Here is a 57,671-nt window from a genome sequence, read left to right on the forward strand (position 1 = left end):
ACCGGGGTGGTGCTCTCGCTGCAGCACAGCCCGCACCCGAGCCACCCGCCGTTCGACGGCGCGATCTCCGGGGCACGGGTCGTGACCAACGAGTTCCGGGGCACGCGCGCCGGGCTGCACCCGAACCTCCAGGCCGTCCCCACCGACGCCCGCTCGCTCGGCCTCGCGGTGGCCGACGCCGTCCGGCGTGTCGCCGCGGACGGACCGACCGGTTTCGTCCGGCTCGCCGACGGCGCCCTCGGCGGGCCGCTGGACGCCGCCGTCGACGCCCTCGGCGCCGCACTGGAAACGGACGCCCTCGGCGCCGCACTCGAGACCGAGGAAGAGAACCGATGACCCGCACCACCCTCGTCGTCGTCCCCGTGTACGGCGACCTCGAGTCGCTGCTGCGCTGCGTGGACGGGCTGCTCGAGCACCTCGACACCACGGTGCACCGGGTGCTCCTCGTGAACGACTGCGGCCCGGACGCGGACGCCATCGAGGCCGCCCTGCTGGACCGCATCGGCGAGCGCCCCGGGTTCCGGTACGAGCGCAACGACCGGAACCTGGGCTTCGTCGGGACGTGCAACCGTGCCGTCACCGAGCTCGACACCGGCGGTGACGCCGTCCTGTTGCTCAACAGCGACGCGGTGCCGACCGCCGGGTTCCTCGACGCCATGCTCGCGGTCCTCGACGAGGACCGCACCGGTGTCGTGACGGCCCGCAGTGACAACGCCACGATCGCGAGCATCCCGTACCGCCTGGCGAACCGTGGCGCGGCCCGGATCGAAGCCCGGACGCGTGCCGTCTGGGGTGCCCTCGCCCCGCTGCTGCCGGTGTCCCAGGTGATGCCCGTCGCGATGGGCTTCTGCTTCCTGACCCGTCGCGAGCTCGTCACGGAGCACGGGCTCTTCGACGAGGCCTTCGCCCCCGGTTACGGGGAGGAGAACGACTACTGCCTGCGCATCGCGGAGCACGGCTGGCTCGCCAAGATCGCGAACCGGGCGCTCGTCCTGCACGCGGGCGGCAAGAGCTTCTCCGGCAACCGCAACGCCCTCCGTGCGGCACACCAGCGCGAGCTGGAACGGCGGTACCCCTTCCTGCCGGACGCGGTCGCCGCGTACCAGCGACACGGCATGACCGCGACGGAGCGGTTCGCCGACGCGCTCGTGCCGAGCGGTTCGACGCCACGCCTCGCGGTCGACCTGCGGCACGTCGCGGACGCCGGTGCACTGGTCCGCGACGTCGACGCGGCCTTCGGGGACGGTTTCGCCCTGGAGGCACGGCTCCCCGCCGGCACGACGGCTCCCGCCACGTGGACCGTCACCACGGACCCTCCGTCGGCCGACGACCTCGTCGCCGTCGCCGTGCTCGTGGACCCGACGCCGGCCGAGGTCGTCGCCGCGAACCGTCGCGCGCTGCACCTCGTCGTCGTCCGGTCCGCTCCCCCGGCGCTCCCGTGGTCCTCGCGGCGACACCGGACCGGTGCCGACACCGTCGCGGCCGTCGTCGACCGGTTCGCCGAGGTCGTCGCTCCCGGCGGGCTCGCCGGGGCGCGGGCGGGCCTCGACGCCCGGATCGCCGCTCCGCTCGCGGACCGTTCGGCGGCGCTCGAGGAACGGTGGTCGGCCCTGCTGCCCCTCGACGTCACCGCCGCCGACGTCGTCGCGGACAGCGCCTCCGACGAGGTCGGACGACTGCGCCGCGAGCTCGACGACCTGCGCGGCAGCCGGTCGTTCCGCACCGGCCAGGCGATCGCCAAGGTCGCCTCGCGTCTGCCGGGTCGCCGCTGATGGCCGACCGTGGGGGCATCGGCCGGGTCGCACGGCGGTTCGCCCGGCAGCTGCGGGGCCCCGAGAAGCCCCTGACCGTCGCCGACCGACTCGACCGCTGGGCCCGACGCATCGCCGAGTTCGGCGTGCTCGACCGGGAGTACCTCGAGGCGCAGACGGGACGGACCTTCGCGACCGACGAGGAGGCAATCGCCTTCTACGTCCACAACGACGGGCAGCGGGGTCTGTCGCTCAGCCCGCTCACCGAGCACGAGTGGATGCGCGAGCACCAGCCGGCACCCGCGATGTCCTGGTACGACGCGCTGCACCAGGAGGGACCGGAGCTCTTCCAGACCGGACCGCTCTTCGACGCCGGCGTGTACGCCGCCTCGGTGCCGGCGCCCTCCCGCCCAGCGTCCACCCTCGATGCGCTGCGGCACTTCCTGCGGAACGCGACGGACGTGACTGCGCTCCCCGTGCCTCCCGGCCGTCGTGGCCCGGCACCGACCTGGGGAGTCGCACGCGCCGCCGCGTTGCAGGGCGCTCGCGAGTTCGCCGCCGCCCAGCACCGGACGCGCCGTCGCTACCGGTCGTCCTGGGACGGGCCCGAGACGCTCGACCTGTCGGCGCGCTACCCGCGGGGGGACGCCCGCCGCGACGCCGAGCAGCCGCTCGTCTCCGTCGTGCTGCCGGTGTACCGACGGGCCGACGTCGTCGGCGCAGCGATCGACTCGGTCCTCGCCCAGGAGCACACCACCTGGGAGCTCCTGGTCGTCGACGACGGGTCGGGTGACGACACCGTCGACGTCGTCCGCGCCCGTGCCGCCGGCGATGCGCGCATCCGGCTGCTGGAACGGGAGAACGGCGGAGCCGCCGCGGCACGGAACACCGGACTGGCCGCCGCGACCGGCTCGTTCATCGCCTTCCTCGACGCCGACAACACCTGGCGTCCGCAGCACCTCAGCGCCGCCCTCGCGGCCCTGCTCGAGGGCGACGCACCCGGTGTGCACACGGGGCTCCGGATGACCGGGGCGAACAACGCCGATGACGCCACCGCCCCGGTCGAGACGTTCCGCGGCGAGGACGGCACCCGCGAGGACCTGCTCGCCGGCAACTTCATCGACCTCAACGCCCTCGTGGTGCGTCGTGACGTCGCCGACGCCGTCGGCCCCTTCGACGAGGACCTGCGCCGGTGGATCGACTGGGAGTGGCTGCTCCGCATCGCAGCACACGCTGCGGTCCCCGAGTACGTCCCGGTGATCGGGGTGGACTACGACAACGTCCGCGACCCCCGCCGTGTCTCGTCGGGCCAGCCAGCGTCCTGGCAGGAGGTCGCGCTCGCGCGGCACCGCATCGACTGGGACGCTCTCGCCGCGGCCGCCCCCGACCGGGTGCGTGACCGGGTGTCGGTCGTGATGCCGGTCTTCCGCGACTGGACGATGACCCGGCGGGCCGTCGACACCGTGCTCGGCGCCGCCGACCACGACGGCGACGACGTCGAGGTGGTGGTCGTCGACAACGGCTCACCGCGCTCGGTCTCCGCCGTCCTCGACGCCTGGTTCGGCGGCGACCCGCGGGTGGTGCTCCAGCGGGAGGACCGGAACCGCAACTTCGCGCTCGGCAGCGACCTCGGACTCGCACGCACCACCGGCGCGACCGTCGTGATGCTCAACAACGACACCGAGGTGACACCCGGCTGGCTCCGACCCCTCGTCACGGCACTCGAGGACCCGACGGTCCTCGGTGTCCAACCGCTCCTCGTCTACCCGGACGGTGTCGTCCAGGCCGCCGGCACCGTCTTCGGCGGCGACAAGGTCCTGCCGTGGCACTTCCTCGCCGACCACCCGCGGTACGACGCGGACCGTGCGTTCCGGACCCCGGCCTCCCGGCGGTTCACGGCGATCACCGCGGCGGCCGCGGCCTTCCGGGCCGACGACCTGATCCGCTGGCACGGCTTCGACCCCGTCTACGCGAACGGGCTGGAGGACGTGGACCTGTGTCTGCGCGCCCTCGCCGCCGCCGGGCCGGGGGCCGCGTTCGTCGTCGAACCGGCCTCGGTCGTCGTCCACCACGAGAGCCGGACACCGGGGCGGGACGACGCGCGGATCGAGAACCGCCGCGTGTTCGACGAGCGGTGGCGCGGGCGCTACCCGGACGCCGATGCGGCCGACCGGTACGAGGGCGCTGGGCTCCGGTACCTCGGAGTCGAGCCGGGCCTGCCGAAGGGACACGCCGTGACGGTGCGGTCGTCGCGGCCGGTCGTCGTCCGCGAACCGGGCGCCACGGGCCTCCGGGTCGCGGTGAAGCACGACGGGACCCGACCCGCGGACGTCACCGCGCTCGTCGGCGCGCTCGAGAGCGCGGGACACGCCGTGCAGGTCGACATGCCGACGTCCTGGTACCGAGGGGCCAGCGGGCTCGACGACGTCACCGTGCTCGTCGCCGGGAGCGATCCCTCCTGGGTGCCGCAGCCGGGGGCCCGGAACGCCGTGTGGCTCGCCGCGGGGCAGCATGTGGCGGACGGGGACTTCGCGGTCGTCGTGACGGAGCCCAGTGCGAAGGCGGTCGTCACGGCACTGACGTCCGTCCCCTGAACGCGGGCTTGTCAGACGTTCACCGCGTTCCGAGGACGCTGATGCCTCCCGTTCACCTCGGGCGCGCATCATCGAGGCATGTCGCTCCTCTCCGATGTGATCCGGTCGAACTCCACGACCCAGTGCGTCGTCTGCGGTGCGGTCATCAGCAAGCGCGATGCGCTCGGTCTCGACGGACTGGCGTTCTGCTCGGTCCTGCACGAAGCCGAACACATCGTCGCCACGCTCGACTGACCGTCGCCCGTAGGATCGGGCGGTGTCCGATCGCCAGCTCGCGGTGTTCCCCGCCTACCGCGACAACCCCTACCTGAACCTCATGCTGCTCGCGCCCCGCGCGCGGAGGTGGCACGTCCTCGAGAGCCTCCGGCTGGAGGTGCTCGAGCAGCACCTCGGCCGACTCGGCGCCGGCGACGTCTTCCACATGCACTGGACCGCGCCGATCGTGCAGCGCGCCGACGACGACCTCGACGCGGCACAGGTCCGGCTCGACCGCTTCCGCTCCGCCGTCGACGCGGCGCGCGACCGTGGCACCAAGCTGGTCTGGACTGTGCACAACATCCTGCCCCACGACGCCCGGCACCTCGACCTCGAAGTCGAGCTGAATCGGTACCTGGCCGAGATAGCCGACGCCGTGCACGTGATGAACGCCGCGACCGCTGCCGCGGTGGCACCGCACTACTCGCTCGACCCGGCTCGAGTCGTGCACATCCCGCACCCGAGCTACCAGGGCGTCTACCCGAGTTCCATGACGCGAGACGACGCTCGCGCGTCGTTCGGCCTCGGCCCCGACGACCACGCCGTCCTGGCGTTCGGGCAGATGCGCCCCTACAAAGGCCTCGACGTGCTCGTCGACGCCGTCCGACGCCTGCCCGCCGACCAGCGCCCCGTGCTGCTGCTCGCCGGCCGGACATCGGACGAGGATCGGGTCGCGATCGACCGGCTCCTCGGCGACGACCTGCGCGCCGTCCGCGAGCACGACCACGTCGACGACGTCGACGTCCAGCGATGGTTCCGCGCAGCGGACGTCGCCGTGTTCCCCTACCGGCGCGTGCTCAACTCCGGCAGCCTGCACCTGGCGGCGTCGTTCGGCGTCCCCGCGGTGCTGCCGGACGAGGCGCACCTGCGGGCGGAGTTCGGGGACGAAGGGTGGATCCGGTGGTTCGACACCGGGGACGCTGCGGGGTCGCTGGCGCAGATGCTCGCGAGGGAGGACGTCGAGTGGCATGCAGGAGCAGTCCGGTCAGCGACGGCCGCCAGCCGTCGTCTGATGCCGTTCCCGGTCTCCCGTCGGTACGCCGACCTCCTGGACCGGGTCTCCGCAGTCGGTTGAACCGTCGCTGGCCGTACCCGGCAGGTCACGGCAGGCGGCCGGAGGTCCTGCGAGGCTTCAGCGCATGCGGCGGGCAACGCGCCGCAACGCCGATGCGAGTCCCCGTTGCGGTGCTGCTCGCCGATCGACGAGGAAGCGCCATCCGTCGCGCCGGTCTGCGAGCGGCTGCAGCGGGTCCGCCGCGGGCAACGGCGGCAGGGCCATCCGAGCGGTGACGACCGGCAGCCGGACCTCGGACATGTCGGAAACGACCTCCACCGTGTGCCTGCCGACGGTCAGGCCGTCCGCCGAGAGGTCGACCAGCCACCGTCGGCCGCCGTCCTCGACCGTCACCGGCAGGCGCACCTCGCCGTCGGAGATGACGAGCGTCAATGCCGGAGGCGCGGCACCGGCTGGCATCGGACCGCCGAGCCGGAGTCCCGAACCGGTCGGTTCCGCCTGGTCGACGACCAACGGGACCACGTGGCGGAGGCGGGATGCAGCGATGACGTCCTCTGGGCTTCCTGCCCGGACCGCTTCCGCCATGACACCGACCAGCCCATCGCGGGCGGCCGGGAGCGGGAGCGCACGGAGCTGTGGCATCCACGCGCCGACGTCTGCTGGATCGACGGCGTCAGCGGCGTTCACGAACGCCGGGAGCAATCCGTCCGCCACCAGAGCGGCGACGTCGCTCGTGCTCGTCCTGCCGGCTCGTCCGAGGGCAGACAGCGCACCGATCCACGCGACTGCCCGCTCGGTGGCGTCCCCGCTCGCGGCGTTTTTGGCGAAGCGCTCCGCTGCTGCCCACTCGTCGGCCAGGACGAGGTGCCACAGCGTCCGACGCGGCGGAGCGACGTCCACGAGCCCGTCGAGACCGATCGCCGCCATGAGCGGGGCCAGCGCGTCGGCGACGGCTGCCGTTGCTGCTGCGTCCGGACCGCTGAGCAGGAACCGGTGCAGGTGCGCCCATCCGTCAGCATCCAACACGATCTCGGCATGCTGACTCCGCAGGGCGGGGTACTCCGCCACCAGCCTCGCGCAGTGCAGCTCCTGCCGGAGGTACCGGTCCGTCACCGCGACGTCCGCACGGAGTGAGAGCGACGTTCCGTCGCCCCGATCGCGGTAGAGGTAGACACAGTCTTCAACGACGTCGACCCTCGACGCTGCGGCAACGGCACGGGTCATCGGTTCGATGTCCTCGACGCTCGGCACCTCCGGGAAGCGGAGTCCCGCACGTTCCCAGAACGAGCGGCGGAACACACGGTTCCAGCAAGCTCGGCCCGACAACAGCGCCGGAACCTCCGTCGGCGCGACCGCCCGACGTGGGGCCTCGAAGAGGTGCCATCGAGCCGTCGGGCTCCAGGTCTCGGTCGCCGAGAACTTCAGGTGGTCGCCGACGACCATGTCCGAACCGCTCGCCGTGACAGCGTCGAGCATTGCCCGGTACGCCCCGTCCGGCACGAGGTCGTCAGCGTCGGCGAAGACGAGGTACTCCCCCGTCGCCGCGTCGACCCCCTCGTTCCGGGCCGCTGCGGCGCTGCCGACGTTCGACCGCAGCAGGCGGACGCGTGAGTCCCCGGCCGACACCGCTGCGACGAGCGCAGCCGTGTCGTCGGTTGAGCCGTTCTCGACGACCAGGACCTCCATCTGGTCGACCCCCTGGGCCAGGACCGTCTCGAGGAGTTCGGTGATCCAGGGGGCACTGTCATGGGCGGGGACGATGACGGACAGGGCCGGCGACGTGCTCATCCGGCCGGAGCCGTGAAGTCGGAATCACCGAGCGTGTCGGCTCGGTCGAGGGCACGAGCCAACCACGGCCCGAGCGAAGTGCTGTAGGTGTGTGACAGGTGCGATCCGTCGAAGTACACCGACACGCCGCCGATCCCGGAGAAGCAGCGGTCGTCGTCGCAGAACTCCTGGTGTACGGGAACGTAGCGGACGCGGTTTCCGTAGCCGTCCTTCACCAGCCCGCGGAACACTGCGGACGTCGACGGTGGGTACGCCGTCGCCACGGGGTTCGAGCATGCCGGGGCGGGCTCCTCGGCGAGGCAGTTGGGTCCCCAGACCTTCGCCTCGAGCGTCCGACCCGTCAACGGGACGTGCTGCATCAGGGACACGTCACGCCCGGCGTCCTGGACCGCGTCGATGACCTGCTCGTAGCCGAGATCCTGCTTCCCAGCATCGCCGGGGAACACGTAGTTCGCCCAGAGATCAGCAAGGACGACACGATCGGCACGAGGGACGACCGTCTCGCTCACCCACCGGTTGCGATCCGCACACCACCGCTGCTGGTCCGCCGGGAGCGCCTCACCGAAGGACGTGGCCTCCGGTGCGACCAGGGAAGATGGGCACTTGTTGCGCGCCGCGACGATGACACGCCAGTGCTCGATCTTTCCGGCGATGTCGAAGGCCGAGGACCAGGCGCCGGCGTGCGAATCTCCCCAGAGCAGCACCGTCGTCGTCCCGTCCGGGTCGCCGAGCTCACAGAGCTTCTGGGTGTTCTGGGTGACGTCGTCGATGCAGTCGTCCTGCCATGCGAGGGGTTTGTCGGCGAGCGGAGCCGGCAGCTCTGCGCGGTCCACCGTCCCGAAGGCATCGCGACACTCACGGCCGCTCACTGCGGCGGCGGCGTAGCAGGAATGTCCCTTCGTGACCTTCGCGATGAGCGCCGCGTCAGCGGCGTCGCTCGCGGCGGTCGCGACACCGACCGATCCGAGCGCGGCGCTCGCGAGGACAGCAGCGGCGAGAGCCCCGGCGATGTAACTGCGTCGACGCGGGAACGAGAGACGCCGGCTCTTCCGGAAGGGGTTCTCGACCAGCGTGTAGGTGAGCCCGGCGAGCACCAGCGTTCCGACCAGGATTCCGAGCTTGAGGCGGAGATCGAGATCCCGGCCGATCACTTGTGGCAGGAGGACGATGAGGGGCCAGTGCCAGAGGTAGGCGGAGTACGAGACGTCGCCGAGCCAGCGCACCGGACCAAAGCGGGACAGAAACCCCCACGACCAGGTCGAGTCCTCGTCGCTGCGTCCACCGATCACCATCGCTGCACCGAGCGTCGGGACCACCGCGGCGATGCCGGGGAACGGGGTGGCATCAGTGAACAGCAGCGCCGAACAGCCCACCGCCATGACGCCGATCCACGGCAGGACAGCGCGCAGCGACCGATGGGGTACCGGGAGGAAGGCGAGCAGACCGCCGACGGCGAACTGCCACGCACGCGCCGAAGTGTCGAAGAACGCCACGTCGGGATCGAGCGCCGTGTGCGTGACACCCCACGCCACGCTGAGCAGCGCGACGATGCCGATGGTGAGGGCGATGGCACGATGCGGCTTCGTCTTGCCGATGACCGCTGCGAGGAGCAGCAGGACGGGCCAGACGATGTAGAACTGCTCTTCGACGGACAGCGACCAGAAGTGCTGCAGCGGACTCGGCTGGGATGCGGACTCGAGATAGCTCACGGACTGTGCCGCAAGGTGCCAGTTCTCCACGAAGAATGTCGACGCGAGCACGTGCCAGGCCGTCGGCGCCCAACTCGTCGCCGGCAGGACGAGGAGGGTGGTGATCAGCACGCTCGCGGTGACCACGATCGCCGCAGGTGCGAGGCGGCGGATCCGGCGAGCGTAGAAGCCCACCAGCAGCTGAGGACTTCGTTGCTGCTCGATGAGTCCGACGAGATGACTCGTGATGAGGAATCCGGAGATCACGAAGAAGACATCGACACCGACGTAGCCACCCGTGAGGCGGTTCGGCCAGAGGTGGTAGAGCACGACCAGGCCGATCGCCAGGGCACGGAGTCCCTGGATGTCGGAGCGGAGGTGTGTCAGGCGCGTTCTCGGCACCCCGAAACACTAGACCATTTGAGGCATTCTCTACCGGCAGTAGGACGGGCGGTCTATCCTGCTGGAACGCCAGGGACAGGAATCAGGGGTTCTTCATGAGACGCATCGCGATCGCGCTCGGACTGACAACAGTGCTGATCGGAGGCGGAGCGCTCCTCCCCGGAGCCGTCGGGGGGCCGGCATCGGCAGCCACGAAGCCGGCGCAGGTGACCGCGGTCTCGCAGGCGACTCAGGACTGGGCCGGCAAGAGCGTCAAGATGACCTGGAAAGCCGTGCCCGGCGCAACGAGCTACGTCACGAAGTGGTCGAGCCGCGCTGACCTCGGGAGTCCGACGTACAAGGACTCGACCGGAGTCGGCGCGTGGATGACGCGACTCGTTCCGGGTACGACGTACTACGTCACCGTCGCAGCGAAGAACGGGACAACGGCCGGCGCCTGGGCCAGGACGGTGACCGCGGTGCTCCGCCCGCACGCCGTCGGGACGTTCGGTCCCATCACGGCGGCACCGGCCAAGGGAGCAGTCAGCGTCTCGATCCCGGAGGTCGCCGACGCGAGCGACTACCAGGTCCGCTGGTCCGCCGGACCCAACGAGAACCGGGTTCCCGACCGATGGGCAGCGAAGACCACGCCGTGGTCGTCTGCTTTCGATCCGGCGACGCGAACCTGGACGCTACCGACATCGGACGCGGACCTCACCTCGGTCGCGTACGGAAACCCGATCTACGTCCGAGCCATGGCCAGGAACACTTACTTCGATCCCGCGTCCGTGCGCAAGTCCGTCCAGGTCCGCGCATGGCCGAAGCCGACGGTTCCGGTCACGACTGACCACCCACTGCACATCGCGAGCTACAACGTCCTCTGCTCGGGCTGTGAGCAGAACGGCGCGCCGGCGTGGTCGACCCGCGCTCCCGCGATCGCCGACGTCATCAAGGACAAGGGCCCTGACGTCCTCACGCTGTTGGAAGCAAGCGGTTCGGCGGCAGGCCGCGGATCCGAGCAGGCCTACCTCGACCTCGCGCGCCGCCTGCCGGAGCTCCGTCTGGTCGACACAGCACCGATGACCGTGAGTGCCTCCCACCAGGGCAACCGAATCATGTACAACCCGACGAAGTACAGCGTCGTCGACCACGGAGTCCTCGCAGGAGTGAAGGACTACGAGGTCTACCCCGAGGCGAGTGCGCCGGACACGAACACCCCCTGGGCTGAGTTCCGAGCCGCCGACGGAACCGGCGCGACCTTCATCGTCGTCGCCGCGCATTACGGCATCCCGTCGAGCTCGTACGCGGAACCGCGGAAGACACTGTTGGGCAAGAACTCGGCACAGCTGATCACGGCGCTCAACCGAATCAACCCGGCGGACAGCAGCGGTCGTCGGTTACCCGTCATCCTCGGGGGCGACCTCAACGACAACCGGTACCCGGAGGACGCGGTGGACGGTGCACAGCCGACGCTCGTCAGGGCCGGTTTCTACGACGCCTCAGCGTCACAGCACCGTTACGGGACGAGCAAGCCCACCTACAACGCCTACCTCCCCGCCTCCGGACAGGTGGACGACCCGAACGGTGATGGCCAGCGCATCGACTACATCCTCACGCAGGGCATCCAAGGGAGCGACGAGTTCGTCAACAACTGGAACCCAGGCACGACGACGATCCCGTCCGACCACAACATGATCGAGGCCAGGGTTCGTGTCCCCACACGCCGGTGACAGCCGCAGTACAAGCTGCGACGAACGCCCCCGAAGTCACTTCAGCGCGCCGGTTGGTCGACCTCGGTGACGATCGTCCGGGCGGACCGCGGTCCGCCATCCAATGCCAGCATCGCCTCGAACACGCGCTGACTGTTCTGTTCGTCTCGGGTGACGAACGCGTTTCGAGTGCGTTCCAGGTACACGGCGTCGGAGTGGAAGCCGTCGGCGCCGATCGTCTCCACGGCCGCCTCCACCGCAGAGACGTTCGTGGCGACGGGGCCGAACCCGTCCCGCTGGTAGTCGAAGTACCCACGGCGTCCGACGTGTGATCCGTCGAAGAACGACGACGCGTCGAACTGGAAGTACACGAGCGGCACGTCGAGGAAGGCTGCCTCGAACCCGAGGGACGAGTAGTCCGTGATCATCAGGGCGGCACGCGCGATGACGTCCTGCACGTTGCGAGTCCCGTAGTCCCAGACCTCGACCCAGTCCGGCACCTCGAAGTCATCCAGGTACGGGCGCATGTTCGGGTGGGGCATGAAGACGACGCGCTTGCCGGTGCGGACTGCGACGTCACGGAGGCGCTCGGATCCGATGAGAGCGTTGTACTCGAGCGCGAACTGGCTCGCCGGGAAGTCCGGGTTCTTCAGCCGCTCGTTGCTCCCTGGTACCTGAGCACCAGCGAGCTTCTTCCGCCAGGTGGGCATGACCAGGATGAGGTCGCGCTCGGCGCCCGACGTGGCACGGCGCTTCCGCAGGAGTTCGTCGTGACGCGGGAAGCCAGTGAGCACCACCTCACGGTCCGTGAACGTGTACGGGCCGTCGCCGGCGATGGACTGCTTCTCCTGCGGAGTGACGACGACGAAGAGCTCCGCGGGCTTGGCGTTCACCCAGCGCGAGATGTCGTAGTTGGTGACGCCGTGCTGCAACCAGGTGAAAGAGAAGCGCGGATTCCCGTACCTCCACCGAGGGAGTGGGTTGACGACGTAGACGTCGATGTGGGACGACGCGAGATGAACCGCGTGGAGCATCAGCTTCCGCCACTCAGGAGTCCCGTGGGCAACGAGCCGGAAGCCCTCGGCAGCGAGACGTGCCCAGTCCTTCGACTTCTGGTCCAGGACGAACCAGGCATTGACTTCGGGTCGGTTCGCCCGCACCCATCGGTACAGGTGCTCCGCGTTGTCGTTCGCGTCGGTGTTCCGGTCCATGAAGACCCAGGCGTTCTCGTACTTCGCGCGGACCCGTCGCGAACGGACGGTCACCCCCAGCACGGCGTCCTCGGTCCGCCGTCGGTACTTGCCCGAGCGCAAGTCGTCGTAAACGCCACGAGCTTGCCGCTTCACGAACTGCAGTGCGGGCGTTGAGACGTCCGACCAGCGGTTCTGCAGCGCCTTCCGTTGTCCGATGATCTGCGGGTGCAGTTGACGGCGGGTCAGTGTCTCGTCGGCCTCGTGCCGCTCACCACGGCTGAACGGAACGACCTCGCCGTCGATCCAGATCCGGCTGAGACGGCCGCGCTCGATCCACATGTGACGTTGCCGCAGGACCGGCCGGCCGTAGAAGACCAGGTCCTGGACCTTCTCGTGCACCGGTAGGACCTCGACGCCATCGGTGGTGATGCGCTCCGCCGGACGGTCGCCCGTGAACCAGTAGCTGAGCTTCACGTGCTGTCGCACCTCATCGACCCGTTCGAGCTTCACGTACCGCGGGCGCTCTTGGGCGCCGGAGTACCCGATGAGCAGCGCCTTCCGGACCGCGTACTCGACGCTCATCAAGTCGAAGGAGTTGATGGCGTCGTCCGAGATGCGCGATCGGATCGCCGACACGAGGTCATGGAACTCGTCGAACGTGTGCACGGGCGCGAGCGCGGACGATGAATTGAGGGCTCGCTCGTTCTTGAAGTACCAGAAGAGGTCGTAGAGCAGGGTGTTCTCGAGCCACCTCGGGACGTCGCCCCGTCCGGCGGCCTCCTGCAGCAGATCCAGGTGTCCGTGACGGAGGACGTCGGTGTACTTGCCCGGGTGGTCGAAGTGCGACTCCATCAGAGAGGTTCCATCGCCGCGGATCCGATAGTGGTACTTGGCGGAGGCGAGGACACCGATGTCGTGCATCCGGGAGGCCAGGAGGTAACGGCCGATGAAGTGCGCGTCTTCGAACACCGGCCGGATCCGGCCGTCGAACCGCACATCGTGCTCACGGATCACGTCGGAGCGGAAGAACGCCGAGTTCACGGCCATCTGGATGACCGGTTCCTGGTCGATGTCGATGATGCGCGATCCCTTGGCGAACTTGACCCGCAGCGGGTGGCTGTCGACGAGTTCGCCGCGTTCGTTGAGACGGAGCTGATGGGTCGCGAGCATCCCCACGCGCGGCGCGCCATGCAGATTGACGAACTTGACGACCTCCTCGAAGTAGCGGTCGTCGAACACGTCGTCCGGGTCCGCGAAGGTCACCCACTCGGCGTCGACGTGTTCCATGCCCGCGTTACGCGCAGCAGCCACCCACGCATTCGTCTGGCTCACGACGACCACGTGCGCCCGACGCGCCTCCGACCAGCGCTGAAGGATCTCGAGACTGCCGTCAGTGGACCCGTCGTCGACGAAGACCAGCTGGACCGACTCGACCGCCAGTGTCTGGCGTTCGAGTGACGCGAGGAGGTCCGGCAGGTACCGGGCCACGTTGTACACGGCGAACACCGCGCTCACCAAGAACCGGTGACGCGACGACGTCGTCGCGATTTGCTGCAGATCCACTCTGTCCCCTCGTGCCGTCGTGCGAACGCTCAGACGGTCTTGTTGTAAGCGGCCACGACGTCCTCCGTCTTGCCGATCTGCTGGAGCTCGCCCTCGTTCAGCCAGGCGACCTCGTCGCACATGTCCTTCACGGTCGCCATCGAGTGGGAGACGAGGATGACCGTGCGGCCCTCCGCCTTCATCTCCTTGAACTTCGTGCGGCACCGCTTCTGGAACGTCGCGTCCCCGACCGCCAGGACCTCGTCGACGACCAGGACGTCCGGCGTGACGGCGACAGCGACGGAGAACCCGAGTCGGACGTACATGCCCGAGGAGTAGTTCTTCACCGGCTGGTCGATGAAGTGGCCGACGCCCGAGAACGACACGATCTCGTCGAACTTCCGCGTCACTTCCTTCCGGCTCATCCCGAGGATCGAACCGTTGAGGAAGACGTTCTCACGGCCGGAGAGCTCCGGGTGGAAACCGGAGCCGACCTCGAGCAGTGACGCCTGCTTGCCTCGGGCGGTGATCGAGCCCTCCTCCGGCCACAGGATCTTCGCCAGGCACTTCAGCAGGGTCGACTTGCCGGACCCGTTCTTGCCGATGAGGCCGAAGGTCGTGCCCTGCGGCACTTCGAACGAGACGTCCTTGAGTGCCCAGAAGTCCTCGTGCACGGACTTCTTGCCACGCATGACCATGCTCTTCAGCGAGTCGTTCCGCTCGTGGTACATCCGGAAGCGCTTGGAGACGTTCTCGACGGTGACAGCAGCATCGTTCACAGGAGTTCGGCCAACTTCTTCTCGTTGCGGGAGAAGACGACGTAGCCGATCGCGAGCGAGACGCACCCGGCGAGTGCGCACGCGACCAGGTCGCCCCATTCCGGCAGTCGGTTGTCGTACATGAGGTTGCGGAAGACCTCGGAGAACCGCTCGATCGGGTTGAGCTTGTAGACCGTGATGATCCACGGGTGCCCGGCCTTGTCCGCGGCGTTCTGGACGAGCGACAGGGGGTAGATGATCGGCGACAGGTACATCCACATCTGCAGGCCGATGCCCACCAGGTGCTGCATGTCGCGGAAGTGGACGTTGACGATCGAGAGGATGAGTCCGATCCCGGCGGAGAACATGGCGAGGAAGACCATCGTCAGCGCGATCACGGGCAGGAACACGAACCACTTCGATCCGAAGACCGCCAGTGCGATGAGCAGGACGCCCATCTCGACGAGCCACGTGAACCCGAACGAACCGACGGCGGCCAGCGGCAGCGTCATCCGTGGGAAGTAGACCTTCTTGATGAGCGAGCCGTTCGCGACGATCGACGTCATCCCGGCGTTGATCACGTTGCGGGCGAAGATCCACGGGAGCAGTCCGCACATGAGCCAGAGCGGGTAGATCTGCAGACCGCTCGGGTCCCCCACCTCGAGCCGGGCCCGGAAGATGAACGAGTACACGATCGTGTAGATCAGCATCGTCGCGAGCGGGTTGATCAATGACCACAGCTGCCCGAAGACGGTGCGCCGGTACTTGCCCTTGACCTCGCGTGCGGTGAGGTTGGCCAGCAGTTCGCGCGACGCCATCAGGTCGTTGAAGTACGTCATGCTTCGGTTGCTGACTCCTCCGGGGCGCAGCGGAGCGCTCCTGGTGCAGGGTTCGGGGACGAGACATTCTCGCACAGTGGCGTGGCGCAGCCCGCGCCGACGCTTCGCCACAAGGCGCAGGACACGGCGATCTGATGGATTACTGAAGAACTGTCGGTGAATCCAGTAGTGTCGACAGGTGCTCGTCAGCTTCGCCAACCACTCCACCGCGCCGGTGAACCTCGGCGGCGCAGAGCGGTCCCTCCTCCGTTTCGTCGAGGACTGGGCGGCGACCGACCCCGACTTCACCCCGCACTTCGTCACGAAGGCACCCCGCGGCAAGTTCATCGAGGCGCTCGACGAACGCGGCTGGCAGTACGACGCCTTCCGGTACCGCGGGTGGGCCGTGCCGAGCCCACAACCGGCCCCCGCGGCCGAACGTGCGGCGTTCGCGACCGTCGACTACGCGGCGGTGAGCGCGATCATCCGCCACTACGAGCGTCAGCGACCGGACCTGGTCGTCACCAACACCCTGGTCGCGCCGTGGGCCTCCTTCGCCGCCGCCGTGCTCGGGATCCCCCAGGCCTGGTTCGTCCGCGAGTACGGCGACCTCGACCACGGTCTGCACTTCCAGACCGGACGGGCCGCGACCCTCGGCGACATCGGCCTGCTCGCCGGCGCGGTCGTGACGAACTCCGGCGCCATGCGTGACCACCTCGCCCGCTACATGCCCGCAGAGGAAATTTCTATCGCGTACCCGTCGGTCGACGTCGCCCGGCTCGAGGCCACGCGCGCTGCCGAGCCGTCCGTGCAGCCGTTCCCCCAGGCCGACCCGGGCCTCCGCATCGTCGTCGTCGGCCGCGTGGAGCCATCGAAGGGCCAGCACCGGGTGATCGAGGCGCTCGGCCTGCTCCGTGACCGCGACATCACCGCGAGCGTCTGCTTCGTCGGCAGCTGGAAGCAGCCCGGCGAGGACCAGCGGCTGACGGCACGCGCGCGCGAACTCGGCGTCGCCGACCACGTCGTCTTCGCCGGCGAGCAGAACGCGCCGGCCCCCTACATCGACGGAGCTGACGTGTGCGTGACGGCGTCGACGATCGAGGCCTTCGGTCGGACCACGGCCGAGTACATGGCCCTCGGCAAGCCCGTGATCGCGACACGGGAGGGCGGGAGCGCCGAGCTCGTCGACCCCGGCGTCACCGGCGCCCTGTTCGATGCTGACGACACCGCCGGGCTGGCCGCGGCACTGGCCGGCTACGCGTCGGACCCCGCCACGGCCAGGAGGCACGGTGCGGCTGCCCCGGACCGGCTCGCCGCCGTCACGGGCTCCGGACACGACAACGCCGCCGCGATCGCCCGGCTCACCGCCCTGGTGGGCACGGAGGGCTACCGGCTCCCCCAGGTGGCCCGCTACTGGTTCGAGTTGCCCGCTGCGTACTCGTCCCTCGGCGCGACGAGCGCCCGTGCTGCCGCTGGCCTGCTGGCCTCCCGCCTCCGGAGCCGCTCCGGCGCCGTCGGTCGGCTGCTGTCCCGACCGGGCGCCGTGGTGCGCAGGGTGACCGGCCGATGAGCGAGCACCGCCGACCGGTGACGATCGTCGTCCCGGTCTACGACGACCTGCCCGGCCTCGAACGCTGCATCGAGGCCCTGCTCGACACGGTCGACTTCGAGCGCGACCGTGTGCTGCTCGCGAACGACGTCGGACCGAACGTCGACGCCGTCGAGCGACGCCTGCTGGAGCTCGTCGGCGAGCACCCCGGCTTCGAGTACGTCCGGAACGAAGCGAACCTGGGCTTCGTCGGGAACTGCAACCGTGCCGTCCTGGAACTCGACCAGACCGGCAACGACGTGTTGCTCCTCAACAGTGACACGGTGCCGATGCCCGGCTTCCTCGACGAGATGACCGCCGTCCTCGGCTCGGACGACACGATCGGCGTCGTCTGCGCTCGGAGCGACAACGCGACGATCGCGTCCTACCCGTTCGCGCGCCGCAACCCCCGGTCGACGATCGCTCCACGGCGGACCCGCGAACTCCACGGCCGGACGAAGTACCTCCTGCCCCGCTTCACCGTCGCCCCCGTGGCGATGGGGTTCTGCTTCCTCATCCGTCGGGAGATGGTCGACCGGTTCGGGCTCTTCGACGAGGTGTTCTCCCCCGGCTACGGCGAGGAGAACGACTTCTGTCTCCGCATCAACGAGCACGGCTTCACCGCGGTGCTCGCCAACCGGGCACTCGTCCTGCACGCCGGGTCGACGAGCTTCAGCGGCGACCGAGGACCGTCGCTCCGACTCGAACACGAGCGGATCCTGCTCGAGCGGTACCCGTTCTACGCCGGCGCCCTCGCACTGTTCCTGGCCCGGTACCGTGACGCCGTGGACGTCTTCGCCGACACGTTCCTGCCCGACGACGACGTCGTCCGCGTGGCCCTGCACGTCCCCCTGGACCTCTCCGACGAGGTGCTCGCTCGCGTCCGCGCGGTGCTCGCCGCCGCCCCCGACCACGTGGTCGTCACGGTGGTCGTGTCGTCGAAGCAGATCCGTCGAGCGCGTCAGGAACTCCCCGGTGTGGCGATCGCGGTCGGCGGCCGACCCCGCCAGGTGTTCGACATCGCCGTGGCCCTCGGCGCGCTGACCACGTTCGCGCAGCTCTCCGCGCTGAACGCGAATGCACCACGGTGGCTCCTCGTCGACCCGGTGGCCCAGGACGCGCGGTGGGCGCACGCGGTCGAGAACCACCGCGCCTCGGCCCTCGACCGGCTGCTGCGACGCTACGAGAACCGCAGCACCGCCTGGACCGGTGCCGCGGACCTGGTGCGACTCGTCGAGGTGGTCGCCGAGACCGAGATCGACCCTTCCGCCCTGCGCGCGCGCTGGCAGGCGGTGACCGACATCGCGGAGGCCACGGGCTTGCTGGTGCACCGGTCCACCGTGTCGTTCCGCCGCCTCACCGCGCTCTCCCTCGGCGCACGCAACCCCCGGATCGTGGCGCGTCTCCGCGCGATCACGGGTCGCGGTGCGTGACATCGACAGCCGGAGGGCGCTGGTCACGCTGACCGCGTCTCGACCCGTCCGCCTGGGCGCCCTCGTCGTCCTCGCGGTGTGGGCCCTCTACCAGTCTTTCTGGAACCTCCTGGGCCACAACGTCCACGGCGACGAGTCGGTCTACGTCCGTGCCGGCTGGGCGTACCTCCACGGCGACTTCTCCGCCAACCGCGAGCACCCGCCGACCACGAAGTACCTCTTCGGGGCCGCGCAGGTCCTGTTCGGCCAGGGGGTGCTCGGTCCACGCATCGTCGTCGGGGTCCTCGTCGTCGCAGTCGGCGTGACGCTGTTCTGGTGGCTCCGCCGCGAGGTCGGGTTCTGGACGGGCGTGCTCGTCGCGGCGATGTGGCTCCTGACCCCGCGCGGCTTCCTGGGCACCCGGGTGGACCGGTACGCCCTGCTCGACCCGGTGATGATCGCGTTCGCGGTCATCGCCCTCGCGGCGGCGTGGGCGTGGATCAGGACGGACCGGTCCTGGCTCGCGCCGGTGTCGGGTGCGCTCTTCGCGATGTCGGTGACCTCGAAGGTGTCCACCGTCGTGCTGCTGCCGGCGTTCCTCCTGCTGCCGCTGCTCTTCCGTCGCACACGCTCGCTCCTGGTCGCCGGCGGCCTGTGGGTGATCGCGTTCGTCCTGGTCACGGTCGCCCTGTACGCGCCGATGGGCATCCGCTCCGCGATCACGACCATGGTCACGTTCCAGGCCGGCCAGAACGAGCACGGACACCCGATCAGCATCGCGGGCCGGATCCACGCCTTCGCGCCGTGGTGGGCCGATGCCTGGTTCCTGTGGTCGGGGGTCGGCGCGGTCACCACCGTCGTGTTCGTCGTCGGGCTGTTCGCAGCCCTCGTGCTCCGGCCGGGCCGACTCGTGGCGTACCTCGGGACGGCGCTCGGCCTGCTCGTCGTCTTCTACGCGTTCGTCGCCCACATCGCACTCGCGAACTACTACGCCGCCTGGATGCCGTTGCTCATCGCACTCGCGGCGATCGGCATCACCCGCCTGGCCACCGTCCTGCCGTCGCCCATCGGCGGCGTCGTGGCGGCAGTCCTGGTGGTCGCCCTCGTGGTCCCGGCGGTCGGAGAGAGCGTCACGATCGCCCGCACACACCCGAGCGGCATCGCCCGCGTCGACCAGTGGCTCGACGACCACGGGCACGCTGCCGGCAGCGTGCTGTTCATCGCGGCCACCCCGACCCTCACGGAACCGTACTTCGCAGGCCGCGGGTCGATGGAACCCGACGACGGACCGTTCGCCGCCGTGGTGGTCGGCGACGATCGACGGTTCCCACCGAGCGCCGAGGTCCGCGCCTTCCTCCGGTCCGACGCCGACCAGCTCGAGCGCACCGAGGTCGACGGCTTCACCGTGTGGATCCCCCGCACGGGCACCGTCGTGGAGCGCGCCGGCCGACTCAACGTCGTCCCCTGAGGTCGCCCGACCCACGACCGTGACGCCGCGGCCGCACCGGACGGGGGCCTGTCAGGATGGGAGGCCCGTGGCGGACCCGCCACGGGCCTCCCGTCCGTCCCGACCGGACGCCCTGACCCAGCGCCCGGACCCGGCGCCTCGGGCCTGCGCCGGCGCTACACCAGGCAGCGCGGCCCGAGCAGGCTCTTCAGTTCCCCGAACAGGTCGGGCGTCAGGTTCACCGGGAAGGGCAGCTCGAACGTCCGGGCGACGTCGTCCTTGAGGAGCTTCAACCGCACCTCGGTGTCGCCCTGGTGTCGTCCGAGGACTGCGGCCAGTTCGGTCACCGTCCGGGTGGTCGCCTGCCGCTCGGGCAGGGACAGGGTCAGCGGCCCCGATCCCATCGCGTCGCCGACGTTCGGCTGGAACATGCTCACCGCGTGCAGCGCCTTGCCGTCGTCGCGGACGTTGACCCGGCCGCGCAGGACGACGATCGAGTCCGGCACCAGTGACGGCCCGAACTCCTGGTAGGTCTTGCCCAGGAACATGACGCCGATCTGCCCGCCGAAGTCCTCGATGTCGACGATGCCGTACGGGTTGCCGCTGGTCTTCGCCACCCGGTGCTGCACGCTGGTCAGCAGTCCGGCGACGGTGACCGTCTCACCTTCGATGGAGTCGTCGGCGACGAGCAGGTCCGCGATGGTGACCGACTGGTGCTTCGCGAGCTCGATCTCGAGCCCGGCCAGCGGGTGGTCGGAGACGTAGAGCCCGAGCATGTCCCGCTCGAACGCCAGCTTGTCGCGCTTGGACCACTCCGGCCGCTCCGGGACCTGCGACACCGTGAGGGATGCCGGGTGCTCCTCGGCGACCTCGGCGAACAGCGACTCGAAGTCGAAGCCGACGTTGCCGTGGGCCTCGTCCCGCTTGACCTTCACGGCGGCCTCGACCGCGCCCTCGTGGATCTCCACGAGCGCCCGTCGGCTGTCGCCGAACTCGTCGAAGGCTCCGGCCTTGATGAGGGACTCGACGGTCCGCTTGTTCGCCGACGAGATCGGGATCTTCCGGAGGAAGTCGTGGAAGGACTCGAACGCGCCCTTCTCCTGGCGGGCGGCGACGATGTCGTCGACGACGTTGAAGCCGACGTTCCGGATCGCGCCCATGCCGAAGCGGATGTCGTCGCCGACGGCGGCGAAGAACCCGATGGACTCGTTGACGTCCGGCGGCATGACCTTGATGCCCATCCGGCGGCACTCGTTGAGGTACAGCGCGAGCTTGTCCCGGGCGTCGCCGACGCTGGTGAGCAGGGCGGCCATGTACTCGGCCGGGTAGTGGGCCTTCAGGTACGCGGTCCAGAACGAGACCACGCCGTACGCGGCGGAGTGCGCCTTGTTGAACGCGTAGTCCGAGAACGGCAGCAGGATGTCCCACAGCGTCTTGATCGCCGCTTCGCCGTAGCCGTTGTCGATCATGCCCTGGTGGAAGCCCGCGTACTGCTTGTCCAGCTCGGACTTCTTCTTCTTGCCCATGGCGCGGCGCAGGATGTCCGCCTGGCCGAGCGAGAAGCCGGCGACCTTCTGCGCGATCGCCATCACCTGCTCCTGGTAGATGATCAGGCCGTAGGTGCCGCCGAGGATCTCCGCGAGCGGTTCTTCGAGCTCGGGGTGGATCGGGGTGATCGCCTGCTCGCCGTTCTTGCGGAGCGCGTAGTTGGTGTGCGAGTTCGCACCCATGGGCCCCGGGCGGTACAGCGCGATGAGTGCGGAGATGTCCTCGAAGTTGTCCGGCTTCATCAGGCGGAGGAGGCCGCGCATGGGCCCGCCATCGAGCTGGAAGACGCCGAGGGTGTCGCCGCGCTGCAGCAACGCGTACGCCTCGGGGTCCTCGAGCCCCATGTGCTCGAGGTCCAGGTCGATGCCGCGGTTGGTCTTGATGTTGTCGAGGGCGTCGCTGATGATCGTGAGGTTGCGGAGCCCCAGGAAGTCCATCTTGATCAGGCCGAGCGACTCCGCTGCCGGGTAGTCGAACTGCGTGACGATCTGGCCGTCCTGCTCCCGCTTCATGATCGGGATGATGTCGATCAGCGGGTCGCTCGACATGATGACGCCGGCTGCGTGGACACCCCACTGGCGCTTCAGCCCCTCGAGGCCGAGCGCCGTGTCGAAGACCGTCTTGGCCTCCGGGTCGGTCTCGACGACGGTGCGGACGTCGACGGCTTCCTTGTAGCGCGGGTGGTCCCTGTCGAAGATCCCGGTGAGCGGGATGTCCTTGCCCATCACGGGTGGCGGCATCGCCTTGGTGAGCTTCTCGCCCATGCCGAACGGGAAGCCGAGGACGCGCGAGGAGTCCTTCAACGCCTGCTTCGCCTTGATCGTGCCGTACGTGACGATCTGCGCCACGCGTTCCGACCCGTACTTCTCGGTGACGTACTTGATCGCCTCACCACGGCGCCGGTCGTCGAAGTCGACGTCGAAGTCGGGCATCGAGACGCGGTCCGGGTTGAGGAAGCGCTCGAAGATCAGCCCGTGACGGATCGGGTCGAGGTCGGTGATGCGCATGGCGTACGCGACCATCGAGCCGGCGCCGGAACCACGGCCGGGTCCGACGCGGATGCCGTTGTTCTTCGACCAGTTGATGAAGTCCGCGACGACCAGGAAGTAGCCCGGGAACCCCATCTGGTTGATGATGCCGACCTCGTAGTCGGCGCGCTCCTGGACCTCTTGCGAGATGCCGCCCGGGTACCGGTACTCCAGCCCCTTCGCCACTTCCTTCTCGAACCAGGAGTGCTCGGTCTCGCCCTCGGGCACCGGGAACTTCGGCATGTAGTTCGCCGAGGTGTCGAACTCCACGTTGCACCGCTCGGCGATGAGCAGCGTGTTGTCGCAGGCCTCGAGGTTGTCGCGGAAGACGTGCCGCATCTGCGCCGGGGTCTTCAGGTAGAACTCGTCGGCGTCGAACTTGAAGCGGTTCGGGTCGTTCAGCGTCGACCCGGACTGCACGCAGAGCAGGGCGGCGTGCGACGTGGCGTCGTGGGCGTGCGTGTAGTGCAGGTCGTTCGTGCCCACGAGTGGGATGTCCAGGTCCTTGGCCAGTCGGATCAGGTCGCTCATGATGCGACGTTCGATCTCGAGCCCGTGGTCCATGATCTCGGCGAAGTAGTTCTCCTTGCCGAAGATGTCCCGGTAGTCGGCGGCGGCCTGGACGGCTTCGTCGTACTGCCCGAGGCGCAGCCGGGTCTGGATCTCCCCCGAGGGGCAGCCCGTCGTCGCGATGATGCCCTGGTGGTACTCCTGCAGCAGCTCGATGTCCATGCGCGGCTTGAAGTAGTAGCCCTCGAGCGACGCCTTCGACGACAGCCGGAACAGGTTGTGCATGCCGGTCGTGTTCTCGGCGAACATCGTCATGTGCGTGTACGAACCGGCACCCGACACGTCGTCGCCACCGCCGTCACCCCAGCGCACACGGGTCTTGTCGCTCCGGTGGGTCCGCGGCGTGATGTACGCCTCTGTCCCGATGATCGGTTTGACCCCGCCGGCCTTCGCGGTCTTCCAGAACTCGAAGGCGCCGAACATGTTGCCGTGGTCCGTCACCGCCACGGCCGGCATGCCCTGCGCGGCGGTCTCCGCCACGAGGTCCGAGAGCCTGGCGGCACCGTCGAGCATCGAGTACTCGCTGTGCACGTGCAGGTGGACGAAGGAGTCGGAATCCGACACGGAACCTCCGGTTCGTACGGTCTGCGGTGGGGTGTGGACAGCCTAACCGCGACCGACGACGATCCCGAGCGTGTCGCAGCACGCCCCGGCGTGGCCGCTCGTCGTCCCCGTTCCTCAGGCAGCGCGGATGCGGTCGAGCGCCTGCTGCAGGTCGTCCGGGTACGACGCCTGGAACTCGACCCAGTCCCCGGTCCGCGGGTGCGCGAAGCCGAGGCGGACCGCGTCGAGCCACTGCCGCGTGAGCCCGAGCTCCTCCGCGAGCACCGGGTCGGCACCGTACATCGTGTCGCCGACCAGTGGATGCCGGGTCGCCGCCATGTGTACACGGATCTGGTGCGTGCGCCCGGTCTCGAGGTGGACCTCGAGCAGCGTCGCGGACCGGAACGCCTCGAGGGTCGCGTAGTGCGTGACGCTCGGCTTGCCGTCCGCGGTGACCGCGAACTTCCAGTCGCTCGAGGGGTGCCGCCCGATGGGGGCGTCGATCGTGCCGGAGGTCGGGTCCGGGTGTCCCTGCGCGAGCGCGTGGTACACCTTCTCGACCGTGCGCTCCTTGAACGCCCGCTTCAGGTGCGTGTACGCCAGCTCGGTCTTCGCCACGACCATCAACCCGGAGGTGCCGACGTCGAGTCGGTGCACGATGCCGGCGCGTTCGGCGGCGCCGGACGTCGCGATCGTGAAGCCGGCGGCGGCGAGGCCTCCGGGCACGGTCGGCCCGTCCCAGCCGGGCGAGGGGTGCGCGGCGACGCCGACGGGCTTGTCGACGACGACGATGTCCTCGTCGTCGTGCACGACCGACATGCCGGGCACCTCCACCGGGATGATCCGCGGGGCTTCCTTCGGGGTCCACTCGACCTCGAGCCACGCATCGGGGTGCAGGCGGTCGGACTTCTCGGCGACGACGCCGTCGACCCGCACCCCGCCCGCCGCGACGACGTCGGCCGCGAACGACCGACTGAAACCGAGGAGCTTGGCGATCGCGGCGTCGACACGCTCACCCGCGAGCCCGTCCGGGACCGGCAGCTGACGCTGCTCGCTCACGTCGCGTCGCTCACGTCGCGTCGCTCACTTCGGGTCAGGGCCGAGCGGCCCGTCAGCGGACGGTCGGGAGGCGCGGCTGGTGCCCGGAGCGTCGGAGGCGGTCCCCGACTCGGGAACCGCAGCGCCGGACGCCGTGGCGTCGGGCCCCGTCGGAGCGGACCCCGCGACGTCGGTCGCGGAAGCCTCGGTCATCGCGCGCTGCTGCTTCTCGGAGACGGCCCGCGTCCCGTCGAGGTTCACCCCGAGGATCACGAGCAGCACGAAGACGACCATGCTCACGCAGATGAACGAGTCGGCCACGTTGTAGATCGCCGGCATCATCCACGGTGTCGAGATGAAGTCGACGACGTGACCGCGCCCGAAGCCGGGTTCACGGAACAGCCGGTCGGACAGGTTGCCGAGCGCCCCGCCGAGGAGCATGCCGAGCACGATGGCCCACCACATCGACCGGATGCGTCGCGCGTAGGCGGCGATCGCGACGACGACGGCGGCGGAGATCAGCGAGAAGACCCACGTCATGTTCACCGCGAAGGAGAACGCCGCACCCGGGTTCCGCACCGACAGGAACTGCAGCGCGTTGCCGAGCACGGGGACGACGACGCCCTCGGGCAGGTTCGCCACGACGAGTGCCTTGGTGACCTGGTCGAGCGTCACCACCACGACAGCGGCGAAGGCCAGTGCCGCGATCGCGCGTGCACTGACCTTCGCTCGTGGGACGGGTCGGTCCAACGTCAGTTGCCGAAGCCCTGCGCCGAGGCCGGGGCCGGCGCGAAGCCGGACTGCTCGGTGCCGGCAGACGAGTCGAGCTCGGAGAGCTGGCTCTGGATGTAGCTCTTGAGCTGCGCACGGTAGTCGCGCTCGAACGTGCGGAGCTCGTCGATCTTGCCCTCGAGCTGCGTGCGCTCCTGGTCGAGCACCGCGACGCGCTGGCGGTTCTGGTTCTCGGTGTCGGCGAGGACCTGGCGCTGCTTGGCCTCGGCCTCGGAGACCAGGCGGGCGGCCTGGGCCTGGCCCTCGGCGATGAGCGCATCGCGCTTCTCGACGCCTTCGCGGACGTGCTCCTCGTGGAGACGACGGGCGAGGGTCAGGAGGTTCGTGGTGCCCTCGGTGTCCTCGTCCGGGTTCACGGTGGTGACCGGGGCGGCAGCGGCGACCGGTGCGGGCTCCGGAGCGGCGGCGACCGGGGCCGGCTCGGGCGTCGGGGTCGGCGCGGGCTCGTCGTCCTTGGCGAGCGACGGCGCGGATCCGGCCGACTCAAGGCGCTGACGCAGCTCCTCGTTCTCCTGGTTCAGGCGACGCAGCTCGGCCACGATCTCGTCGAGGAAGTCGTCGACCTCGTCCTGGTCGTAGCCCTCGCGGAACTTGGTCGGCTGGAACCGCTTGTTGACTACGTCTTCCGGCGTCAAAGCCATTGCCGTCACCTCAATAGAACTGCTGAACGTGTGGAACCGGGGGCCCTGCTGGACCGTCCGTGCTGAACGTACCAGCCGGGGTCCCGGTGCGGATGTCCCGCCAGGGCAGGACATCGATCCCGACCACCGTACACCGAGGGCGGCTCCGAACCGTGTCGGCTGCCCGCGTGGCGCGTGTCGCGACCCTGCCGGTCGGACCCCTCGACGGGGTCGGGATCAGATGAAGCGGAGTGCCAGGGACTGCACGACGACCCGCAGGATGATCACGACGAGCATGACGATCGTCCATCCGAAGTCGAGTGCGACGGGTCCGAGCCGGAGCGGCGGGAGGACACGACGTACCGCTTTGATGGGCGGGTCGGTGACCGTGTAGACGAACTCCGCCACGACCAGCAGCGCGCGCTGCGGCCGCCATGAGCGGTTGAACGACTGCACGATGTCGAGGATGAAACGCCCCCACATCACGAAGAAGTACAGCGTGAGGAGTAAGGAGAGGATCGTGAAGATGAACACGGTTCGGCTCGCTCGTCTCGTGTGACCGGGGCCGGGCGGCACCGGTCACGGGGCGGGTGGGCCTGGGTGCCGAGCGGTCGTCCGGGAGCCGGTCGGGCACCCGTACCGCGCGGGCGGCTCAGGACTGGGCGAAGAAGTTCGCCTCGATGTCGGACTCTACCTCAGCAGGCTCACCGCTCACTGCGATGTGCGCAGGCGAGAGCAGGAAGACCTTGTTCGTGACGCGCTCGATCTTGCCGTAGAGGCCGAGCGACAGGCCGCTGGCGAAGTCGATCATCCGGCGGGCATCACCCTCGGTCATCTGCGAGAGGTTGATGATGACGGGGATGCCGTCACGGAAGCTCTCGGCGATGGACTGGGCGTCCTTGTACTCGCGCGGGTGGACGGTGAGGATCTCGTTCATTTCCTGGACCGGGGTCGCCTTCTGTGCGGTCGTGTGCGAGCGGCGGAGCGGGGTGACCTGCGCGCCGCGCTGGGAGGTGTGCTGGGGCTTCGCGGGTGCGGCGGCCGGGGCGGCAGCTGCGGGAGCGGCGGCGGCCGGAGCGGCAGCGGGCGTCGCGGCGGCCGGGGCCTCCTGCTGCGCTGCCGGGGCCGGAGCCTGCTGGCGCGCCTGCGTGGGCGCGGCCTGCTGCTCGTCCTCGTAGTCGAGTTCCTCGTCGGCGAGGCCGAGGTAGACCATCGTCTTCTTCAGCGGGTTGGCCATGGTTCCTCCGGGGGTCGTGCTCGTTGTTGCCCTGCGACGAGGCTATGGTGCGGCGGGGCGATTCCCGGTGATTGCGGTCCTGATCCGCAGGTGTGTCGCGCCCTCGGCGATCGCGTCGGCGTAGTCGCCGCTCATGCCGGCCGAGATGTCCGTCGCCGCGGGCTCGAGCAGGCGCACGCGCTCCGAGATCGCGCGGAGCCGGGCGAAGGCCGCGCGGGGCTCCTCGTCGAGCGGCGCGACCGCCATGACGCCCCGGAGGCGCAGGGTCCCGGTGGCGAGGACACGCTCGGCCAGGGCGTCGACGTCGTCCGGCGCGACCCCGCCACGACCGGGGTCGTCGGTGAGGTTCACCTGCACGAAGCCGTCGAGGACGCGGGGGTCCGGCTCGGCCTCGGTCGGGGCGAAGGCGTCGACCACGCTCGCCCGGTCGAGGGACTGCACGACCTGGGCGTACCGGCGGGCCTGCCGTGCCTTCTTCGACTGCAGCTGTCCGACGAAGTGCCAGGTCAGGCCGAGGTCCTCGAGTTCCGCGGCCTTCACCTGCGCCTCCTGGTGGCGGTTCTCCCCCACGTCGGTGACGCCGAGCGCGGCGAGCTGTCGGACCAGGGCAGCCGGGTGGTACTTCGTGACGACGACGAGCGTCAGCTCGTCGACGGAGCGGTCCGCGGCACGAGCCGCGTCGGCGATGCCCTCCCGGACGGACGCGAGCCGGGCCTCCAGTCCGGTGTCGGACGCTGCGGACACAGGCCGAGCCTCCAGTCCGTTGTCGGATTGGAGGCTCGGCTCGCTCTGGTCCCCAGCGGTCACGATGCGATCGTGCTCACGTGGGACCGACTCACTTCAGGAAGTCGGGGACGTCGAGCTCGTCGTCGTCGTCGAAGGCCGGGTCGGCGGCGCGCTGCGCCGGCGGCTCGTGCTCCTGTGACGCCCAGGATGGGGTCGAGTGCCCGGAGTCCTCGATGCGGTTGGACGAGCCGGTGGTGACGGGCACGGTGGCACCGGCATCCGGGTCGACGTAGCTCGAGCGACGTTCCTGGTGCTGCTGCTGCGACGGCTCGCCACCGTCGAAGCCCGCGGCGATGACGGTGACGCGCACCTCGTCGCCCAGGGTGTCGTCGATGACCGCACCGAAGATGATGTTCGCTTCGGGGTGCACGGCTTCCTGCACCAGGCGGGCCGCGTCGTTGATCTCGAAGATGCCGAGGTTCGAGCCGCCCTGGATCGAGAGCAGCACGCCGTGCGCACCGTCGATCGAGGCTTCGAGCAGCGGCGACGCGACGGCGAGTTCGGCCGCCTTGATCGCGCGGTCGGCACCCCTCGAGGAGCCGATGCCCATGAGCGCCGAGCCGGCACCCTGCATGACGCTCTTCACGTCGGCGAAGTCGAGGTTGATCAGGCCCGGCGTCGTGATGAGGTCCGTGATGCCCTGGACACCGGCCAGGAGCACCTGGTCGGCCGTGGCGAAGGCCTCGACCATGGAGATGCCGCGGTCGGAGATCTCGAGCAGACGGTCGTTCGGCACGACGATGAGCGTGTCGACCTCGTCCTTGAGGCTCGCGACGCCGTTCTCGGCCTGCGACTGACGACGCTTGCCCTCGAAGCCGAACGGCTTCGTGACGACGCCGATGGTCAGGGCACCGATCGACTTCGCGATGCGCGCGACGACCGGGGCACCACCGGTCCCGGTGCCGCCACCTTCACCGGCGGTGACGAAGACCATGTCGGCGCCGGCGAGGGCTTCCTCGATCTCCTCGGCGTGGTCCTCGGCGGCGCGTCGGCCCACCTCGGGATCTGCGCCGGCTCCGAGGCCGCGAGTGATCTCGCGACCCACGTCGAGCTTCACGTCGGCGTCGCTGAGGAGCAGCGCCTGCGCGTCGGTGTTGATGGCGATGAACTCGACCCCGCGGAGTCCGAGCTCGATCATGCGGTTGACGGCGTTGACACCGCCGCCGCCGACACCGACCACCTTGATGACGGCGAGGTAGTTGTGGTTCGTGGTCACGTCTGTCCGGCCTCCGGTCAAAACCCTCAACCTGTGCTTGAAGTTCAGAGTTCTAGCTGCTACGAATGGTGCTGGCCCCGACGCTACGGGTGCCGTCCTGCTGCTGACGACCCGCCACGCCGCGTGTCGCCGATCGCGGCGCAGATCGTGTCGCCGCAGCGTCCGCTCAGCGCGCGGTCACCCCTGCGGGCGGATGATCCCGTTGTCCGGTGCGGACACGTCGTACTCGACCTTCGAGCCCTTGTCCCGTGCTGCGTGGTCCTGCACCAGGGCGGCCAGGAGCGTCGCCTTCGCCGCGGACTCGTCCGGGCTCCCCCACACCACGCTCGACCCGTCGCTCATCGTCAGCGTCACGTCGTCCGAGGTCGACGCTGCGATGCCGGACACCTGGTCGCGCACGCTGGCGGGCATCGCCAGCACGACCTCGGTCATCGTGCGGAACACCGTGCTGCCGAGCGCCGCCCGGCCGATGTCGGCCACGGGCATGCCGTCCGGCCGCTTCGTCGTCGACTGCACGACGATGCCGGCCGGGTCGACCAGGTCGAACGTCTTCCCGGACTGCACCGCGACGACCGGGGTCCGCTCGGTGACCGTGACGACGAGGGTGTGCGGCGGCTCCTCCTCGGTCACGTAGCTCTCGATCAGCGGGAAGCCCGCGATCCGCTGCTGCACCTCGTCGAGGTCGATGCGGGCGAGCGGCGTGCCGATCTGACCCGACAGCGCCGCACGGACCTGCGCGGCGTCGACCCGGTCGGTGCCCTTCACCTCGATGGTCTGCAACGCCATCAACGGCGAGAACACCGCGACGAGGATCGACACCACGAGGACGACGACGACACCGCCCGCCGTGATCCACGCCGCGCGACGGTGCCGGGAGCGGCGGGTGAACCGACGGACCTCGGCGCGCTCGAGCAGTCGGCGACGCTTGCGGGCGACACGGGCCTCGCGGGCGGTCTCGGCAGCGCGGACGCGGGCACCGATCGGCGTCTCGTGCGGCACGTGGGTGGACACCGGGGCGTCGATCACGTCGGTGCGGGTACCGGCACCCGGACGGGAGGGACGACCCGGCTCCGTCACGTCGGCATCCGTCGCGGCGGCACCCGGCGCGCCGACACGGGTCGGCTCGTCACCGGTCAGGCGTCGGTCCAGCGGCACCGGCGCGGTCAGGCGGTCGTCCAGCGTGTGGTCGTCCTCCGTCAGGTCGACCTCCGGGAGGTCCGGCAGCAGCGCGTCGAGCCGATCGGGGACGTCAGACGCGGGGGTGGACGCGGCCACGTCGTCGCGGGGAACCGGTGTGCGCGAGGCACGCCGGGCCTCCCGGGCACCGCTCAGCGCTGACCGGAAGCCGCCGCCGCGAGCCGGACGTCCGCCCCCGGCCGCGCCGTCACGACCGTCCGGGCCGGTGGACCGCTCGTCGGCCCCGCCCCGGTCGTCGAAGCCCTCGGGGCGCTTCACCGGCCTGCGGCTCCGGCGTCGTCGGAGGTCTGCAGGGCCGTGAGGACCTGCGGGATGATCCGGTACACGTCACCGCAGCTCAGGGTCATGATGATGTCGCCCTCCCGGGCGACCGCAGCCGCACGGGCCGAGGCCTCGGCCCAGTCGGGCAGGTAGTCGACTCGGGCCTGGTCGGCGAAGCGCTCCTGCACCAGGGCGCCGGTGACGCCGGGCTCCGGGTCCTCACGCGCACCGTAGACGTCGAGCACCACCGTGTGGTCCGCCAGGTCCTCGTAGACCTTCGCGAAGTCGGCTGCCATCAGCCGCGTCCGCGAGTACAGGTGCGGCTGGTGGATCGCGATGATCCGGCCCTCGCCGACCACGTCGCGGGCGGCGTGCAGGGCCGCGGCGACCTCGGTCGGGTGGTGGGCGTAGTCGTCGTACACCGAGACGCCGCGCTCGACGCCGTGCAGCTCGAACCGCCGCTCGGTGCCACCGAAGGCCTCGATGCCACGGACCGCGTCGGCCGGCTCGACACCGAGCCCGACGAGCACCGCGAAGGCGCCGACCGCGTTGACGGCGTTGTGCCGACCGGGCACACGGAGGGCGATGTGGTGGCTCGCGCCGTCCCAGCGGAGGTCGACCGTCACCCCGGCCCCCTCGGTGACCCGCTCGATGCGGACGTCGGCGCCCTCGGCCTCGCCGAAGGTGACGATCTCCGGAGCATCGGGACGGGCACGGATGCCCTCGGTGACGCGGACCGCGCCGGCGTCGTCACTCGACACGACGACACGCTCGCGGGCCTTCGCGGCGAACTCGACGAACGCGTCGATGAAGGCCTGCTCGCTGCCGTAGTGGTCCAGGTGGTCGGGGTCGACGTTCGTGATGAGCGCGATCGCGACGTCGTAGAGCAGGAACGAGCCGTCGGACTCGTCCGCCTCGACGACGAACAGCTCGCTGCTGCCCGGTGCCGAACTCGTGCCGAGCGACTGGATGACGCCCCCGTTGACGAAGCTCGGTTCCAGGCCCAGCTCGACGAGCGCGGTCACGATCATCCCGGTCGAGGTCGTCTTGCCGTGTGCACCGGCGACCGCGACCAGGCGGTGCTCGGAGATCAGCGCGGCCAGGGCCTGCGAGCGGTGCAGCACCGGCAGTCCACGACGCTGCGCCTCGAGGAGCTCGGGGTTGTCCGGCCAGAGGGCACTGGTGACGACGATCGTGTCCGCGTCACCCACGTTCGACGCGTCATGACCGATCCGGACCTCGGCACCGAGCTCGCGCATCCGGCCGGTCGTCGCGGTCTCCCGCGAATCGCTGCCGGTGACGCGGTGTCCGGCGGCCAGGAACATCCGCGCGATGCCGCTCATGCCGGACCCGCCGATGCCGACGAAGTGCACCGTGCCCAGGTCGTCGGGGATCGGCTGGGTGAGGTCCGGCTTGATGGTCATGCTTCCTCCGTGGTGCTGCTGGTGCGGCGTCGACTGCTGGTGCGGGCGGCGCTGAGGACGAGTTCCGTCATCCGGTCGGCTCCGTCGCGGTGTCCGACACTGCCGGAGCGGACGGCCATGTCCGCGATGCCGGCACGGTCCTCCAGGATCGTCAGCAGCTGCAACGTGATCCAGTCCGGCGTGAATTCCTGGTCGGCCACGAGCACCGCTCCCCCGGCGGCGACCACGTCGCGGGCGTTGTGCCGCTGCTCGCCGTTGCCGACCGGGTACGGCACCAGGACGCTCGGCAGTCCGACCGCGGTGAGCTCGCAGACCATGCCGGCACCGGAGCGCGAGACGACGAAGTCCGCCGCGGCGTACGCCAGGTCCATCCGGTCGCAGTACGGCAGCACGTGGTACCCGTCCAGGTCGCTCGGGCCGATGTCCGACGCGGCACCGACGACGTGCAGGATCTGCCAGCCCGCGCCGAGGATCGTCGCCGCAGCCTGGTTGACGGTGCGGTTGATGCTCCGCGCGCCCGACGAGCCACCCGTGACGAGCAGCACCGGGCGGTCCGGGTCGAGGCCGAACTCGGCGAAGCCCGCCGCACGCTCGGCGCGACGGTCGAGCCGCTCGATCTCCCGGCGCAGGGGCATGCCGACGACCCGGGAGTGCGGCAGCCTGGTGTTCGAGAAGGTCACACCGACGTGGCTCGTCAGGACGGCGGCCATCCGGTTCGCCAGCCCCGGCTTGGCGTTCTGCTCGTGCACGACGATCGGCGTGCCGGTCCGCTTCGCCGCGACGTACGCCGGCGCCGCCGCGTACCCACCGACGCCGAGCACGACGGCGATCTCGCGCTCGCGGATGATCTGTTCGGTGCGCCGCACCGCCGACCAGAAGGCGCCCGGGAACCGCAGCGCGGCACCGTTCACCTTCCGCGGGAACGGCAGGCGCGGGATCGTCACGAGTTCGTACCCGCGCATCGGGACGAGCCGGGACTCGAGCCCCTCGGCGGTGCCGAGGACCAGGACCTCGTCCTCCGGGGACCGCTGGGTCAGTCGGTCGGCGACCGCGAGCAGCGGGTTCACGTGTCCGGCGGTCCCGCCGCCGGCGAAGAGGAAGCGGCTCACCGCAGGGCTCCGTTCCGTGTCCCGGGTTCCGGGACGGTGGTGCCGCGCACACTGCCACCGGAGCGGCTGGGCAGGTCACGGGCGAAGGACAGCACGACCCCGATGGCGACGAGCGTCATGATGAGCGCCGATCCACCGGCTGAGATGAGTGGGAGCGGCACACCGAGCACCGGCAGGAGCCCCAGCACGACCGCGATGTTGACGAGCGCCTGCCCGATCACCCAGGCGAGGACGCCGCCGGTGACGGTGCGGACGAAGGGATCCGGCGACAGGCGGATGACCCGGATCATCCCGATCGCCAGGACGACGAACAGGGCCAGCACGACGACCGCGCCGATCAGCCCGAGCTCCTCACCGACGATCGCGAAGATGTAGTCGTTGTCCGCCTCGGGCAGCCACGACCACTTGAGCTTCGAGTTGCCGAGACCGACGCCGAACACCCCGCCGGACGCCAGCGCCCACATGCCGTGGACGGGCTGCCAGCAGAGGTCCTGCGCCTGGTTCGAGTCGGTGCAGCCGGAGAGCCACGCGCTGATGCGGGACTGCCGCGAGCTGGAGGCCATGGTCACGACCGGCAGCATGACCGCGATCGCCACGACCCCCACCGCGAGGTGCCGCAGGCGGACACCACCGACGAACAGGCTGCCGAAGACCAGGATCATCATGATCATGGCCGTGCCCTGGTCGCCGCCGACCAGGACGAGCCCGATCGAGACGGCGGTCGCGAGCCCGACGGGGATGAAGACCTCACGCCAGTCGTGCAGCTTCTCGCGCTTGCGGAACAGCACCGCGCCGATGCCGAGCACCAGGGCGAGCTTGAGGATCTCGGACGGCTGGGCGGTGAACCCGCCGATGCCGATCCAGTTCCGGTTGCCCTGGACCGAGATGCCGATCGGGCTGAACACCAGCAGCTGCAGGACGAGCCCGACACCGAGGATGCGCATCGCCCAGCGGCGCCAGAACTCGGCGGAGAGCCGGCTGACCACGAGCATCAACGGCACGCCGATGAGCGCGTACAGGCCCTGCTTCGCGAAGGCGCCGAAGAAGCCGTGCTTGTACCGGTACTCCTCCACGCTCGACGACGACAGGACCATCACGACGCCGAAGACGACGAGGAAGAGCGTGACGCCGAGGATCATGTAGAACGTCGTGGACTCGGCCACGAAGACGTTCTTGACGGCCACGACCGCGCCGTTCGAGCGACGGCGGGCACCGTCCACCCCGGAACTCACGCGGGCGCCGGCTGCGGCTCCCGCTGCGCCGGCACGGGCCCGGGCACTACGGCCGTTCGCCGGCAGATCCGTCGGTGTCGCCATCGGCGTCGCCTCCCAGGTGCTCGTGGACCGCTGCCGCGAAACGTTCGCCCCGGTCGGCGTAGGAACCGAACTGGTCGAAGGACGCGGCGGCCGGGGCGAGGAGGACCGTGTCGCCCGGCCTCGCGACCGATGCGGCATGCCGGACCGCCTCGGGCATGACCTGTTCAGTGTCCAGCGCTTCCACCTGCAGCACCGGGACCGTCGGCGCGTGTCGTGCGAATGCCTCCAGGACGGGGGCCCGGTCGGTGCCGATCACGACGACGCCACGGACCCCGGGCCCGAAGCGCTCCACCAGGCCGTCGATGTCGACGCCCTTGAAGAGCCCGCCGACGATCCACACCACGGAGTCGAACGCCGACAGCGAGGCGGTGGCCGCGTGTGGGTTCGTCGCCTTCGAGTCGTCGACCCAGGTGATGCCGTCGGCACTGGCGACCGACTCGGTGCGGTGGTGGTCCGCGCGGAAGGCCTGCACGGCGGAACGGATCGCGCTCGGCGGGACGGACCCGGCCCGGGCGAGTGCCGCGGCGGCCAGCACGTTGGCGGTCATGTGCGGGCTGTCGAGCCCGGCGGTCTCGAGGTCCGCGACGGTCGCGAGCTCCAGCGCGCTGTTCCGGCGGTCCTCGCCGAAGGCACGGTCGCAGAGCACGTCCTCGACGACCCCGACGTCGCCGGGGGCCGGCACGCCGAGCGAGAAGCCGACCGCACGGCAGCCCTCGACGACGTCAGCGTCCTCCACCATGCGGCGGGTGACGTCGTCGGCGGTGTTGTAGACGCACGCCAGGACGGTCCGCTCGTAGACCTTCGCCTTCGCCGCGCGGTAGGCCTCGGCGGACCCGTGCCACTCCAGGTGGTCGTCGGCGATGTTGAGGCACGCCGAGGCGAGGGGCACGACGGCACCCGGCCCCTCGGACGCCATCGAGTGCAGCTGGTGGCTGGACAGCTCGACCACCAGGACGTCGAAACCCTCCGGGTCGCGCACCACGTCGAGCACCGGGACTCCGATGTTGCCGCAGGCGACGGCACGCAGTCCGGTGGCGGCGAACATCGCCGTGGTCAGCTGCGTGGTGGTGGTCTTGCCGTTCGTCCCGGTGATCGTCACCCACGGAGCGGCGACCGGGCCCTTCACCACCTTGTCGCGGACGCGCCAGGCGAGCTCGATGTCGCCCCAGACCGCGCCGTGCTCGTGTGCCCAGACGACGGTGGCGTTGTGCGGCGGCAGGCCCGGCGACACGACGACCAGGTCGGGTGCCTGCTCGACGAGTTCCGCGGGCACCGTGTCGAGCGGCGTCTGCACGAAGCGCGCACCGATGACGTCCAGCAGCTCGACGCTGTCGGCGGGGGCGTCGGTCGAGTAGACGACGACGTCGCTGCCGAGTTCGGCGAGGGTGTCCGCCACCGAGAACCCGGTGGCGCCGAGGCCGAGCACGGCGACCCGCAGCCCCTTCCAGCCCTCGGAGTGCCAGCTGTCGAGACCGTTCAGGCGTTCGCTCATTGGACTCGTGCGATCCATTCCAGGTAGAACAGTCCGACCCCGGCCGCGACGCAGAGCCCCGCGATGATCCAGAACCGGACGACGACGGTGACCTCGGCCCAGCCCTTGAGCTCGAAGTGGTGGTGCAGGGGGCTCATCCGGAAGATGCGCTTGCCGTGCGTGATCTTGAAGTACGCCCGCTGCAGGATGACCGAACCGGTGACGATGAAGAACAGGCCGCCGATCAGGATGAGCAGCAGCTCGGTACGGCTGAGGATCGCCAGACCGGCCAGCGCGCCGCCGAGCCCGAGGGAGCCGGTGTCGCCGAGGAAGATCTGCGCCGGCGACGTGTTGTACCAGAGGAAGCCGATCAGGCCGCCGCAGACCGCGGCCGCGACGACCGCCAGGTCGAGCGGATCCGTGACGGTGTAGCACGCGTGCTTCGTGCTCTCGTCGATCCGGGCGCCGCCACAGATCTGGTTCGACTGCCAGAACCCGATGATGACGTAGGACCCGATCGCCAGGATGCTCGACCCGGTCGCCAGGCCGTCGAGCCCGTCGGCGACGTTGACGCCGTTCGAGGTCGACACCGTGAGCAGCACGATCCACGCCAGGAACAGGATCGTGCCGATGACCGTGCCGAGCGCCATGAAGTCGAGCCACGGGACGTCCCGGATCGCCGAGATCATGGTCGACGCCGGCGGCTTGCCGCTGTCGGCCGGCACGACGAGGGCGATGGTGGCGAAGACCACACCGACGATGACCTGCCCGAGGACCTTCGCCCAGCCGCCGAGCCCGAGGCTCCGCTGGCGTCGGACCTTGAGGAAGTCGTCGACGAAGCCGACGACGCCGAGCCCGACCATGAGGAACAGGACGAGCAGCCCGGACAGCGTCAGCGGGTCCCGACCGACCAGGTGTCCGACGAAGTAGCCGAGCACCGCGCCGAGGATCAGGACGATGCCGCCCATGGTGGCGGTGCCGCGCTTGGTGTGGTGCGACTGCGGACCGTCGTCACGGATGAACTGCCCCCACCCGAGTCGGTGGAACAGCTTGATGAACAGCGGCGTGAGCAGCAGTGTGAACACCAGCGACACAGCGCCGGCGACGAGGAGCGCGATCATTCGGGGACACCTCCGAGGCGGTCGCCGAGGAACCGCAGCCCGGCCGACTTCGAGGACTTGACCAGGACGACGTCACCCGGACGCACGAGTTCCTGGAGGGCACGGACGGCGTCGTCGACGTCCTCGATGAACACGGACTCGCCGTCCCACGATCCCTCGAGGGTGGCGGCCTGGTGGATGGGCATCGCACCGCGGCCGACGACCACGAGCTGTCCGATGCCGAGCCGGACGACGAGTCGACCGATCGTGTCGTGCTCCTCCACCGAGAACTCCCCGAGCTCGGCCATCTCGCCGAGGACGGCGACGGTGCGCTCCCCCGGTCGGACGACCTGCGCGAGCGTCCGCAGTGCGGCGGCTGTCGAGTCGGGTGAGGCGTTGTAGGCGTCGTTGATCACCGTGACCCCGTCCGGGCCCTGCAGCAGCTCCATGCGCCAGCGCTCGGCACGCGTCATCGACGCGAGGGCCTCGGCACCGTCGGCGAGCGGCACACCCCAGAGGTGCGCCACCGTCAGGGCGGCGGCCGCGTTCATCGCGTGGTGCTCCCCGAGGATGGCGAGGCGGACGTCGACGGTCTCGAGGACGTCGGACGGGCCTCCCGTCAGGTCGTCGGGTGTCGGTGCGGCGTCACCGACGGGAGGCGCGGTGAGCGTGAAACGGGTGCCCTCGCGGTCCGTGGTGACCCCGCTGATGCGGTAGTCCGCCGCGGCGGACGTGCCGAAGCCGACCACCCGGGCGTCGGTGCGCCCGCGCATCCGCGCCACGCGGTCGTCGTCGACGTTGAGGAGTGCGGTCGCGGTGGCCGGGAGGTCGGTGACCATCTCGGACTTCGCGCGCTCCGTGGCCTCGATCCCGCCGAACTCGCCGGCGTGGGCGAGACCGACCTTCAGCACGACACCGACGTCGGGCTCGGCGATGCGGACGAGCTTCGCGATGTGGCCGATGCCGCTCGCGCCCATCTCGACGACCAGGAACCGGGTGCCCGTCGTGATGCGGAGCATCGAGATCGGGGCACCGACGTGGTTGTTGAACGAGCCCTCCGGCGCGACGGTCTCGCCGGCGCGGGACAGGATCGTGCGGAGCATGTTCTTCGTGCTCGTCTTGCCGTTCGAGCCGGTGATGCCGACCACTCGGAGTGACCCGCCGGCGCGGACGCGTGCAACGACCTCGTGCGCCAGGGCGGCCAGTGCGGCGTACCCGTCGGCGACGACGATCTGTGCGGTGGCGGAGTCGGCGGGCAGGTCGACGGCACGCTCGGTGACCACCAGAGCGGCACCTGCGGCGGCGGCGGCCGGCACGAAACGGTGTCCGTCGGTCTCCTCACCGAGCAGGGCGAAGAAGACGCTGCCGGGGGCGACGAGCCGCGAGTCCGTCTCCACCGAGCCGTCGACGATGGAGTCAGCGGCACCGCGGACGAGTTCGCCGTCGACCGCGGCGGCGATCTCGGCGAGGGTCAGCGCGATCATCGGGCGTCCTCCGCCGGGCCGGAGTTCGGTTCCCAGCCGGCTTCGCGGAGTGCGGCGCGGGCTTCGTCACGTGCCGAGTACGGCGTCCGGACGCCCTGGATGTCGCGGTAGTCCTGGTGGCCGGGGCCGGCCCAGAGGATCGAGTCCCCCTCGCCGACCAGCGCGACCGCGGCACGGATGGCGGCCTCGGGCGGGCTCACCTCGTGGATCTCGTGCTCCGGGTACGCGTCGCGGGCTGCGTCCACCAGGGTCTTCCGGATCGACGCGGCGTCCTCGAACCGCGGGTGGTGGTCGGTGACGACGAGGATGTCCGACCCCTCGGCGGCCACCCGGGCCATGTCCGCGCGCTTCGTCGTGTCGCGGTCACCGTCGGCGCCGAACAGCATGACGACCTTGCCGGGCGTGAACTGGCGGACCGCGGCGAGGGTGTTGAGGAAGGCGTCCGGGCTGTGCCCGAAGTCGACGTAGACGCTCGGGCCGGAGTTGCCGGAGACGCGCTCGGTGCGACCGGGCAGGTAGCACTCGATGGCGCTGACGACGGTGCCGTCCCGCTCGTCGGCGTAGGTGCGGTGGTTCGTCTCGAGCGCGTGCGCGATGGCCCCGAGCTCGAACCCGCCCTCGACGAGCATGACGATGGCGAGGGCGGCGTTGGCCGCCATGTGCCAGCCGATCAGGGGGACGCGGGTGGTGAGCTCGCGGCCCTCCGGTCCGGTCAGGCGGAACTCGGTGTAGGCGGCGTGGGCCTCGACGATGTCGACGTGCCACTCGGCCTCGACCTCGGGGTGCACGGTGATGGTGGTCACCGGGATCCGGCTGTCCTGGACGACGCGCTGACCCCAGTCGGTGTCGAGCGAGACGACACCGCGGCGGCCGTGCTCCGGCTGGAACAGCGGCAGCTTCGCCTGGAAGTACTCCTCCATGTCGGCGTAGTCGTCGAGGTGGTCGTGGCTGAGGTTCGTGAAGGCCACGACGTCGAAGACGATGCCGTCGACGCGGTGCCGGCTGAGGGCCTGGGCGCTGACCTCGACGGCGACGGCGCGGACCTCGCTCTCGCGCATCCGGGCGAGGAGGGCGTGCATCTCGCTGGCCTCGGGCGTGGTGAGCCGACTGGTGACGCTGAGCGAACCGATGTGGCGCTCGGCGGTCGAGCTCAGGCCGGTGACCAGGCCGAGCTGCTTGAGGACGCCTTCGAGGATGTACGAGGTGCTGGTCTTGCCGTTCGTCCCGGTGACGGCGAAGAGCTGCGGCAGCTCGGCCTCGTCCGGGTTCGTTCGGTACACCCACGCGGAGACGTCACCGAGCGCTGCCCGGGGGTCGTCGACGACCAGGACCGGCAGGCCGGACGGCTCGGCGACCGCCACGCCGTCGGCATCGGTCAGCACGGCGACCGCACCGCGCTCGGCGGCGTCGGCGGCGAACTCGGCGCCGTGGCGGTTCGCACCGTGGACGCCGACGAACAGGTCACCGGGCTGCACCTCGGCGGCGCTGAGGGTGACGCCGGTCGTCTCGACGCCGTCGAGCGACCCGACGACCCGGAGCCCGAAGGCGTTCGCGAGTTCGGCGACCGGCCGCGGGGTCGGGTGTTCGGGCCGGAGGACCGGGGGGATCCGTGCTGACAAGTGCTCCTTCTTCCTCACCACGTGGACGGGTCGGCCTACCAGGTCGACGGGTAGGTCCGTGCCTGTGTCGTGGAGGGGGCGACTCGGTACTTCTCGAGCACCTGGGACATGAGTGTGCGGAACGCCGGAGCCGCTCCGCTCGACCACTTGGTGGCCTGCGGCTTCGTGAACGTCACCGTGACAACATACTGGGGGTCTTCGGCGGGGGCCATTCCGGCCACCGAGATGATGCGATCCGCGCCGTAGCCCTTCGCTCCGTCGGCGACCTCGGCCGTTCCGGTCTTCGCGGCGATGTTGTAGCCGGAGATCGGCTTCATGCCGACGAGGGTGCCGCCGGTCACCACGCTCTGCAGCATGTCGACCGTCTGGGTCGCGGCGGCGGCCGACACGACACGCTTGCCCTGCACGTCGGGCGCGTCGATGGTCGTGCCGTCCTCGGTCTGGCAGCCCTTCACCATGTGCAGCGGGATCCGCACACCCTGGTTCGCGAGGGTCTGGTAGATGCTCGAGACCTGCATGGCCGTGGTCGAGATGCCCTGGCCGAACATCGAGTTGATGTCGGTCTGCTTGTCCCACTGCGGGCTCGCGCCGTAGTTCATGGTGGGCTGGCCCGGGTAGTCGATCGCCGGCTCGGGCTCGAACAGGCCGAACTCGCGCATCACGTCGTACCGCTGCTGTGTCGTCAGCTTCGAGCCGAGTTCCGTGATGCCGACGTTCGAGGAGTCCCGGAGGATGCCGGTGAGCGTGAGGTTCTCGGTGGGGTGGAGCTCGGAGTCGTGGATGGTGCCGCCCCAGGGGAACGTCCGGGAGTACGGCACGACGGCCTGGGTCGTCGGGCTCGCCAGCCCCTTGTCGATGAGGGCGGCGGCGATCGCGGCCTTGATCGTCGAACCGGGCTCGTAGGCGGCGGTCAGGGCTCGGGAGCCGTAGGCGCCCGGGTCCTTCGTCGCGTCGACGTCGTTCGGGTCGACCGTCGGGTAGTCCGCGACGGCCAGGACCTCGCCGGTCTTGGCGTTCACCACGGTGGCGGTGGCGGACTCGGCCCTGAGCTGCTGCGCGGCGTCGGCGATGTCCTGCGACGCCATGTACTGCAGGTCGCTGTCGATCGTGGTGACGAGCGTGCCGCCGTCCTTCGCGCGCTTCTGGGTCACGGTGCTGCCGGGCAGCTGCACGCCGTCCTCACCGCGCTCGTACGTCTCGGAGCCGTTCGTCCCGGCAAGGCACTTCTGGTACGCCAACTCGAGGCCGGCCTGGGCACCGTCGGTCCCCATGAAGCCCGTCACGTTGCCGGTGGCTGCGCCGGTGGGGTAGGACCGTGCGGCCTGCTGCTCCGGGTAGAGCCACGGCACCTGCAGGGCGCGGACGGCCTCGTAGTGCGCGACGTCGATCCCCTTGACCAGGTACGCGAAGTCGGACTTCGGGTCGGCGGCGATGTTCGCCTGCATCGCGGCGACGTCGCCGCCGGAGGCCTTCGCGATCGCGCTGAGCGCCTGGTCGACCGAGATCTCCTTGACGCGGGTCCCGCCGAGCTTGCCGTCGAAGGGCTTCACCAGTCGCGGCGACGTCGTGATGTTGTACCGGACCACGCTCTCGGCCAGGGCCGTGCCGTCACGGTCGACGATCGTGCCGCGGGTGCCGTAGAGCGTCACCGGGATGCTGCGCTTCGACTCGGCGGCCTTCGACAGCTCGTCGGCCTGGACCACCTGGATGTCGACCAGTCGGACCACGAACACCGCGACGAGCGCGATCACGGCGATCATCACGACGCTGTAGCGCAGTCGTCGGTTGCGGAGCGTCTTCGTCACGAGCGGCCTTCCCGGGGTGGTGCTGAGCCCTCGGTCACCGGGTCGTGGGTGCCTGGAGCTGGTTCGCGTCGGACTCTACGGAGGACTTCGTCGAACCCTGGTCCGACGCGCTGGATGCCCCGGCCTTCCCAGTGTCGGCAGGTGCCGTCGCGGCCGGTGCGGCGGAGGCCGGTGCGGCGGAGGCCGGCGCACCGGCGGCCGGCGCACCGGCGGCCGGAGCAGCCGTGCTGTTCTCCTTGCTCGTCGCGGTGTCGCCCGGCTTCGCGGCGAGCGGGACGTCGCCGAGCAGGGAGTTCGGGACCTGGTTCGCGGTGTTGCCGGTCGCCTCTTCCGGTGTCGCCGGCGTCGGCGTGCCGTAGACGGTGCCGGTCTTCGGGTCGAGGTACACCGGCGTCGAGTTCGCGATCATGCCGAGGGCCTGCGCGTTGCGGGCCAGGTTCTGTGGCGACTCGAGCACCTTGAGCCCCTCGGACAGGGACGCCTGGGTCCGCGTGAGTCCGGTCTGCTCGGTCTTCAACGAGCTGAGCGTGTAGGCGCCCTGGCTGAGCCCCATGCTGATGCCGAGCTGGGCCAGGAGCAGCAGCCCGAGCGCGGCGATCGCGACGATGGCGTAGGCCACCCGCGGTCGGGCACGGCGCTGCGCCCTGGTCGGGGTGACCTCGACGAGCTCCGGGCGCTTCCGCTCGGGTCGGCCGTGGTCCGGACGCGGCGCGCGCGACGGGGCGACGGCAGGGTCGACGAGTGCGAGGTTCGTGCTCATGTCACTTCCGGATCCGCTCGGCCGCGCGCAGGCGCACGGGGGTAGCTCGGGGGTTGGCGGCGCGCTCGGCCTCGTCGGCCTGCTCGGCGCCCTTGACGACCAGGGCGAAGGTCGGTGCGTGCTCGGGGAGCTCCACCGGCAGGTCCGCCGGGGCGCTGGAGGTGGTCCGTTCGACGAGGGCGCGCTTCACGATGCGGTCCTCGAGCGACTGGTACGACTCGACGACCAGGCGGCCGCCGACCCGGATGCGGTCGAGCGCGGCGGGGATCGCCCGCTCGAGGACGCTGAGTTCGGTGTTGACCTCGATCCGGAGCGCCTGGAACACCCGCTTGGCCGGGTGCCCCTGCCGCTGGATCGCGACCGGGGTGGCGTCGTGGAGCACCTGGACGAGGTCGCCGGACATCGTGAACGGCTGCTCGGCCCGGCGTTCGACGATCGCCTTCGCGTACCGGCCGGCGAGCTTCTCCTCGCCGTAGCGCTGGAAGATCCGGCGCAGTTCGCGCTCGTCGTAGTCGGCGAGGACCTCGGCGGCGGTGATGCCCTGCGTCCGGTCCATGCGCATGTCGAGCGGGGCGTCCTGGCTGTAGGCGAAGCCGCGCTCGGCACGGTCGAGCTGCAGCGACGAGACGCCGAGGTCGAAGAGCACACCGTCGACCGCGTCGATGCCGAGGCCGTCGAGCGCCTCCGGCAGTTCGTCGTACACGGTGTGCACGAGGTGCACGCGGTCGCCGAAGCGGGCGAGCCGCTCCCCCGCGATGCCGAGGGCGTCCGTGTCGCGGTCGAGCCCGACGAGCGTGAGCTCCGGAAAGCGCTCGAGCAGGCCCGCCGAGTGCCCGCCCATGCCGAGCGTCGCGTCGACGACGACCTTGCCCGGGCCGTCGAGCGTCGGCGTGAAGAGGTCGACGATCCGCTCGAGCATCACGGGGGTGTGCGGGAACTTCTCCGGTGCTGCCATGTGCGCCCCTGGACTCCTGGGCCGTGGGTCCGGATCCCCATCCATGCGACCTGACACCGGGGAAGGTGTGTCAGGGCGGACGGCTGGGAGTCTCGATCCACGGATCAGAAGATCCCCGGGATCACCTCCTCGTCGTTCTCGGCGAAGGCCTCTTCGGTCTCCGCGTAGTAGGCCTCCCACGCACTGGTCGACCAGATCTCGGCGCGGTCACCGCTGCCGATGACCGTCAGGTCCCGCTCGAGCCCCGCGTACTCGCGGAGGTTCTGCGGGATCGTGACGCGGTTCTGCTTGTCGGGCTGTTCGGCGCTCGCTCCGGAGAGGAACAAGCGCATGTAGTCACGGGTCCGCTTCGACGTCATCGGCGCCTGGCGGATCCGTTCGTGGAGTTCCTCGAAGGTCCTGGCGCTGAAGACGACCACGCACCGTTCCTGGCCACGGGTCATGACGAGACCGCCGGAGAGTTCGTCCCGGAACTTGGCGGGCAGGATCACGCGACCCTTCTCGTCGAGCTTCGGGGCATGGGTACCGAGCAGCACTCGGGGCCTCCCCTCAGCTCCACCGGTCTTCGTCTCGCCCCACGGTACTCCACTTCCCTCCACTTCGCTGCTCCAGCGCACCACTCTCAGCCTCCGGCACCCCTTCTGGGGGCACTCACGGACCGACAGATGCCGCTCGATCCGCGCAACCACGGGCCTCCCGTCCGAGTGGAGCGCAGTGGAGGGATCCGGGCGCGCAGAACACCGGTGTTCGTCCATCACGCCGCGTCATGCGGCGGCGCCGAACCCGGACACCGGTGTCGTGCAGTCAGGAAGGTCCGCGCCGGGCACGAAAAAACGGGGCCGGCCTGGGAAGGCCGACCCCGTGGAGGAATGTGGAGGAACTAGTCCTGCTGGTTGCGCTTGTCCCAGCGCTCGTTCATCCGGTCGATGAAGGAGCCGCCGGAGGATCCGCGAGCCGGTCGTGCTCCGGTCCGGGCGGAGCGCGCGGACGCCGACGCGGCACGCGCCGGACGGGCCGTCGGGGTCCGACCACCCGGGCGGAGGGCGAAGAGCACCCCGGCCAGCATCACGACGAAACCGAGCACACCGATCAGGGGCTGCTTGATGACGAGCCCGAGGACGATCACACCGACGCCGACGAGACCGATCAGGACACCGATCGTGATCGCGGTGTACGTCGGACGGCCCTGGCGGCGGGTGACGCGCGCCACGAAGTCGGAGTCGTTCTGGTAGAGGCTCCGCTCCATCTCTTCGAGGAGGCGCTGCTCTTGCTCCGAGAGTGGCATCTTGGTTCCCTCTGGTTCCTGGGATCGACGCGGTGGAAGGGGTGGATCGATCTTACGACCGGACCACCCACTAAGGTAAGGACCGTGGCTGAGAGTACGCGATTAGTGGACCTCGTCTCGGCGCGGATCGATCGGGCTCTCGACGAGCAGCGCGACCGCCTCGCGGCGATCAGTCCCGACCTGGTCTCCTTCGACACGTTCGCCCGTGACCTGCTGTCCGGCGGCAAACGGTTCCGGGCGCTGTTCTGCTACTGGGGTTGGCAGTCCGTGGCGGGCCGTTCGGGCTCGTTCGACCCACTGTCGGAAGGCGCCCGACAGACCACGGCCGAGGCGATCGTCACCGCCGCCGCCGCACTCGAGGTCTTCCACGCCGCAGCCCTGGTGCACGACGACATCATGGACCGTTCGGACACCCGTCGCGGGCGTCCGGCAGCGCACCGCCGTTTCGAGTCGCAGCACGCCGACTCCGGCTGGGTGGGCGACCGCGCGCTCTACGGCACGAACGCCGCACTGCTCCTCGGCGACATGCTGCTCTCGCTCAGCGACTCCCTCTTCGACGAGGCCCTCGCGCTGCTCGACCCGGTGCGCGCGCGGATCGTCCGCCAGGAGTTCCACACGATGCGGCTCGAGGTGACCGCGGGTCAGTACCTCGACATCCACGAGGAGACCGCCTGGCCGACGGTCGACGACGCCGAACAGCTCGTCCGGGCGCAGCGGGTGATCGTCTTCAAGTCCGCGAAGTACTCGGTCGAGGCACCGCTGCTCATCGGCGCGCTCATCGCGGGCGCCAGCGAGAGCCAGCTCGACGGCCTCCGGTCGTTCGGACTCCCCCTCGGCGTGGCGTACCAGCTGCGAGACGACATGCTCGGCGTGTTCGGAGACCCCGAGGTCACGGGCAAGCCCGCCGGCGACGACCTCCGCGAGGGCAAGCGCACCGTGCTCGTCGCGACCGCCCGCAAGTCCCTCCCGGTCGGTGCCCGCCAGCTGCTCGACGAGCTGCTCGGCGACCCGGACCTCGACGACGACCAGGTGCAGATGCTCCGCGCGACCCTCACCGACTCCGGCGCGGTCAGTGCGGTCGAACGCTCGATCGAGCGGCACGTCCAGCGGGCGAAGGCCGCGCTCGACGCGTCGCCGCTGACCCCGTCGGCCCGCGAACAGCTCGCCTCGCTCGCGGACACGGTCAGCCGCCGCTCCGCCTGATCCGGCTCGACCTTGATCCGGCGCGACCCCGTACAGACGGGAGGCCCGACACCAGCTGGTGTCGGGCCTCCCGTCCGTCGGTCGGTCGCGTCGGCCGGTGCTACAGCAGCGACTGCGCGGCGCGCCGCACCTCGGCCTTGCGGTTCGCACGGAGCGCGGCGATCGGCGTCGTCCCCATCGCGTCGTCCTCGGTGAGCATCCACCGGACGGCCTCGTCGTCGGTGAGCCCGTTGTCGCCGAGGACGATCAGGGTGCCGCGCAGCGAGGGCAGCGGTTCGGTGTCGTCGAGGAACTCGCTCGGGACGCGCAGGACGCCGTCCACGCGGGCGGGCAGCAGGGTCCGCTCCTCGAACAGGCGATGGACGCGGCCGGGGCTCACCCCCAGCAGCTCGACCAGGTCGGGCACGGTCAGCCAGCGTTCGGACAGGGCGTCGTCTCCGGGAAGGGCAGCACTCACGGGTCCCATCGTGCCAGAGCCGGGCGGACCCGCGCAGCACCCGGGGGGCGCGAGCCCGTCGAGCACGCCCGATCCGGCTCGATCGAGTCACACCAGTCACAGAAGTCACATGAGTCACGAGCACAACTTCCGGCGCTCTGGTTGACTTGGGAATCACAGCATGTCAGCGTGTGGTCACCTGAGTGCGCCGTGTGTGCGCACACGGCCGACAGACCAACCCCGTACCGACGACGTGCGCCAGACAGGAGAACGACCGTGGACAGGGACACGACCCCCGACGAGGCAGCCCGACGCCTCCGTTCGTCGCGCTTCGCGACGATGCCGATCGTCCTCGCCGGCACGATCGCGGTGACCGCCGGACTGACCGGACCGATCGCCCACCTCGAGCAGCGCCACGACGACGAGTCCGGTCGCCGGCACGTCGACGAGGACCGGGACCTCGGCTCCGGGCCGGTCTTCGCCACCGCGGTCGCCCGCCAGCAGAAGCCGGTGGTCACCACCGTCGCCGCCACGCGCTCCGCGGCCCCCACGACCTACACCGTGCGCCAGGGGGACACCGTCTCCGGCATCGCCGCACGGTACGGCCTGTCGGCGCAGGAGATCCTGGTCCGCAACGGCCTCGGCTGGAACACGATCATCCACGCCGGACAGACCCTCCGGCTCGCCTCGACCCCGGTCGGCGGAGCGGTCACGTCGACCGCCACGACCGCGAGCTACCACGTCAAGCAGGGCGACACCGTCTCCGGCATCGCGGCGAAGGTCGGCGTCTCGACCGCCGCGCTCCTCACCGCCAACGAGCTCTCGCAGCGCAGCGTGATCTACCCCGGTCAGTCCCTGCGCGTGCCGGCCGGACGGTCGAGTGCCACGAAGACCGCCACGACCGCCGGGCCGTCGGCACCCAGTGCCGCGCCCACCACGACCGCCACCGTGCGTCGCGCTGGCTCGGTCACCATCGGCAACGGCGACACCATCGTCTCGGTCGCCACCACGCACGGGGTCTCGGTCGCGTCGCTCCTCGCGGCGAACGGCCTGACCTACACGAGCACGATCTACGCCGGCAGCACGCTCGTCCTGCCCTCGAGCGGCCCGTCGCTCTCCACGGAGCAGCGCACCAACGCCGCCACGATCGTCCGCGTCGGCCGCTCACTCGGCGTCTCGGACCGGGGCCTCGTCATCGCGCTGGCCACCGCGATGCAGGAGTCGAACCTCCGGAACCTCGCACACGGCGACCGGGACTCCGTCGGCCTGTTCCAGCAGCGTCCGAGCCAGGGCTGGGGCACGCCGGGCCAGCTCCAGGACACCGTGTACGCGTCCGAGCTCTTCTTCGGCGGCTCGCGCAACCCGAACCCCGGCGTCACCGCCGGTCTGCTCGACATCCCGGGCTGGTCGTCGATGAGCGTGACCGAGGCGGCGCAGGCCGTCCAGCGGTCCGCGTACCCGAAGGCCTACGCCCAGTGGGAGCAGTCGGCCCACGCCTGGCTCCGCTCGCTCTGACCTCCGGTCGGTCCGCAGCGCCGGGTCATCCCTCCGGTCGAGATCGTGTAACGACCGGTGCGCCGGTGCCGGTCCTCCCCGTCCGGATTCGTAGAATGCCGCAGATGACCACGAACGCTGCCAGGGACCCGATGATCGGTCGCATGATCGATCAGCGGTACCGCGTCCGCTCCCGCATCGCGCGCGGCGGCATGGCGACCGTGTACCTGGCGACCGACGTCCGGCTGGAGCGCCGGGTCGCGGTGAAGATCATGCACGGGCACCTGGCGGACGACCAGGCGTTCCGTGAGCGCTTCATCCAGGAGGCCCGCTCCGCCGCCCGCCTGTCCCACCCGAACCTCGTCGGCGTCTACGACCAGGGCGCCGAGGACGACTGCGTCTACATCGTCATGGAGTACATCCCGGGCATCACGCTCCGGGACCTGCTGCACGAACACCGCGCACTGACGCCCGAGCAGGCGACGGACATCCTCCGCGCCGTGCTCGCCGGCCTGGCTTCGGCCCACCGCGCCGGCATCGTGCACCGCGACCTCAAGCCGGAGAACGTCCTGCTCGCCGACGACGGGCGCATCAAGCTCGGCGACTTCGGGCTGGCCCGGGCCACCACCGCGAACACCGCGACCGGCGCCGCACTGCTCGGCACGATCGCGTACCTCTCCCCCGAGCTCGTCACCCGCGGCGCCGCCGACTCGCGCAGCGACATCTACGCGCTCGGCATCATGCTCTACGAGATGCTCACCGGTGAGCAGCCCTACAAGGGCGAGCAGCCGATGCAGATCGCGTACCAGCACGCGAACGACACGGTCCCCGCGCCGAGTGCGGCACGGCCGGGTGTCCCCGCCGAGCTCGACGACCTCGTCCTGTGGGCCACCGCCCGGGACCCGCGAGACCGTCCCCTCGACGCCCGCGAGATGCTCGACCACATGGCCGGCGCACAGCAGCGCGCGACCGGGCAGTACCGGACCGCCGTGCTCCGCCCCGAGAACGCGACCGCGATCCTCCCGTCCGGAGGCAGTCCCGGAGCCGCGGCCTTCGGGGACGACGTCGAGGACGCCAGCGAGCACGACACCACGGTCCTGGACCGTCGGGGCACGCAGGAGACGCCGTCGCGCCTCCGCAACCGCAACACACCCGGGCCGCGACGCACCGGCGCGGTGACCGCGACCCTGTCGCCGGCCGGGCAGCGCCTGGCCGACAAGTCCGCCAAGCGGCGGAAGCGCGGCTGGATCGCACTGGTCATCGTGATCGTCCTGGCCGTCGTCGGCGCCGGGATCGCCGCCTGGTACGGCCCCGGACCGGGCGGCAACGTCCGGATCCCCGCCGTCGCGGGCAAGACGGTCTCGCAGGTCCGCCAGGCGCTCGTGTCGAACGGTCTCCGTGCCGCCGAGGCCACCACGAGCCGTCCCGACCTGCAGGTCGCCGCCGGCCTGGTCACCGCGACCCAGCCGCCCGCCGAGCGCGAGGTCCGGAAGGGCACCGCCATCCGCATCGTCGTGTCGAGCGGTCCGCGGATGATCAGCCTGCCGACGATCGTCGGGCAGTCCGTCTCCACCGCCCGCGCGGCGCTCGACGACGACTTCGACCTCCAGGACCCGCAGTACCGGTTCTCCGCCGACGTCCCCGCCGACACCGTGATCGCCGCGACCGGACGCGACAGCTCGGGCGCGGTCGACCTCACCACCGTCGAGCAGTACCCGGAGCGCGGCCCGGTCACGCTCACCGTCTCGCTCGGCGCGGTCCCGGACGTCACCGGCGAGACCGTCGCCGACGCGACCGGCACGCTGCAGGGCGTCGGCCTGGTGCTCGGCAGCCAGACCCAGCAGTTCAGTGAGACGGCACCGGCCGGCCAGGTCGTCTCCGCCGCCCCCGCCGACGACCCCGTCGTCAAGGGCACGGCCATCGACGTCGTCGTGTCGAAGGGGCCCGCACCGATCGAGATGCCGATGCACCTCGAGGGGAAGACCATCGACGAGGTCACCGCGACCCTGCAGGCGCTCGGGCTGAAGGTCAGCTACCCGGACTGCACGAACATCCTCTGCGGGTTCTACGACTGGAAGAGCAAGCTGCCGGTCAGGTCCACGAACCCGGGCGCCGGGGCCACGGTCCACAAGGGCGACACGATCGCCCTCTCCTACGACCAGTAGGGCCCGCTGCGCGTCGCGGCCCGACGACGGACGGGAGGCCCGACACCGGACCGGTGTCGGGCCTCCCGTCCTGCAGGCGGTCCAGCGGTCAGCTGCGGGTGACCGACGGGTGCGCGCGGAGCTCCTCGGCCACCAGGAAGGCGAGCTCGAGGGACTGCATGTGGTTCAGCCGCGGGTCGCAGAGCGACTCGTAGCGTGTGGCCAGGGTGGCCTCGTCGATGTGCTCCGAGCCGCCGAGGCACTCGGTGACGTCGTCGCCCGTGAGCTCGACGTGCATGCCGCCCGGGTACGTGCCGACCGCGCGGTGGACCTCGAAGAAGCCGAGGACCTCGTCCACGACGTCGTCGAAACGGCGGGTCTTGTAGCCGTTCGGGGTCGTCAGGCCGTTGCCGTGCATCGGGTCCGTGACCCACAGCGGCGTGGCGTCCATGCCCTTCACCGCTTCGAGCAGCTTGGGCAGCTCGTCGCGGATCCTGCCGGCTCCCATGCGCGTGATGAAGGTGAGGCGGCCCGGCTCCCGCTCGGGGTCGAGCTTCTCGATGAGGGCTTCCATGTCGGCGACCGTCGTGGTCGGGCCGAGCTTCACGCCGATCGGGTTCCGCACGCGGGACAGGAAGTCGACGTGGGCACCGTCGAGGTCACGGGTGCGCTCCCCGATCCAGATGAAGTGGCCGGACGTGTCGTACGGCTGGCCGGAGCGCGAGTCGATCCGGGTCATCGGGCGCTCGTAGTCCATGAGCAGGCCCTCGTGCGAGGCGTAGAACTCGACGTGCTTGAGCGCTTCGAAGTCGGCACCGCACGCGGCCATGAACTGGATCGCGCGGTCGATCTCGGCGGCCAGGTTCTCGTAGCGGGCGTTCGCCGGGTTGGCGGCGAAGCCCTTGTTCCACGAGTGCACCTGCCGCAGGTCCGCGAAGCCGCCCTGGGTGAACGCGCGCACCAGGTTCAGGGTCGACGCGGCCGTGTGGTAGCCCTGCACCAGTCGACGCGGGTCCGCCTGGCGGGACTCCGGCGTGAAGTCGTAGCCGTTGACGATGTCGCCGCGGTACGCCGGCAGTGTGACGTCCCCGCGGGTCTCGAGGTCGCTCGACCGGGGCTTGGCGAACTGGCCCGCCATCCGGCCCATCTTGATGACCGGGGTCGACGCACCGTAGGTGAGGACGACCGCCATCTGCAGGATCGTCTTGACGCGGTCGCGGATCGAGTCGGCGGTGGCACCGGCGAACGTCTCGGCGCAGTCACCACCCTGCAGCAGGAACGCCCGACCGGACGCTGCGGCGGCCAGGCGGTCGCGGAGCTGGTCGACTTCACCCGCGAAGACGAGCGGCGGCAGCGTCGCGATCTCGGCCGAGGCGGCTTCGGCGGCCGCGGGGTCCGGCCACGTCGGCTGCTGCTTGATCGGGAGCGTGCGCCAGTGGTCGAGGCCCGCGATCAGGTCCGGATCCTGCAGGGTGAGGGAGTCGATCGACTCGGACAAGGCTGCACCTCGGTGTTCTGGTTCGCGCACGGCCGTCGGCGGTCCGACGGCGTCCCGACGGATGCGGGACCGTCCGAGCCTACCGTCCGGCGGTGGTACGACGCTCGCGCATGACGCTCTCGCGGGCCGTGGTGGCCCGCTCCTTGACGCTCGTCGCGTAGACGTCCTCGTACTCCTGCCGGCTCAGCCCGCGGAGCTCGTGCATGATCTCGTCCGTGACGCTCCGCAGGATGAAGCGGTCGGTCTCCAGGCCCTCGAAGCGCGAGAAGTCGAGCGGCTTGCCGAAGACGACGCCGACCCGCTTGAACTTCGGGAACTTCTGGCCGATCTGCTGGACCTCCCGCGTGCCGACCATGGCGACGGGGACCACCACGACCCGGCCCTCCAGGACCATCCGGGCGATGCCGGTGCGGCCTCGGTAGAGCTTGCCGTCCGGGCTGCGGGTGCCCTCGGGGTAGATGCCGAGCTGCTCGCCGCGGGCCAGGACCTGCAGGCCGGTACGGAGCGAGGCCTCGGACGCCTTGCCGCCGGAACGGTCGATCGGCAGCTGTCCGATCGCGTTGAAGAACGTCTTCGTCGCCCAGCCCTTGAGGCCGCGGCCGGTGAAGTAGTCGCTCTTCGCCAGGAACGACATCCGGCGGTCGAGCACGGCCGGCAGGATCACCGAGTCGATGAACGACACGTGGTTCGACGCGAAGATGACCGGGCCGGAGGCCGGGACGTTCTCCCGTCCGATCACCCACGGCCGGAACAGGGTCAGGATGAGTGGGCCGAGCACGAAGTTCTTCAGCAGCCAGTAGAGCATCGTCGACTCCGTCGGGTGGGGGTGTCAGGCCGTTCGGGCGTGGATGCGGGCGAGGTCGGCAGCACCGACGACGCCGGCGTCGTTGACGAGCTCGGCGATCACGAAGTCCGGCTCCGGGTGGTAGTCCCGGGCCGGCAGGTTGTTGAGGTACGCCTGCTTGATCGGTTCGAGCAGCCGGTCCCCCGCGCTCGCGACACCGCCGCCGAAGACGAACAGCTGCGGGTCGAGCACGGCCGACAGCGACGCGCAGGCCTCGCCGAGGTGTCGGCCGAGACGCCGGAGGGCCGCGAGGGCGCCCGGGTCGTCGGCGAGGATGAGCTCCCCCACGACGGCGCCGTCGAGGTGCCCGCCGTTGGCGTCGCGCGCTTCGGCCAGGGCGACACCGATGCCGCCGGCGTCCGCGACGTCGTTCGCCATCCGCTGCAGGGCGCGGCCGGAGCCGTACTGCTCGATGCAGCCGCGGGCACCGCAGCCGCAGGGCAGGCCGTTCGGGACGATCCGCAGGTGGCCGATCTCGCCGCCGGTGCCGAAGCCACCGCGGAACAGCCGGTCCTCCGTCACGATCGCGCCGCCGACACCGGTGCCGATGGTGAGCATGGTCATGTCGGACACGAGCCGTCCGGCGCCGAAGCGGAACTCGGCCCATCCGGCGGCGTTCGCGTCGTTGTCGACGGTGATGTGCAGGTCGCCCAGACGCTCCTGGAGCTTCTGGCGCAGCGGCTCGTTCCGCCAGCGGATGTTCGGCGTGTAGTACACGATCGACTGCGAGGCGTCGATGAAGCCCGGGGCAGCGACCCCCACCGCACCGACCTGGTGCTGGAGTCTGAGGCGCTCGACCATCGACACGACGTCGTCGAGCATGGCGACCGGGTCCGCAGCGTTCGTGGCGACGCGGTCCTCGGCGAGGATCTCGCCGAGCTCCGTGACGACCGCTCCCGCGATCTTGGTGCCCCCGATGTCGATTCCGATGGCATGCACGAACACGGAGCCTACCGGTTCGGCGGCGACTCACCGAACGTCCCGGCAGGCGTCCTATGCTGAACGGGAGCCGTCTCGAAGATGAGCGGACTCACATCGAACGGGACAACGAGGGAGTTGCCGTGACCGATCAGCGTGCCGACCGCACGACGTCCACCAGCACGGGCGGAGCGCCCGCCGCGCACGAGGCAGTACCGGCCGGTGACACCGGCCCGGTCGCCCCCGACCACGGCTCCGCCGCCCGCCTGCTGTCCGACCGCGCACGGCTCACCCCCGCGCGACCGATCCTGGCCGAGCGCACCGGTGACACGTGGACCGGCATCGCCGCCGCGGACGTCCTGGCCCGGGTCCGCGCCATCGCGAAGGGCTTCGTCGCCGCCGGTCTGCAGCCCGGGGCGCACGTCGCGATCCTCTCCCGCACACGCATGGAGTGGACACTCGTCGACTTCGCGGTGTGGACCGCGGGCCTGGTGTCCGTGCCCGTCTACGAGACGAGTTCCCCGGACCAGATCCGCCACATCCTGTCGGACTCCGAGTCCGTGGCGATCGTCGTCGAGAAGGAGGAGCACGCGCGCCGTGTCGCCGGCATCGCGCCCGACCTGCCCCACCTCGGGCAGCACTGGACCATCGACGGCGGTGGCCTGGACGACCTGGCGCGTTTGGGTGAGGAGATCGCCGACGACGAGCTCGACGCCCGCACCGCCGCCGTCTCCGGCCGCGATGACGCCACCATCATCTACACCTCGGGCACCACGGGCCGGCCGAAGGGGTGCGTGCTGCGCCACGACAACTTCACCGCCACGGTCGAGGGCTCGACCGAGGCGATGTCCGAGATCGTCGCCGGGGACGCCTCCACGCTGTTGTTCATCCCGATGGCCCACGTGTTCGCACGGTTCATCGCCGCGATGTCGGTCTCGGCGGGCGTCCTGGTCGGCCACGAGCCGGACACGAAGGACCTCATGCGGGCGGTGTCCACCTTCAAGCCGACCTTCCTGCTGGCGGTCCCCCGGGTGTTCGAGAAGATCTACAACTCGGCCGAGCAGAAGGCCGACCTCGGCGGCAAGGGGCGCGTCTTCCGCGCCGCCGCCGCCACCGCCGTCGCGCACTCCGAGGCCGTGGGCGCCGGACGGGTCCCGCTCGGGCTCGCCCTGCGGTTCCGGCTGTTCGACCGGCTCGTCTACAGCAAGCTCCGCGACGCGATCGGCGGCCGTGTCCGGTACGCCATCAGCGGTTCCGCGCCGCTCTCCCCGCGGCTGTCGCACTTCTTCCGCTCGATCGGCGTGCACATCCTCGAGGGCTACGGGCTCACCGAGACGACCGCCCCCGCGACGGTGAACCGGGCGACCGAGCTCCGGATCGGGTCGGTCGGCCGGGCACTGCCGGGCGTCGAGGTCCGGATCGCGGACGACCAGGAGATCCTGATCCGCGGTGTCGACGTCTTCGACCGCTACTGGCAGAACCCGGAGGCCACCGCTGCCGCCTTCCGCGACGGCTGGTTCCGCACCGGCGACCTCGGTCGGCTCGACGGCGACGGGATCCTGTCCGTCACCGGCCGCGCCAAGGAGCTCATCGTCACCGCGAGCGGCAAGAACGTCGCGCCGGCCCCGCTCGAGGACGCGATCCGCGAGCACCCGATCGTCGGCCAGGTCGTCGTCGTCGGCGAGGGCAAGCCGTTCGTCGCCGCGCTCGTCACGCTGGACCGCGAGATGCTCCCCGGCTGGTGCGAGGCGCGCGGCATCGCCCCGGCGCTCAGCCCCCAGCAGGCGGCGCACGACGAGCGGGTGCAGCAGGCCGTCCAGGAGGCCGTGGACACCGCGAACGGGCGGGTGTCCCGTGCCGAGTCGGTCCGGTCCTTCTCGGTCGTCGACGCGGACCTGACCGAGGCCTCCGGGCACCTCACACCGAAGCTCACGATCAAGCGTTCGGTCGTCCTCCGGGACTTCGCCGCGGACATCGAGTACATCTACTCGGGCTCGAAGGTGCAGACCACGGCGACGCCGGTGGTGCAGTCGCGACGGCGGCACTGAGCCACCGGCACTGAGCCACTGGCACCGAGCGACCGGCACCGGCCGGACAGCCTGGAGGCCCGCCACCCGTCCGTCGGACGGGTGGCGGGCCTCCAGTGCGTGGCCGGTGCGGCCGGTGGCTGACGGACCGACGTCACGGTCGGACCGACGTCGCGGTCGGACCGATCAGGCCTGCGGGGCCTCGGGGGCGTCGATCGGGTCGAGGACCGCGGTCGATGCGGTGCTCGTCGAGACCTGCTCGGGGCGGCGGTTGGTGCGGGTGCGGTGCGAGCTGAGCTCGTCGTTCTGGAGTGCCATCGTGCTCGTCCTGGGAGAGTGGGAACCGCCGGCGGGTGACCGGCTGCGGAACACCGTACCTCGCGATCAGGACAGTGCGACAATCCCGCGTCCGGGTGTCACGTTCCGTCCCCCGAGGGCGTCCCCCGGTGCGACGACCGGAGGACGCGACGGGGTCAGCGGACGGTGACCGACCGACACCCGAGCAGCGGGTTCGTCGACCCGGCGCCGACGTTGATCCCGTAGGCGCAGACGTCGTGTGTGCCCGCCGAGAGCCGGACCGTCGTGGAGTACCCGGACGCGGCCGGAGCGGCGGGATGCGCCCGGACGACGTCCGGACGGGCGAGCGACGTGGACACCCGTCCGAGGCTCTTCGTCCCGGTCTTCCCGTCGTAGAGCGCGACCGCGAGCGGGTTCCGCGTGTCCGGGTCGTACGCCCAGCCCGTGACGGTGACGCCACCGCTGCCGGCGGTCGCGGAGTCGAGGCGGCCGACCGGGTCGTGCGAGCGGTCCACCGCGGCCACCGGACCGGCCTTCATGACGACCGGCGCACCGGCGGTCTCGTTGTCCGAACTGCCGTCCGGGTGCCGCAGCGTGACCTGCACGGCGTACTTGCCCGCGGGCATCGAGCCGAGTCGGAACGGCACCGAGTTCGCCCCCTTCGTCACGGCGACACCGGTGGCGATGCGCTGCCACGCCCCGCTGCCGGTGCGCACCGTGACGTCCGCGGTGCTGCCCGCCACCCAGGCGTTGTCGTGGAAGGTCACCGTGGTGGACCCGGTCGCCGCAGGGTCCGCGCGCAGGTGCACGGACTTCAGGTGCCAGACGGCCTTGCCCGGGTCCTCGTTCGGGTCGAAGCGGAGGCCGGTGATCGTCTGTCCGGCCCATCCGGCCTTCGGGGTGAGGGCGTCCTCGTCCAGCGGGTTCTGTGCCGTCAGGTCGACACTCGTCTCGCTGGCGTTGCCGTTCGAGTAGGTCAGGAGGTCGTTGCCGATCTGCGGTGTGCCCGTCCCCGCGACGTTCCAGATCGCCCGGGCCATCTTGCCGCCGCCGGCCGAACCGGACAGGTCGAACGGTCCATCGTACCGCATGTCCCACTGCAGGTAGTGGTAGGTGCTCCCCGCCATCCGCGAGACCGGCAGGTGGACCTGCGGGTCGTTCTGGTGCGGGCCGGTGTTCCGGGCGGTGATGCCCCGGCTGTCGCGGGACAGCACGGTGGTGTTCGAGTACTTGACGTGCGAGGTCGCCGTCGCCGAGGTGAAGTTCCAGGGGCGACCGGTGGTGGCCGTCGCGTAGTCCTGCCCCTGCGTGGGGTTCGGGGTGTCCACGACGAGCTGGGGTCGCGGGGTCACAGTGTAACCGGGGTAGGTCCCCGCGGGCATGCCGGCGTGGGGGTGAGAGGCGTCCGGTGCCGCGTGCAGCCGCACCCAGTCGATGCTCGCCTGCTTGCCGGTGTCACCGGCGTTCCCCGGGAGGACCACCGGGTCGAGGCGGAAGACCACCTTCTTGCCCGACCGCCACGGCACCTTCGCGAGCAGGGTCGACTGCTTCGCGAGGTCGAACGTGTAGACGTGCGGGCCCTGCACGACCGGGAAGGTGAAGCCGCCGCCGCACGCCGCGGTCTGCTCGCGGCAGGTGAACCAGTACACCGCGCCGATGCGCTTGGTCAGCGGCTGGTCCATCGAGAAGGTCAGCCGCGAGTACCGT

At 70.4% G+C, this 57,671-nt stretch carries 45 protein-coding genes (2 of these 45 cut by a window edge); 13 read left to right on the forward strand and 32 right to left on the reverse strand.

Features of this window, described 5'->3' with window-relative positions:
* The 5 genes from DEJ24_RS05350 to DEJ24_RS05365 form a co-directional block, all read left to right on the forward strand.
* Window positions 1-336 carry the end of a hypothetical protein gene (locus DEJ24_RS05350; RefSeq protein ID WP_111077616.1) on the forward strand. 1,062 nt of this gene lie to the left of the window's left edge, so 336 of the gene's 1,398 nt are visible here — the last part of the coding sequence; the start codon falls outside the window, past its left edge; the stop codon is at window positions 334-336.
* Complete coding sequence (locus DEJ24_RS05355) at window positions 333-1,772, forward strand: glycosyltransferase family 2 protein (protein ID WP_111077617.1); 1,440 nt, start codon at window positions 333-335, stop codon at window positions 1,770-1,772. The genes DEJ24_RS05350 and DEJ24_RS05355 overlap by 4 nt, the downstream gene beginning before the upstream one ends.
* The gene (locus DEJ24_RS05360; RefSeq protein WP_111077618.1) at window positions 1,772-4,345 is read left to right on the forward strand and encodes a glycosyltransferase family 2 protein; all 2,574 of its coding nucleotides are present in this window, start codon (window positions 1,772-1,774) and stop codon (window positions 4,343-4,345) included. Before DEJ24_RS05355 ends, DEJ24_RS05360 begins: the two co-directional genes overlap by 1 nt.
* 78 nt (window positions 4,346-4,423) lie before the next feature.
* Entirely contained in the window at window positions 4,424-4,579 is a 156-nt protein-coding gene (locus DEJ24_RS16795; RefSeq protein WP_181421520.1) for a hypothetical protein, read from the forward strand.
* A gap of 22 nt (window positions 4,580-4,601) precedes the next feature.
* The gene (locus DEJ24_RS05365) at window positions 4,602-5,675 is read left to right on the forward strand and encodes a glycosyltransferase (RefSeq protein ID WP_111077619.1); all 1,074 of its coding nucleotides are present in this window, start codon (window positions 4,602-4,604) and stop codon (window positions 5,673-5,675) included.
* A 57-nt stretch (window positions 5,676-5,732) separates the two neighbouring features.
* On the opposite strand, the gene DEJ24_RS05370 is transcribed toward DEJ24_RS05365, so the two are convergent.
* Together DEJ24_RS05370 and DEJ24_RS05375 are read right to left on the reverse strand one after the other, a co-directional pair.
* Complete coding sequence (locus DEJ24_RS05370) at window positions 5,733-7,403, reverse strand: glycosyltransferase family 2 protein (protein ID WP_111077620.1); 1,671 nt, start codon at window positions 7,401-7,403, stop codon at window positions 5,733-5,735.
* Entirely contained in the window at window positions 7,400-9,493 is a 2,094-nt protein-coding gene (locus DEJ24_RS05375; RefSeq protein WP_111077621.1) for an acyltransferase family protein, read from the reverse strand. The genes DEJ24_RS05370 and DEJ24_RS05375 overlap by 4 nt, the downstream gene beginning before the upstream one ends.
* Window positions 9,494-9,588: 95 nt before the next feature.
* On the opposite strand from DEJ24_RS05375, the gene DEJ24_RS05380 reads away from it, so the two are divergent.
* Complete coding sequence (locus tag DEJ24_RS05380) at window positions 9,589-11,202, forward strand: endonuclease/exonuclease/phosphatase family protein (RefSeq protein WP_111077622.1); 1,614 nt, start codon at window positions 9,589-9,591, stop codon at window positions 11,200-11,202.
* Window positions 11,203-11,243: 41 nt separating this feature from the next.
* Here DEJ24_RS05380 and DEJ24_RS05385 read toward each other — a convergent pair whose 3' ends face one another.
* Genes DEJ24_RS05385 through DEJ24_RS05395 form a run of 3 tightly spaced genes read right to left on the reverse strand, consistent with a single transcriptional unit; the run spans window position 11,244 to window position 15,513 of the window.
* Window positions 11,244-13,937 carry a CDP-glycerol glycerophosphotransferase family protein gene (locus DEJ24_RS05385; RefSeq protein WP_181436528.1) on the reverse strand — a complete coding sequence of 898 codons (2,694 nt, stop codon included), beginning with the start codon at window positions 13,935-13,937 and terminating at the stop codon, window positions 11,244-11,246.
* Window positions 13,938-13,966: 29 nt separating this feature from the next.
* Complete coding sequence (locus tag DEJ24_RS05390) at window positions 13,967-14,695, reverse strand: ABC transporter ATP-binding protein (protein ID WP_111077624.1); 729 nt, start codon at window positions 14,693-14,695, stop codon at window positions 13,967-13,969.
* Entirely contained in the window at window positions 14,692-15,513 is an 822-nt protein-coding gene (locus tag DEJ24_RS05395; protein ID WP_110903107.1) for an ABC transporter permease, read from the reverse strand. Before DEJ24_RS05395 ends, DEJ24_RS05390 begins: the two co-directional genes overlap by 4 nt.
* A gap of 178 nt (window positions 15,514-15,691) precedes the next feature.
* On the opposite strand from DEJ24_RS05395, the gene DEJ24_RS05400 reads away from it, so the two are divergent.
* The 3 genes from DEJ24_RS05400 to DEJ24_RS05410 are packed head-to-tail and all read left to right on the forward strand — an operon-like array spanning window position 15,692 to window position 19,960.
* Window positions 15,692-17,062, forward strand: a complete 1,371-nt coding sequence (locus tag DEJ24_RS05400; protein ID WP_111077625.1) for a glycosyltransferase family 4 protein — start codon at window positions 15,692-15,694, stop codon at window positions 17,060-17,062.
* Window positions 17,059-18,513: a glycosyltransferase family 2 protein gene (locus DEJ24_RS05405; RefSeq protein WP_111077626.1), complete on the forward strand. Its 1,455-nt coding sequence runs from the start codon at window positions 17,059-17,061 to the stop codon at window positions 18,511-18,513. Before DEJ24_RS05400 ends, DEJ24_RS05405 begins: the two co-directional genes overlap by 4 nt.
* Window positions 18,506-19,960, forward strand: coding sequence for a glycosyltransferase family 39 protein (locus tag DEJ24_RS05410; protein WP_111077627.1), 1,455 nt, complete (start codon window positions 18,506-18,508; stop codon window positions 19,958-19,960). The genes DEJ24_RS05405 and DEJ24_RS05410 overlap by 8 nt, the downstream gene beginning before the upstream one ends.
* 155 nt (window positions 19,961-20,115) lie before the next feature.
* Here the strand turns inward: DEJ24_RS05410 and dnaE are convergent, their stop codons facing one another.
* The 21 genes from dnaE to DEJ24_RS05515 form a co-directional block, all read right to left on the reverse strand.
* A complete protein-coding gene (gene dnaE / locus DEJ24_RS05415; protein WP_375334695.1) occupies window positions 20,116-23,598 on the reverse strand; it encodes a DNA polymerase III subunit alpha in 3,483 nt (1,160 codons plus the stop codon).
* Between the two features lie 165 nt (window positions 23,599-23,763).
* Window positions 23,764-24,687, reverse strand: coding sequence for an RluA family pseudouridine synthase (locus DEJ24_RS05420; RefSeq protein ID WP_111077629.1), 924 nt, complete (start codon window positions 24,685-24,687; stop codon window positions 23,764-23,766).
* Between the two features lie 24 nt (window positions 24,688-24,711).
* Window positions 24,712-25,416: a signal peptidase II gene (lspA, locus tag DEJ24_RS05425; RefSeq protein WP_258374731.1), complete on the reverse strand. Its 705-nt coding sequence runs from the start codon at window positions 25,414-25,416 to the stop codon at window positions 24,712-24,714.
* Between the two features lie 2 nt (window positions 25,417-25,418).
* Entirely contained in the window at window positions 25,419-26,099 is a 681-nt protein-coding gene (locus DEJ24_RS05430; protein ID WP_111077630.1) for a DivIVA domain-containing protein, read from the reverse strand.
* A gap of 216 nt (window positions 26,100-26,315) precedes the next feature.
* Window positions 26,316-26,612 (reverse strand): YggT family protein, encoded by a 297-nt coding sequence (locus DEJ24_RS05435; RefSeq protein WP_258374600.1) that lies wholly within the window; start codon window positions 26,610-26,612, stop codon window positions 26,316-26,318.
* Window positions 26,613-26,730: 118 nt separating this feature from the next.
* A complete protein-coding gene (locus tag DEJ24_RS05440) occupies window positions 26,731-27,315 on the reverse strand; it encodes a cell division protein SepF (protein ID WP_111077631.1) in 585 nt (194 codons plus the stop codon).
* A gap of 42 nt (window positions 27,316-27,357) precedes the next feature.
* A complete protein-coding gene (locus DEJ24_RS05445; protein ID WP_111077632.1) occupies window positions 27,358-28,059 on the reverse strand; it encodes a YggS family pyridoxal phosphate-dependent enzyme in 702 nt (233 codons plus the stop codon).
* Window positions 28,060-28,150: 91 nt separating this feature from the next.
* Window positions 28,151-29,317, reverse strand: a complete 1,167-nt coding sequence (gene ftsZ, locus DEJ24_RS05450; RefSeq protein WP_110903099.1) for a cell division protein FtsZ — start codon at window positions 29,315-29,317, stop codon at window positions 28,151-28,153.
* A 177-nt stretch (window positions 29,318-29,494) separates the two neighbouring features.
* The gene (locus DEJ24_RS05455) at window positions 29,495-30,772 is read right to left on the reverse strand and encodes an FtsQ-type POTRA domain-containing protein (protein ID WP_111077633.1); all 1,278 of its coding nucleotides are present in this window, start codon (window positions 30,770-30,772) and stop codon (window positions 29,495-29,497) included.
* Entirely contained in the window at window positions 30,769-32,199 is a 1,431-nt protein-coding gene (gene murC / locus DEJ24_RS05460) for a UDP-N-acetylmuramate--L-alanine ligase (protein ID WP_111077634.1), read from the reverse strand. The genes DEJ24_RS05455 and murC overlap by 4 nt, the downstream gene beginning before the upstream one ends.
* Complete coding sequence (murG, locus tag DEJ24_RS05465; protein ID WP_111077635.1) at window positions 32,196-33,308, reverse strand: undecaprenyldiphospho-muramoylpentapeptide beta-N-acetylglucosaminyltransferase; 1,113 nt, start codon at window positions 33,306-33,308, stop codon at window positions 32,196-32,198. The genes murC and murG overlap by 4 nt, the downstream gene beginning before the upstream one ends.
* Window positions 33,305-34,624 (reverse strand): putative lipid II flippase FtsW, encoded by a 1,320-nt coding sequence (gene ftsW / locus DEJ24_RS05470; protein ID WP_111077636.1) that lies wholly within the window; start codon window positions 34,622-34,624, stop codon window positions 33,305-33,307. The genes murG and ftsW overlap by 4 nt, the downstream gene beginning before the upstream one ends.
* Window positions 34,587-36,116, reverse strand: a complete 1,530-nt coding sequence (murD, locus tag DEJ24_RS05475; RefSeq protein ID WP_111077637.1) for a UDP-N-acetylmuramoyl-L-alanine--D-glutamate ligase — start codon at window positions 36,114-36,116, stop codon at window positions 34,587-34,589. The genes ftsW and murD overlap by 38 nt, the downstream gene beginning before the upstream one ends.
* Window positions 36,113-37,216, reverse strand: coding sequence for a phospho-N-acetylmuramoyl-pentapeptide-transferase (mraY, locus tag DEJ24_RS05480; protein WP_110903093.1), 1,104 nt, complete (start codon window positions 37,214-37,216; stop codon window positions 36,113-36,115). The genes murD and mraY overlap by 4 nt, the downstream gene beginning before the upstream one ends.
* Complete coding sequence (gene murF, locus DEJ24_RS05485; RefSeq protein ID WP_111077638.1) at window positions 37,213-38,679, reverse strand: UDP-N-acetylmuramoyl-tripeptide--D-alanyl-D-alanine ligase; 1,467 nt, start codon at window positions 38,677-38,679, stop codon at window positions 37,213-37,215. Before murF ends, mraY begins: the two co-directional genes overlap by 4 nt.
* Complete coding sequence (locus tag DEJ24_RS05490) at window positions 38,676-40,298, reverse strand: Mur ligase family protein (RefSeq protein WP_111077737.1); 1,623 nt, start codon at window positions 40,296-40,298, stop codon at window positions 38,676-38,678. Before DEJ24_RS05490 ends, murF begins: the two co-directional genes overlap by 4 nt.
* A 35-nt stretch (window positions 40,299-40,333) precedes the next feature.
* Window positions 40,334-42,103, reverse strand: coding sequence for a penicillin-binding protein 2 (locus tag DEJ24_RS05495; protein WP_111077639.1), 1,770 nt, complete (start codon window positions 42,101-42,103; stop codon window positions 40,334-40,336).
* A 34-nt stretch (window positions 42,104-42,137) separates the two neighbouring features.
* The gene (locus tag DEJ24_RS16800) at window positions 42,138-42,863 is read right to left on the reverse strand and encodes a hypothetical protein (RefSeq protein WP_181436529.1); all 726 of its coding nucleotides are present in this window, start codon (window positions 42,861-42,863) and stop codon (window positions 42,138-42,140) included.
* Between the two features lies 1 nt (window position 42,864).
* On the reverse strand, window positions 42,865-43,818 hold the full coding sequence (rsmH, locus tag DEJ24_RS05505; protein ID WP_111077641.1) for a 16S rRNA (cytosine(1402)-N(4))-methyltransferase RsmH: 954 nt from the start codon (window positions 43,816-43,818) through the stop codon (window positions 42,865-42,867).
* Window positions 43,819-43,922: 104 nt separating this feature from the next.
* Entirely contained in the window at window positions 43,923-44,354 is a 432-nt protein-coding gene (mraZ, locus tag DEJ24_RS05510; RefSeq protein WP_110903088.1) for a division/cell wall cluster transcriptional repressor MraZ, read from the reverse strand.
* 344 nt (window positions 44,355-44,698) lie between these two features.
* Entirely contained in the window at window positions 44,699-45,103 is a 405-nt protein-coding gene (locus DEJ24_RS05515) for a DUF3040 domain-containing protein (RefSeq protein WP_111077642.1), read from the reverse strand.
* Window positions 45,104-45,187: 84 nt separating this feature from the next.
* Between DEJ24_RS05515 and DEJ24_RS05520 the strand changes: the two genes are divergently transcribed.
* Entirely contained in the window at window positions 45,188-46,306 is a 1,119-nt protein-coding gene (locus DEJ24_RS05520) for a polyprenyl synthetase family protein (protein ID WP_111077643.1), read from the forward strand.
* A gap of 100 nt (window positions 46,307-46,406) precedes the next feature.
* Here DEJ24_RS05520 and DEJ24_RS05525 read toward each other — a convergent pair whose 3' ends face one another.
* Entirely contained in the window at window positions 46,407-46,763 is a 357-nt protein-coding gene (locus DEJ24_RS05525; RefSeq protein WP_258374599.1) for an Rv2175c family DNA-binding protein, read from the reverse strand.
* A gap of 255 nt (window positions 46,764-47,018) precedes the next feature.
* Between DEJ24_RS05525 and DEJ24_RS05530 the strand changes: the two genes are divergently transcribed.
* Window positions 47,019-48,257, forward strand: coding sequence for a LysM peptidoglycan-binding domain-containing protein (locus DEJ24_RS05530; RefSeq protein WP_258374598.1), 1,239 nt, complete (start codon window positions 47,019-47,021; stop codon window positions 48,255-48,257).
* 104 nt (window positions 48,258-48,361) lie between these two features.
* Window positions 48,362-50,401 carry a Stk1 family PASTA domain-containing Ser/Thr kinase gene (gene pknB / locus DEJ24_RS05535; RefSeq protein WP_111077739.1) on the forward strand — a complete coding sequence of 680 codons (2,040 nt, stop codon included), beginning with the start codon at window positions 48,362-48,364 and terminating at the stop codon, window positions 50,399-50,401.
* Window positions 50,402-50,489: 88 nt separating this feature from the next.
* Here pknB and DEJ24_RS05540 read toward each other — a convergent pair whose 3' ends face one another.
* From DEJ24_RS05540 to DEJ24_RS05550, 3 genes are all read right to left on the reverse strand, one after another.
* Window positions 50,490-51,836, reverse strand: coding sequence for a class II 3-deoxy-7-phosphoheptulonate synthase (locus tag DEJ24_RS05540; RefSeq protein WP_111077740.1), 1,347 nt, complete (start codon window positions 51,834-51,836; stop codon window positions 50,490-50,492).
* A gap of 121 nt (window positions 51,837-51,957) precedes the next feature.
* On the reverse strand, window positions 51,958-52,683 hold the full coding sequence (locus DEJ24_RS05545; protein ID WP_110903197.1) for a 1-acyl-sn-glycerol-3-phosphate acyltransferase: 726 nt from the start codon (window positions 52,681-52,683) through the stop codon (window positions 51,958-51,960).
* A gap of 24 nt (window positions 52,684-52,707) precedes the next feature.
* The gene (locus DEJ24_RS05550; RefSeq protein ID WP_111077741.1) at window positions 52,708-53,661 is read right to left on the reverse strand and encodes an ROK family glucokinase; all 954 of its coding nucleotides are present in this window, start codon (window positions 53,659-53,661) and stop codon (window positions 52,708-52,710) included.
* Between the two features lie 122 nt (window positions 53,662-53,783).
* Between DEJ24_RS05550 and DEJ24_RS05555 the strand changes: the two genes are divergently transcribed.
* The gene (locus DEJ24_RS05555) at window positions 53,784-55,688 is read left to right on the forward strand and encodes a long-chain fatty acid--CoA ligase (RefSeq protein WP_258374732.1); all 1,905 of its coding nucleotides are present in this window, start codon (window positions 53,784-53,786) and stop codon (window positions 55,686-55,688) included.
* Between the two features lie 165 nt (window positions 55,689-55,853).
* Here DEJ24_RS05555 and DEJ24_RS17175 read toward each other — a convergent pair whose 3' ends face one another.
* Together DEJ24_RS17175 and DEJ24_RS05560 are read right to left on the reverse strand one after the other, a co-directional pair.
* Window positions 55,854-55,985, reverse strand: a complete 132-nt coding sequence (locus tag DEJ24_RS17175; protein WP_258374595.1) for a hypothetical protein — start codon at window positions 55,983-55,985, stop codon at window positions 55,854-55,856.
* Window positions 55,986-56,140: 155 nt separating this feature from the next.
* Window positions 56,141-57,671: the 3' portion of a hypothetical protein gene (locus tag DEJ24_RS05560; protein ID WP_111077646.1), read on the reverse strand. 371 nt of this gene lie beyond the right edge of the window; 1,531 of the gene's 1,902 nt are visible here — the last part of the coding sequence; its start codon lies off the right edge, out of view; the stop codon is at window positions 56,141-56,143.

The sequence above is a fragment of the Curtobacterium sp. MCPF17_001 genome (assembly GCF_003234615.1).
Lineage (GTDB): Bacteria > Actinomycetota > Actinomycetes > Actinomycetales > Microbacteriaceae > Curtobacterium.

Coding starts and splice junctions, on each gene's coding strand:
- DEJ24_RS05355 (WP_111077617.1), top strand. CDS start 333: ATGACCCGCACCACCCTCGTCGTCGTCCCCGTGTACGGCGACCTCGAG.
- pknB (WP_111077739.1), top strand. CDS start 48,362: ATGACCACGAACGCTGCCAGGGACCCGATGATCGGTCGCATGATCGAT.
- murD (WP_111077637.1), bottom strand. CDS start 36,116: ATGAGCGAACGCCTGAACGGTCTCGACAGCTGGCACTCCGAGGGCTGG.
- DEJ24_RS05430 (WP_111077630.1), bottom strand. CDS start 26,099: ATGGCTTTGACGCCGGAAGACGTAGTCAACAAGCGGTTCCAGCCGACC.
- ftsW (WP_111077636.1), bottom strand. CDS start 34,624: ATGGCGACACCGACGGATCTGCCGGCGAACGGCCGTAGTGCCCGGGCC.
- DEJ24_RS05380 (WP_111077622.1), top strand. CDS start 9,589: ATGAGACGCATCGCGATCGCGCTCGGACTGACAACAGTGCTGATCGGA.
- DEJ24_RS05515 (WP_111077642.1), bottom strand. CDS start 45,103: ATGCCACTCTCGGAGCAAGAGCAGCGCCTCCTCGAAGAGATGGAGCGG.
- DEJ24_RS16795 (WP_181421520.1), top strand. CDS start 4,424: ATGTCGCTCCTCTCCGATGTGATCCGGTCGAACTCCACGACCCAGTGC.
- DEJ24_RS17175 (WP_258374595.1), bottom strand. CDS start 55,985: ATGGCACTCCAGAACGACGAGCTCAGCTCGCACCGCACCCGCACCAAC.
- mraY (WP_110903093.1), bottom strand. CDS start 37,216: ATGATCGCGCTCCTCGTCGCCGGCGCTGTGTCGCTGGTGTTCACACTG.
- DEJ24_RS05545 (WP_110903197.1), bottom strand. CDS start 52,683: ATGCTCTACTGGCTGCTGAAGAACTTCGTGCTCGGCCCACTCATCCTG.
- DEJ24_RS05405 (WP_111077626.1), top strand. CDS start 17,059: ATGAGCGAGCACCGCCGACCGGTGACGATCGTCGTCCCGGTCTACGAC.
- DEJ24_RS05360 (WP_111077618.1), top strand. CDS start 1,772: ATGGCCGACCGTGGGGGCATCGGCCGGGTCGCACGGCGGTTCGCCCGG.
- DEJ24_RS16800 (WP_181436529.1), bottom strand. CDS start 42,863: ATGAGCACGAACCTCGCACTCGTCGACCCTGCCGTCGCCCCGTCGCGC.
- DEJ24_RS05370 (WP_111077620.1), bottom strand. CDS start 7,403: ATGAGCACGTCGCCGGCCCTGTCCGTCATCGTCCCCGCCCATGACAGT.
- dnaE (WP_375334695.1), bottom strand. CDS start 23,598: ATGCTCGACGGTGCCGCCAGGCTCTCGGACCTCGTGGCGGAGACCGCC.
- DEJ24_RS05440 (WP_111077631.1), bottom strand. CDS start 27,315: ATGGCCAACCCGCTGAAGAAGACGATGGTCTACCTCGGCCTCGCCGAC.
- murF (WP_111077638.1), bottom strand. CDS start 38,679: ATGATCGCGCTGACCCTCGCCGAGATCGCCGCCGCGGTCGACGGCGAA.
- rsmH (WP_111077641.1), bottom strand. CDS start 43,818: ATGGCAGCACCGGAGAAGTTCCCGCACACCCCCGTGATGCTCGAGCGG.
- DEJ24_RS05395 (WP_110903107.1), bottom strand. CDS start 15,513: ATGACGTACTTCAACGACCTGATGGCGTCGCGCGAACTGCTGGCCAAC.
- murC (WP_111077634.1), bottom strand. CDS start 32,199: ATGACCATCAAGCCGGACCTCACCCAGCCGATCCCCGACGACCTGGGC.